Origin of the sequence: Larsenimonas salina (assembly GCF_023736155.1) — a bacterium.
Lineage (GTDB): Bacteria > Pseudomonadota > Gammaproteobacteria > Pseudomonadales > Halomonadaceae > Larsenimonas > Larsenimonas salina.
Genome location: NZ_JAMLJJ010000010.1, coordinates 1 through 57474, shown reverse-complemented (window position 1 = coordinate 57474; position 57474 = coordinate 1). Strand labels below are relative to the sequence as shown.

The window sequence follows — 57474 nt, the reverse complement described above, 5'->3', positions numbered from 1 at the left end:
CGAGGCGCTTGATGGCCACCGACTCGACGCGCGGGTCACGGGAGCGCTTCGGCGCGATCAGGTCCAGAAACTGCGTGATGCCCTCTTCAGCGGTTCTTCCTTCTCTAATGGCGCTGGCCGCATACGTATAATGCTCGCGGATACGAACGGATGCTTCGCAGTCCATTCGTTCAAGTAACGCAGGTTCCAACAAGGTCAGGCGATTGATGCGATCGCCCAGTCGCGCCTTTAAGAGCATTGCAGCCAGGCCTCCAAAGGAATACCCCGCCACATCGAACCGCTCGATGCCCTGCTCGTCCATCAGCGCTTCAAGATCATCGAGCACCTCGTCCATGGTAAACGCCCGCTCGTCCCCGCCGGGGAAATGGGTCTTGCCCGCCCCTCGAAGATCCGGAATCACGATGTCCGTATAGTGCGTAAAATGCGGTAAAAACCCACCCCAGGTCACAGCACCCGACACGCCCGCCCCATGGAGCAGTATCAGTGGCAATGGCGCGCCTTCGGAACCTAACTGTTCAGTGTCGGCCGTTTTCTTCAATCGCGCCCAGTGGACCGACTGATCCCTCAACTGCAATGTGCCATGTTGCTGCTGCCAGCCAGCCGCCATACGTCTACCCTATTCATCCCGATCAAAAGCCGGACATGATAGCATTCCCCTATTCCATCGGGCTTGCCCGTTCACTTGTCTCGCACTCGGTCGCCTTTCATGACGCACCTGACCTTGACGTCGCTTCCCTATGAGCCGTCGCCACTTGGCTATTTTTCAAAACTCAAAGACGAACCCGGCGCGGTCTTGCTCGATTCCGGCAAGCCGCATTCCGCTACGGGGCGCTTCGACATTCTTTCGAGCCAACCGTTGTGCACGCTTAAGGTCCAACCGAATGGGCTTGAGTGGAGCGCGGATGCCCCAGCGCATCTGACTCATATTCAGGACGTCCATACCGCTCAGAAGGCCCTTTTGTCACTGGCCGAACACAGTGTGCCCAACGATATGGCGGACCTGCCCTTTTCCGGTGGAATTATCGGTTACTGGAGCTATGAGTTCGCTCGGACGCTTCAGGCCTTGCCTTTAAAAGAGGACCCTTCCGTGACCTGGCCCTGGGCCATGCTGGGTGCCTACGACTGGGCCCTGGTGCTCGATCATCACGAAAAGTGCGCCACGCTCATCGCGCCCGAGACCAAGCGCCATGAGCGTCATCAGATGCTTTCGCGTCCAGCGCACAAACGACAACGTCCTTCGTTTCACTGCACGACCCCGTTTGCACCTGAATGGACACGCGCTGATTACGGTGTGGCGTTTCAGCAGGTACAGGCGTACTTGCGTGCCGGTGACTGCTATCAGATCAATCTGACTCAACGGTTCAGCGCACATACCGAAGGTGATGGCTTCGAGGCCTACCAACGCCTGAGAGCGGCAACACCAACGCCGTTTTCCGGTTATCTGGACTGGGGCGATGGCGCGTTAATGTCCTTGTCACCAGAGCGTTTTATCCGCTGCAGCGAACGCACACTGATGGCGCAGCCGATCAAGGGCACACGCCCCCGGGGCGCAACGCATGAAGAGGACCGGCAGCTGGCGCTGGAGCTTGAAGCAAGCCTCAAGGACAAGGCCGAAAACGTGATGATCGTGGATCTTCTTCGAAACGATTTAGGCCGTGTGAGTGCGCCGGGCACCGTCACCGTTCCCAAACTGATGGCGCTTGAGTCCTACGCCAATGTGCATCATCTGGTCAGCACCATCACAGGCCAGCTCGACTCAAGCAAGGACGCGCTTGATGCATTGATGGCGGCCTTTCCAGGTGGGTCAATCACGGGCGCTCCAAAACATCGCGCCATAGAGATCATCGATGAACTGGAACCTGTCTTTCGGGCGCCCTACTGCGGCTCGCTTGGCTACATCGACACGCGCGGCAACATGGATACGTCCATCATGATCCGCACCGCACTGATGCAGAAAGGCCGCGTTCACCTCTGGGGCGGCGGCGGCATCGTGGCCGACTCGGTCGAAGAAGAAGAATACGCCGAATCGATCGCCAAGATTCGCCACTTGATGAACGCGCTGGAGTCCGAGACATGAGCGCCTGGCGCTCTAAGCTTCTAAGCGAACGATATTAGCCGGCCTCAACACGGCTCTGGTAGGCTTGACCCCATTACTCATCACGTACGGAGAGAACACGCATGACCATTGATGACGTCAATCAGCAGTTCGGCAACGATGCAGAGAAACTGGTCGAATGGGCGCTGGAACAAGGGGGGCTTCCGATCGTGACCACCAACTTCCGCCCGTTCGAGGCGGTCATTCTCCACATGGTGGCAACACTCAAGCCTGATGTTCCGGTTGTCTGGATGGATTCCGGCTATAACACGCCCGCCACCTACCAGTTTGCTGATGAAGTGACCCAGAAACTTGGCCTTAATCGCTTCATCTTCGTGCCCAAGCGCACGCGCGCGCATCGAGAAGCAGTCGAAGGCGATGCTCCAGGCCTTGATGACCCGCGTCATGACGCGTTCACCGCCGAGGTCAAGCTCGAGCCGTTTGAACGCGCCATTCGCGAAATGGCACCGACCGTCTGGTTTACGGCGCTGCGCGCCTCCGACACTCAGCATCGCGCCCAGATGCAACCCGTCAGCGTCAATAGCGACGGCCTGATCAAGGTCGCGCCGCTTCTGCACTGGAGCTCCAAGGACCTCTACGAGTATCTGGTCAAGCATGACCTGCCGAACAACTTCGACTACTTCGACCCAACCAAGGGTGAAGAGACGCGCGAATGCGGCTTGCACCTGGCGCACTGACGAAATGTTCTGGCCCAAAAGACCCTTACTTCATAAAAAAGCGCAGCCGCGGGGCTGCGCTTTTTCGTTTGAGTGCTCTATTGAGTGCTCTAGCGTGTCGACTTTCTAGCGAACCGGCAAAACCACATCCTCGAACAGGCCCGCCTCGTTTTTTGGACCGGCTTCCAATGCTGCATCCACTCGGTCTCGGTCAAGGTGGCCTGCAAAGCGGTGCAGAAAGTCATACATATACCCGCGCATGAACGTTCCCCGCCGAATGCCAATCCGAGTGATTGAGCTTTCGAACAGATGGCTTGCATCGATCGCCACCAGATCATGATCGGCAACAGGATCGACCGCCATATGCGCGACAATCCCAACCCCCATACCAAGACGCACATAGGTCTTGATGACGTCGGCATCGGCGGCGGTCAGCACCACGTTGGGGGCAAGGCCGTTGCGTCGAAAAGCGTCGTCAAGCTGGGAGCGGCCCGTGAATCCGAAGGTGTAGGTGACCACCGGATGTTCGGCTAGCGCCTCGAGTGTCAGAGGCGACTGCGCCAGTGGATGATCCTTGGGCACCAGCACGCAGCGATTCCAGCGATAGCACGGCAATAGGATCAAATCCGTGAAATGTTCAAGCGCCTCGGTACAGATGGCGAAGTCAGCCTGGCCTTCAGAGACCATCTGCGCGATCTGCTTGGGGGTACCCTGCTGCATGTGCAGGGCCACATCCGGGAACTTCGCCCGAAATTCCTGAATAATCGAAGGCAGTGCGTAGCGCGCCTGAGTATGGGTGGTCCCGAGCGACAGGCTGCCACACTGCTCATCGCTGTGCTCCTGAGCCACCTGTTTAATGTTTCCGACCGTACACAGTACCTGGCCAGCCAGATCGATGATCGCGCGTCCGGCCGGGGTAACCCGTGTCAAATGTTTGCCACTTCGCGCAAAAATCTCGACGCCGAGTTCATCCTCGAGCAACCGAATCTGCTTCGAGATGCCCGGCTGCGACGTATACAAACTTTGCGCCGTGGCTGATACGTTCAAGTTATGGCGGGAAACTTCCCAGATATAACGCAATTGTTGAAGCTTCACGGCAACCCCCACCCAGCAATAATGACCTTTTTAATGCTATCAAGGCATAAAATAATGAACAATCATTCCTTTCGGGCATAAAGAGGACATCTTAAGATACCCGCCGTTATGATCACTCTTTCACGATGGGCCGCTGACAATGGAATTGACCGACCTCCTTTTATATATACTTGCCGGCGCAGGCGTCGGGTTTGCCGTCGGCCTCTCCGGTATCGGTGGCGGCTCGCTGATGACCCCGCTGCTGCTGCTGTTCGGTTTTCCACCCAGCGTGGCTGTCGGAACCGACCTGCTTTACGCCGCCCTGACCAAGTTCAGTGGCGCCTTCAGCCATCATAAGCAGCAGCACATAGATTGGCGCGTGGTCAAACTCCTGGCCGCCACCAGCATCCCCTCCGCGCTCGTGACGGTGTGGGTGCTTGATCAATTCTTTGACGGCAGCCACGCCTATGGCGATCTGATTACGGGCATGCTTGGTGTCATGCTGATCATGACCGCCGTCATTTTGATTTTCAAAGGTCCCCTGCAGCGGTTTGCAGCCAAGAAAGATGGCTGGATTCAACGCTACACCCCCCAGCTTACGTTGTTCTCGGGCTTGATTCTCGGAGTGTGTGTCACACTCTCCTCCGTGGGCGCCGGTGTGTTTGGAACCGCCATTCTGATGGTCCTCTACCCAAGCTTTCGTGCCGGCAAGATCGTCGGAACCGACATTGCCCACGCCGTGCCTTTGACGCTGGTTGCAGGTACCGGGCACCTGTTCCTGGGGAACGTGGATTTCATGCTGCTCGGTGCGCTTCTGATCGGCTCACTGCCCGCCATCCATCTGGGGGCCCGCATGACGCGCTACCTGCCGGATGCGCTGCTGCGTACACTCTTGACCGGGTTATTGTTGGTACTCGGCATTCGCTACGCCTTTTTTTAAGCCATGAGTGTCCCCATATAACGTGGCACGCCACACGCAATCGCCCCGTTTAAAGGATGTTATTTGCCTCTGTATCAGGCAACCGCTACCATCCTTGCCATGAACTGCGACGCAGTTGAGAGAACTGGAGAACCTTATGAGTAACAACATTGATGTCACCGCAGCCAACTTCGAACAAGAAGTGCTGAAATCCGACAAACCCGTGATGCTGAAATTCTGGGCACCGTGGTGCGGCCCCTGCAAGATGATGGCGCCGGTCGTCGACGAAGTGGCTGAAGAAAAGGCCGACACACTGAAAGTGGTCAGCATCAATGTCGATGACGCCGCCGACATCGCCGCAGAACAGGGCGTACGTGGCGTGCCCACGGTCGTGATGTTCAAGGAAGGCAACAAGGTTGCGTCACTGGTCGGCGCCCAGTCCAAGCCGCAGCTTGTGCAGTTTATCGAGCAGAACGCGTAGGCGGACTGACTCGCTTAGAAAAAACCCACCTTTCGAGGTGGGTTTTTTATGCGTCAGGATGCGCTGCGACTTTTTTTCTCGCGCGATTTCTCCCGTCGCCGTTGAGTCGGCCCCAGCATGATCGACAGCCAACGCGTATCCGGGTGACTGTCGAGTGCGATCTTGAGCGACATGGTCAACGGCACCGAGAGAAACATTCCGACCGGCCCAAGAATCCAGCCCCAGACGACCAACGACAAAAACGCCACCAACGTCGACATGCCAAGGGTTTGCCCCATGATGCGCGGCTCAACGAAGTTGCCAAGAATGAAGTTGATGCCGGTATAACAGCCGCCCAGCATGGCCGCCTTGATGAAGCCGCCTTCGGGCATGACCAGCGTCAAAAGTACCGCCGGCACGGCCGCGATGATCGAGCCTAGATTGGGGATGTAGTTCAAAAGAAATGCCAGAACGCCCCACAACAGCGCGAACTGAACGTTCAGCAGTACGCACGACAGTGACACCAGGCCACCAGTGATGATACTGATCCCCGTCTTGACCACCAGATAGCGCTGAAGCGTCAGTGAAAACTGGGTGAAACGTCGCATGCTCGCTTCCGGCTGCTCCAGTGCCAGCTTGATCTTTTTCGGGAAATCGAGCGTTTCGTACAGCACAAAGATCATCAACAGGAAAATGATCAAGATCTGTGACAGCGCACTGCCGATTCCTCCAAGCAACATCGGCATGAGCCGCGTGGCCTTGTCCGGGTCGAAGAATCGCTCGGCCGAGGAAAGCTCCGCCGGCACGCCATTCGAGTTCATCCAGTCGATGATGACCTTGTAGTATTCCTGCAACTTGGCTTCCATATCCGGCAGCTGCTCCACGAACGCATTCAAATGCGCCGCAATCAAGGTGCCAAATGCCCCCAACAAGATCGCAAGCCCTGCAAGCACCAAACAGATTGAAGGTGTAATGCCAAGGCCCTTCTGATGCAGCCAGCTCACCGGACGCGCGCACAATACGGCCACGAAGGTCGCCAGTAGAATCGGAATGATAATGTCGGCCCCAAGCTTTAGGCCGGTCACAATGATGACCAGCGCCGCCAGAGTTACAACAAGGTGGTAGGGATAATGGCGCTCTGAATTCTCTCTGTCTTCCATGACATACCTCGCGCATGAACCTCCTTTCTCCGTGTGTCCTACAGGAGCCGGAACAGTTCATGCCATGAGCGTGAAAGGGCCTGAATCAGGCGTGGGGCTAATACCCAAATCAGGATGGTGGGTCGGCGTCGAAACGCTGAAGTTCCAGAAGATCGACCAGCGGCTGAAACTCGCTCTTGTTGCGCTCATTGAGTGTCATCAACGTTCGATGGGCATCGAGAATGCGCTCGCGAAGGCCTGCCTCATCGGTATCCACGACCGGTAAGTCATGAAACTCCTGCTGCTCGGGCGGCGCCTCGCTCAACGACACATAATGCCGGAACCCCATGACATCGAACATGCGCAATACGTCAGGATGGCTTGCGATCACGACGGGTTGGCGATCGATGCGCGCCTTGACCGCCAGAGCGATCTTTGCAAGAAAGCCAAGCGAGGTGGAATCCAGGTTTATTACCTCACGAAGGTCAATGATCACATCCTTGAGATCGCGCAGTTCGGAAAGCGCCCGAGCCTGCTGATCGAGCGTGGCACACAGGGTCAGTCGTACATCGCCTGTGAGCTTTAAAATGAATACATGATCCACATACGCCGCTTGAATGCGTGCCTCAATCATCGTGAAACCCACTCAGCATCATGATGGTAAGATCATCGGGAAGCGCATCACCCAGGGTCAACGACCCTTTCAGATCCGCAATGGATGCAGACTCTGCCACTCTCAAACGCAGCATTTCAATTTTCTCATCCAATGTATCAGCCTGAAGGCAATCAAATACACCATCGGAACATAACCACAGAGAAAATCCGGCATCGAGCACCCGCTCGAACACCGGAAAACGAACGCCTGGAAAAAGCCCGATCGGCGGGCCGTCCCCGCTGAGCACATCAACGTCACTGCCCTCCTTGATGAACGGCATCGGCATTTGAGCGCCCAGTGAATAAAAAAGCGTTTGGCTGCGTCGGTCGATCATGCCCAGAAACAAGGCAGCGTGTTTGCCCACGCCGGTTTCCATCAAATTTTCATTGAGACTGGTCAGCATCGCCGGCAAAAGCTCTTCCGGGTGCTGACCGTCCCACTGAGCCAATACGCGCTGAATCAATGATTTGATCAACACCGTCACGAATGCCGACGACGCGCCATGGCCTGAGACATCAATGAAGGTAAAGAGGCTGTAATGCGCCCCGAGCGCCCGATAGTCCAGAAAGTCACCGGACAGGTACAGAGAAGGGGCAAGCCAGAACGATGCTTCGAGCCCATTGAGACGCTGAGGTGAGACCGGCAGCAGCTTGCGCTGAATCTGTCCACCTGCATACAGATCCTCACGCAAGAGCGTCAGGTGTGTCTGCAGCTGCTCGTTGAGCGCCTCGAGCCGGTCACGGTCGCGAACGGCGGCTTGGCGACGTTCACTGTCTTCCAGCGCGCGTTCGATCAGCCGCTTGAACAGCGACGTGTTCATCACCGGATCAATGAGGTAATCCTCGACGCCTGCATCGATTGCCGAGATGATGTCCACGTGATCGTACGTGCGATCGCTGACGGCAAGCGTCGGATACCGCCGCGCCAGATCATCCCACTGCCGACCTTCAAGTGCCGTGATATGAACGACCACCAGTGAGACACGCCGGGTCAGTGCGTCCAGCCCATCCATGGCGACCGCCTTGTAGCCAAAGCGTTCGAGCAGTCCGACCAGCCGGTCACGGAACGCACCTGGCCGATCGATTAGGCCGATGACTGGTCGAGCGCTCAGCATGAACGCGGTCGCAGACAGACGTTATTGAGCAAAGTCATCATCATTGAAGTCCACGTCACCCGAGGCAAACGGGTCTTTGGTGGCCTTGCCGTCATTGATCAGGAACTGACGGCGCTGAAGATAGGCATCTCGCACGAAGCTGTAGCGATCGCCCTGCATCAGGCTCTCCTGATCAAGAAGGCCCGCCCGTGTATCAACGATATCGAGTGCGCGGAACGACCAGCGAGTCGGGTCATCGTCAATGTAGGTAACCGGGTCGGTATACCAGTTGACCGGAAAGCCCGCGCTGTCACGCACCGTGCTCGGCCCAAGAAACGGCCAGACCAGATACGGCCCCTGCCCTACACCCCACGTGGCAAGCGTTTGACCGAAATCCTCGGGCTGACGCTCAAGCCCCATGCGACCGGCCGGGTCAAGCAGACCGCCGAGCCCCAGTGTGGTGTTGAGCAGAAACCGGGAGCCAGCAACACCTGCCGCACTCAGCTTCCACTGCATGAGGCTATTGAGGAAGTTGCCGACTTCGCCGAGGTTATTGAAGAAGTTGCCGACGCCATCCTGAACCGGCTCTGGGGTGACATAGTCATACCCTTCGGCCACGGGCTTCAATGCATAACGGTCAAGCGTATCATTGAATGAAAAAACGGCCCTGTTATAGCCTTCCCATGGATCCTGCGGGTTGGACTGCTGCCCATTGGTACTGGCGCAGCCGGTGGTAACAAGGCCGGCCAATGCCATGGCGGTAACGGTTGCTTTCGAACCCATAACTGTTCCTTCGAGACCCGTTTTGCGGGCGTTGTGTTCCCAAGGGGGTCTACCTTACACCCCTCGCCTTTCAAACGCAGCCACGCGCTGTGCCTTTACGACCAAACCGCGCGGCGACTAAACGATGCCCTGCTCCTTGAGCGTTTTCCAGCGACGCTCCAGACGCTTGTCCGACACAGGCTCGAGCGTACCAAGCTGCTGGGCAAACAGGGACACGCGAAGCTCTTCGATCCACCAGCCAAACTCAAAAAGTGCCGGGTCGACCACGCCTTGATGCCGCGCCTTGTCGAGATGCGCGTAAAGACGCTGCTCGAAGGCCTGCACGTCATCCATGGCCAACTGATCCTTGCGCACTTCTCGTGGCGCCTTCTCGAGTCGGATCGATGCCGCCTCCATATACCGAGGATAGTGGCTTAACCACGTGCCCGCCTCTCGAATAAAGTCTCGGTGTACCAAACGCGCCATTTGTGACTTGAGGTCTGAATAGGTGCGCGCCAGCTGAAGATTGACGCTGCCCTTGAGCTTTTTGGCGACCGCCAGATGCCCCTTGAGCGCCGCCCTGGCCTCACCCATGATCAGCTCCGCGGTCGGCACGAGTTCAGCGCGTTCAGCTTCGATACGTGCAGCGAGCGCCGCCTCATCACGCGGTAGCGGGTCGTGGGCGAAGGTGCGTAAAAATGCCGCTTCGACGAAATCATCGATGAAATCACGCCGTGAGCCCACATTGGCAAACAACAGCACACACTCCTCGAGGCCGTCGATGGCGCGCGATAGATAGCGCACCTGATCCGGCAACGCCATCATCGCGGCACGCTTGACCCCTTCCCGATGCTGCGTCAGCGCCTTCTCCGGATGATCGAAGAGTTTCACGCCGAGCGCACTGCCCTCATCCACCACCGCCGGATACGCCTCAACCCGAATACCCGCCTGCTCCTGAACGTGGGATTCAGGCAGCGCCTCGCGGGGCCAGGCCGTGAGCGCACTCTGCTGGAGCGCGTCGTTTGCAAGCGCCTGAGTACTGGCTTTCGCCGCCTCGCTGAAGCGCTGCTCGAGTGCGTCCACGTCGCGCCCCTGCCCGAGGTAGCTGCCATCGTGCGCCACCACCTTGATGTTCATGATCAAATGCGGCGGAAGCTGATCGCTCTGCCAGGCCGATTCCGGCAGACGAAGCCCGGTTTTCTGGCGCATGAATTCGGCAAGCGCCGCACTCAGGGCCACATCATCGGGCGACAGGGCTTCAAGAGCGGCATCGACCCAATCGGGAATCGGAACCACCTGACGTCGATACTGCTTGGGCAGTGATTTCATCAAGGCAATCGCCTTATCGCGCAAGAGCCCCGGCACCAGCCAATCAAGCCGCGCTCTAGGCAGCTGGGAAAGCATGCTGGCCGGCACGGTCATGCTGACCCCGTCGTCCTCTGCGCCAGGGGAAAAGTGATACGACAGCGGATAGCACACGCCGTTGAGCGTCAGCTGATCAGGGTAGCGCTGCTCGGTGACTTCGACGGCGTCGCGCGCGAGCAGATCGCTCTTGTCGAGCCGAAGCACATCGGGGTCCGTCTGCTCGGCGTGACGCCGCCATTTCTCGAAGCTCTTGCCATCGACCACGTCACTTGGCAGACGCTGGTCGTAAAACGCCGCCAATGTCTCTTCGTCGATTAAAATATCCCGGCGTCGAGCCCGGTCCTCGAGATCACCAACCTCATCAATCAGCGCGCGGTTATGTTCGAAAAAGGCGCCCTGGGTTCGGTACTCGCCCTCAACCAGCGCGTGCTGGATGAAAATCTGGCGCGCCTCTTCCGGGGCGATGGGGGCGTAATTGATCTTGCGCCGGCTAACGATCGGCAGCCCGAACAGCGTGACCTGCTCAAACGCCACGACCTGAGCCCGCTTCATTTCCCAGTGCGGGTCGCTGTAGCTTCGCTTGACCAGATGCTCGGCCAGAGGCTCGATCCATTCCGGCTTGAGGCCGGCCACCTCGCGCGCGAACAACTGCGACGTCTCCATCAGCTCACCGGCCATCACCCATTTGGGAGCGCGCTTGGAAAGACCCGATGCGGGATGAATCAGGAATTTTCGATTGCGTGTACCCAGATACTCGCGCTGCTCCTGCTTGAGGCCGATGTTCGATAAAAGCCCCGCCAGCAGCGCCCGATGCACCAGCGATTCATCCGCGGGGGTGTCCGCCTCGCTGAGCGTCAACCCAAGTGACTGCGCCAGCTTTCGAAGCTGACGGAAGGTATCGTGCCATTCACGAAGGCGCAGGTAATTCAGATAATTCTCGCGACACCAGCGTCGCAGGCCACTGCTCGAGTAAAGCCCCCGGGCCTCATCGAAGCCGTGCCAGAGGCTCAGCCACGACATGAAGTCCGAATCCGGCGACTGCCACTGCCGGTGTTTCTGATCGGCGGCCTCGCGCTTCTCGGCCGGGCGTTCGCGCGGATCCTGAATGCTCAGGGCACTGACAATGATCAAGGTCTCCCGCACGCTGCCAAGCGGGCCGGCGGCAAGAATCATCGCCGCAAGGCGCGGGTCGATCGGGAGCTTGGCAAGCTGGCGTCCCTTCTGGGTCAGATGCTGGGCATGATCGACCGCGCCCAGCTCGAACAACAACCGAAAGCCGTCACTGATGAACCGCGACCCGGGCGGGTCGACGAACGGAAACTTGTCGATGTCACCAAGCTTCAGCGACAGCATCGAGAGAATCACCGAGGCCAGGTTGGTGCGTTGAATCTCGGGCTCGGTAAATTCCGGGCGCGCCAAGAAGTCGTCTTCACTGTAAAGGCGAATGCACACCCCTTCCGCGATTCGCCCGCAGCGGCCCTTGCGCTGATTCGCACTCGCCTGGCTGACGGCCTCGATCGGAAGACGCTGCACCTTGGCGCGGTAACTGTAGCGGCTGATGCGGGCAAGACCCGGGTCGATCACATAGCGAATGCCAGGTACTGTCAGCGAGGTTTCGGCCACGTTGGTCGACAGCACAACCCGCCGTCCGCTGTGCGGCGAGAACACCCTGTTCTGCTCGCTGTTGGAAAGCCGAGCGTACAGCGGCAGCACCTCGGTATCCTTCAAGCGCGCCTTCCTGAGCGTGTCAGCGGTTTCACGGATTTCCCGCTCGCCCGGCAAGAAGATCAGGATGTCGCGCGGGCCAAAGTGCCAGCCGCGCTCGCGCTCGATCCGATCAATGTCCTCGACCGCCGAGGCAATGCCTTCTTGAAGCGTTTGATCCTCTTCCTCGTCGGTCTCCCTCACCAGCGGCCGGTAGAGCGTTTCGACCGGATAGGTTCGACCGGAGACTTCGACGATTGGCGCACCACCGAAATGCTCGGAAAATCGCTGAACGTCGATAGTCGCCGAGGTAATGATGATCTTGAGATCGGGGCGCTTGTCGGTCAGACGCTTCAAGTACCCGAGCAGAAAATCGATATTGAGGCTGCGCTCGTGCGCTTCATCGATGATGATCGCTTCATAGCGCGACAACCACGGATCATGCTGGGTCTCGTTGAGCAGGATGCCGTCCGTCATCAGCTTGACCAGCGTCGACTCCGAGGTCGTGTCGGTGAAACGCACCTGATACCCCACGGTGTCCCCGAGGCCAACCTCAAGCTCTTCGGCAAGCCGGGTTGCCACCGAGCGCGCCGCCAGCCGGCGAGGCTGGGTATGACCGATCAACCCCCGGCGGCCAAGCCCCATCTCAAGGCACAGCTTGGGCAACTGAGTCGTCTTTCCCGACCCGGTTTCACCAGCGACAACCACTACCTGGCTTTTCTCGAGCGCGGCCAGAATATCGGCGCGCTTTTCAACCACCGGCAGTTGCTCGGGATAATTGAGCTTAATCTGCGTGCTCGAGCGCGCCTCGAATCGCGCCCTGGAACGTGCGATGTCACGCTCGATCTCACCAAGGGCCCGGCTGGAGGGCTTACCCTCCTTGATTCGGCGACGCACCTTGCCAAGACGCTTGTCCAGCGCCACGGCGTCCTGGCGCATGCATTGTTCGAGTTGATCACGCAAGTTCTGCCACTGCGACAGAACCTCAGCTGCTGAAGTCGTCAAGAGAGTCAAACCACATGTTGGAGAAAACGCACGGGCACACGGCCGAAGGGGCAGCCAGGGGTCGGGTCGGCTGCAGGTGTCATTGTAACGCCTGAGGCGGTGGCGTCCACCTCAGGCGCCTGTCTCACGCGGCCTCGTCGCGAAGCTCACGACGAAGCACCTTGCCGACGTTGCTCTTGGGCAATTCGGTTCGAAATTCGATCTGGCGAGGCACCTTGTAGCTGGTCAGGTGCTCCTTGCACCACGCTCGAAGCGTATCCTGGTCAAGCGATTGATCGCTTGCCACCACAAACGCCTTCAAGAGTTCGCCGCTTTCCTCATGCGGCACCCCCACCACTGCGGCCTCGGAAACACTCGGGTGCGTCATCAGCACTTCCTCGACCTCGGTCGGGTACACGTTGAAGCCGGAGACAATCACCATGTCCTTCTTGCGATCAACAATGCGCACGGTGCCGTTTTCATTGAGTTCCGCCATATCGCCGGTGCGTACCCAAGAGCCGTCCAGAAAGGCCTTTTCGCTGGCTGCATCGTTATGCCAGTACCCCCGCATAACCTGAGGCCCCTTGACGCAGAGCTCCCCGGGCGCACCAAGCGGCTGAGCGACGTCATGCTCATCGACCACCTGAAGCGAGGTGCCGGCCACCGGCACGCCGATCGTGCCGAGCTGGACATTGTCGGGCGGATTGACGCACACCACCGGCGACGTCTCGGTCATGCCATACCCTTCCAGCACATCACAGCCGGTCAGCCCCTTCCAGCGCTTGGCGGTCTCTTTCGAGAGCGCCATGCCGCCGGAAATCGTCAGCTTCAGGTGCGAGAAATCGAGCGCTTTAAACCCGGACTGCTTGAGCAGCCCCGCGAAGAGCGTATTGAGCCCGATGAATATGGTGAAGTCGGTCTTTTTAAGCGTCTTGATGAAGCCGTCCATGTCTCGCGGGTTGGGAATCAACACACTGTGGTTGCCCGTCCAGCAGCAGAACATGCAGTTCACCGTAAAGGTGTAGATGTGATAGACCGGCAGTGGTGCAATCACGACCTCCTGGCCCCGCTGAATCGCGCTTTTGAGGATCTGGCCGGTCTGGAGCATGTTGGCGATCAGGTTGGCGTGGGTCAGCATCGCGCCCTTGGGCTGACCGGTGGTGCCGCCGGTGTATTGAAGCACCGCCATATCGTTCTTGGCCGGCGCGTGACGCGTCGCCCGACCGTTAAAGGCCATGACCGTTCGAAAGCTCACGGCGTTAGGCAGGTGATAACGTGGCACCAGCTTCTTCAAGTAGCGCGCACCCAGATTCAATACCCAGCGTTTGGGCGCGTCGTGAAGATCCGCCACGTCTGTTGTCATGACGCAGGTGACGTCGGTCTTGGACAGCGCCTTTTCGAGCCGGTCAGCCATGTGCGAAAACACCAGAACACCCTTGGCGCCTGAATCCTTCAGCTGATGCGCCATCTCTTCCGGCGTGTAAAGCGGGTTAGTGTTGACCACGACAAGCCCCGCGCGAAGCGCCCCGAACACCGCCACCGGGTACTGCAGTAGATTGGGCAAAATGATCGCAAATCGGTCCCCCGGCACCAATCCACTCTCTTGGGTCAGCCAGGCCGCAAAGCGGTCGGCCCGCTCATCCAGCTCATGAAAGCGCATCGTCTGATCCATGCAGGAAAAGGCGACGCGATCACGATAGGTGGTACAGGCTTCATCGATTACATCCAGCACGGAGTCATACCGCTCGAAGTGTTCCAGAGGTTCGCCCTGCAACACGGTGGTCTGTTGGGTCATGGCGAGAATCCTTGTGCTGAAATGGTTGAATCGGGCTGTCCTTGACGCGGGAGACGTCATACATCAAAACACCTTCAATGCTAGCACTATCGGCCAAGAAACAACGAGCTACGGTAGGCTCGGGTACGACCTTTGTCGAGATACTCACACTCAACGCTCTTGTTGAGCCATGCGCACACACGCCATGGCAATCGACACGCGCCGGCATTAGGCTTGCGTGTGCGATTCATTCATCAGGAGAACGTCATGAGTGCCGTCTTTGAAGACAATGCCCAGACCATCGGACAGACCCCGCTGGTCAAGATCAACCGCTTGACCTCTCACCCGCGCCTATACGCCAAGATCGAGGCGCGAAACCCGGCCATGTCGGTCAAATGCCGCATCGGGGCCAACATGATCTGGGACGCCGAAGCCTCTGGCGCGCTCAAGCCCGGCATGGAAATCATCGAGCCGACATCAGGCAACACCGGCATTGCGCTTGCGTTCGTGGGGGCGGCCAAGGGCTACCCGGTCACGCTGACCATGCCGGCATCCATGAGCCTCGAGCGTCGCAAGGTTCTGAAGGCATTGGGCGCAACGCTTGTGTTGACCGAGCCACCCAAGGGCATGCAGGGCGCGGTCGACAAGGCGCAGGAACTAAGAGACGGCGACCCCGAGCGCTACTACATGCCGCAGCAGTTCAATAACCCGGCCAACCCGGCCATTCACGTCAAGACCACGGGGCCGGAGCTCTTTGATGCGCTCGACGGCAAGCTCGACGTACTGGTGGCCGGCGTTGGTACCGGCGGCACCCTGACCGGCATTTCGCTCTATTTCGAACGTGAGCGAGGCCAGGCGCTGCACAGCGTGGCGGTCGAGCCGTCGGAATCACCGATCATCACCCAACACATGAACGAACAGCCGATTACCCCAGCCTCACACAAGATTCAGGGCATCGGAGCCAACTTCATTCCCCAGAATCTGGATGTGTCGTTGGTCGACCAGGTCGAGACGGTCGAAAGCGAAGAAGCGATGGCCATGGCGCGGCGCATCATGCAAGAGGAAGGGATTCTTTGCGGCGTCTCCTGCGGCGCGGCCATGGTGGCCGCGCTGAGGCTTGCAGAAGATCCGGCCTACAAGGACAAGACCATCGCGGTCATCCTGCCGGACAGCGGTGAGCGCTACCTATCCGGACCGATGTTCGACGGCATGTTCGATGACGACGCCTCATAGGCGCGGGTCATTGTCATCCTCGCCCAGGTGAGGTTCACGGCGGCGCGGCTCGGGCCTGCGCCGCCCACCAAGCACAAGCAAAAGTACCACCAGCACACCAACGCCAAGGGCTGCCCACCGGGCCCACTCGGGCTGACGTTCGGCCCACGCAACCACCTCGGGCCATGCGGCCTGCGCCTTGCTCCAAAGATTCTCGAGCGCGGACGGCCCTTCGGCGTCCTGCTCCGACGCTTGCGCGTCCTCCATGGACTGCCCCTTGAGTGCTGCGCGCTCACCGGCCCCAGAAAGTGCTACGCGGGCCTGTTCGTTCAGGGTCACCGAGGGCAGATCGATGGTGCGCGAAAGCATCGGCAGATCAATCGTTGCCTTGAGCTCGACCGGCACCGATTGGCTCGGCAGCTCATCGGGCAGGCGCACCTGCCAGGTCCTTGCGGCAGCAGTCGTGACGTCAAGGGATTGCCCCAGAAGCGTTGCCGAGATGCGGGTATTGTCGTGAGTGAGCTTCGGCGCACGGGCCTCGACCATGATCACCCCGTGCGAAGCGTCAAGGGACGGCTCCAGCGGCGGCGCCACGTTAACCTGAGCCACACGCAGCCGCGTCATGCCCTCACCTTGCGCCTGCACTCGAAGTTGCGCGTTGCCAAGCGTTTCAGCGCTCAGCCGCCCTGAGTAGACCGCACCGTCATCAGAGGGTGTCAACGGCGTATCACTCAACGTGCGCCCGTCAGAGCCAACAAGCGTTGCGCGCATCGACAGCGGCGTCACACCAAGCGATTCAGGTGTGGCCGGCGCATCGTTGTCGGTCAGGCGCGCCGTAATGTCACGCGGGAAGAACTGATAAAGCGTCGGCTCACCGCTTTCAAGCGCCAGCTTGACCGGCGAATCGATCAAAATGCGACTGCCCGGCCCGACGGAGCCGTCGAGTCGCCACTCCCCAGGCGTTGGCCGGTCGAGCGTGATCAGATCGAAACGCGCCTCATGACGCCAGTCGCTGCGACCGGGGGCGCGCGCCGTCATGCGTTGCCCATCCGGGCCGATCAACGACAGCGGCGACGATGTGGAATCGTCACGAAACACCAGCGCAGTCATGCCGTTGACCTGATCATCGAGGAAAAAGCGTTGGTCGCTGCCAAGCGGCACGCGCTGAAACGGTGTGACCTGCGTCATCGCATCCAGAAACGAGCGCATGAGCGTGGCCGGGGTTTCCGCCACCGAAGAAAGGCCGCCGGTCTGACGCGACAGTGTCGACAAGAGCTCGGTATCGGCCCCGCCGGACAGCGCGATGGTGTCGATTGCCACGCCCCGTTGCCGATAATCCTCGATGACGCTTTCGAGCAGGCGCGAACGTGACTCGGCGTCTTTCCGGGTCTTGGCCTGGCCGCTGGCACCAGGCAGGTCGACCATGCCATCGGTCAGCAGGATGACGTGCGCGGGTTCATCGGTGTCGGGCACCGCGGCCAGGGCCTTCGTAAGCGCCGACTCAATGTCGGTGAACTGCTGATAGGCGCTCAATCGAGGAAGCGCGGCCTCAACCGATTGCCGCCAGGCGCCATCGACCTTGTCCAGCGGCACCGGGTTATCGACCTGGCTTCCAAAGGTCCAGAGTCCGGCCTGCGTGTCCTTGGGAAGAAGCGTCCCCCAGAGCCCGATGCCGGTGGCACGCAGGTTGGCCGGGTCATTGCTTTTCATGCTGCCGGACACGTCAGCTATCAGCTGAACGGTCGGTGCGGCGCTTGCGGCCGCACACCAGAGCCAGACGACCGCACAGGCCACCGCCCTACCGATCACTCGAGCGCGCATAGTCGTTCTCCTTGATGAATCTAGGCCGGTGTCGTTCAGCGGCCGCACTAGCGAAGCGTGGGTTCTTCGCGCTCGGTCGCACGTTTTTTGGCGGGCCGAGCGGCGCGGTCATCGTCGTGGTCGTCGTCCTCACGGCGACACCGGGCCGCCAAGAGCCAGGCCAGCACCACACCGATCACCATGCCGATAATCAGCATCATGGCGCTGCCGGCCACATCGCCACCATCGCCCTGCAGGACACCCACTGCAAACACCACCAGGGCTGGCGCCCAACCGGAATAGCCGAGCTTGTCTTCAGGCCCCGGTACGGAAAACGTCATCGGCATCAGCAAGACACCGGCCACCAGGCCGACCGTGACCCATCGCGGCAGACGCGACAGGAACCCGATCGCGAAATAGCCCGTCACGAGAATAACAAGAGAGAGACCGACGTACGTCAGCCACAACAGGGGAAGAGAGTCTGAAATGAGCACAACCAACCTCGATGCAAACGAAAAACGCGTTGAGCGCCAAATTCTGGCACTCGCGTATGAGCAGTGTGACGCGCAAGGCCCGACAACTCTGTGCTATGGTCGCCTTAATTGCCCTACACGATGCATGTTACACGACCTTTTATGAAAGCACAGTCCGCGACTCGTTCCGACCTTACGCACTTTTTTCGCGCCGATGATCCCAGCTGGCACTGGCTGGAAGATCGCGACGACGCGCAGGTACGCACCTTTCTCGATAGCGCCAATCAGCGCACCGATGCCTGGTTCACCCCGCTTGAGCACACCGTGGAGCGCCTGTATCAGGGCCATCTTGCACGCCGAGAGCTCGCGGTAAGCGGTATTCCCTCACCGCTTGATCACCATGTGTACTGGAGTGAGACCGCGGCCGACGCCGACTACCCGACCTGGTGGCGCCACCCCATCGGCGACGCCAACGCCAAAACCTGCCTGCTCGACCTGCCGGCAATGGCACGGGACAACCCGTTCATTGAACTGGGCGATCTTGCCGTATCACCGTCCGAGCGCTTTCTGGCCTGGACACTGGATACCCAGGGCAACGAATTCTACGACCTCCATGTGCGGGATACGCAAAGCGGCCAGGAGCGGGTGCTCGCGACCGACATCGGGCCGGATGTGATGTGGGCCGAAGACGATCGCACGCTTTTTTACAGCACGTTCGATGACACCCAGCGCCCGGCCGTCGTTCACGCCATCGACCGCGACACCGGTGAGACCGTGCAGGTGTTCGAGGAAGTTGACCCCGAATTCTGGGTCGGCTTCGGCAAGACGCGATCAAAAGCCTGGCTTGTGATCGAAACCGCGTCGAAAAGCACCTCGGAATGCCATGTGATCCCCGCACACGCGCCACACACTGCGCCTCGCTGCGTCATGGCCCGCCGCGATGGCATCGAGTACGGCATCGATCATCGCCCGGGTCAGTTCTACATTCTGACCAACGAAGACGGCCCGCACTTTCAATTAAAGCGCGCACCCGAGCACGCACCTGATCAATGGGCGCCCTGGATCGATCACCGCCTGGAAGTCACCCTTGAGGGCGTGGATTGTTTCGAGTGGGGCATGGTGCTGACCGAGCGTGATCACGACGAAGCCTTGCAGCGACTTCGCGTACTCGAACTTGCAGACGACCACACCCCAACCCGCGATACGCTGTTGGCCGCGCCCGAGCCGCTCTGTCATCAAAGCCTTGGCGACGCGCCCCATTTCGACACGCGCACCCTAAGGCTTCGCGAAGAGTCGTTCGTCATTCCGCCGCGCTGGGTGTCGCTCGAGCTCGACAGTAACGCTCGGACACTGCTCAAGCAGCAGCGCATTCACGGCTCGCTTACCAGCGACGACCTGCACTGCGAGCGCATCTGGGCCGACGGCCATGACGGCGAACGTATTCCGGTATCCGTTGTGATGTGTAAATCCCAGCGCGGCCAGGCGCCGATGCCGACCCTGCTCTACGGCTACGGCGCCTATGGTGAAGTGCTCGACCCCTGGTTTTCGGTCGCCCGGCTCGAACTGCTCGAGCGTGGCGTCGTCTTTGCGGTCGCACACGTGCGCGGGGGCGGTGATCGCGGTGAGCCGTGGTATCTGGCCGGAAAGCTCGAGCACAAGCAAAACAGCTTCCACGATTTTCTGGCCGCGCGACACGCGCTGGTCGAGCACGGCATCAGCGACCCGGCCCGCATCGCCGCCTATGGCGCCAGCGCCGGAGGGCTATTGGTCGGGGCAAGCCTCAATCTCGAGCCGGACGCCTTTTGCGCCGCCGTGCTGGATGTGCCCTTCGTTGATGTTCTTCGAACGATGGAAAATCCCGCGCTCCCGCTGACCACCGCTGAATACACCGAGTGGGGCAACCCGGAAGAGCCCGGCGTTCGCGAGCGCATCGAGGCGTACTCGCCGCTGGATAATCTATCGGATCTTCCCTACCCACCGGTTTTCCTGCAGGGCAGCTGGTTCGATGCCCGCGTGCCCTATTGGGAGCCGGCCAAGCTTTACGCCCGGCTCGATGCGATGGAAAACCGACGTGGCCCGGTACTTCTGAAAACCGACATGAGCGCCGGTCATGGCGGCGCATCGGGACGCTTCAGCGCCTGGAGAGATGGAGCACAGCAGGATGCGTTTCTGCTTTGGGCCATGGGCCTGACTGCCCGCCACGGAGAGACAGAGGCATCGGCCGGCTAAGCGGTTAAAGGCTGGCTGGCGTCTTGGGCAGGATTTCGATGATGTGCTCTTCGTAGTCCTGCTCGTTGACCGCCGTCTCCGACACCACACGGCCGCGAACGCTGATGCCCTTTTTATGCATGCGCTCGCGGTTGCCGCTGATCAACGGATGCCAGCCAGCCAATCGACGCCCTTCAGAGAGCCGCCGATAGGCGCAGCTTTTCGGCAACCACTTGAACTGCTCGATGCGATCGCGCGTCAGCTGCGTGCAGCCCGGCACTCGCTCGAACCGATTCGAATAGTCGCTGCACTGGCAGGTCGCATCATCAAGCAGGTGGCAGGCCACATCGAGCACGGCCACGTCCTCGTCGTCCTCGAGCTTGAGCAGGCAGCACTGGCCACACCCGTCACACAGGGCTTCCCACTCCTCATCGGAGAGTTCCTCGAGCGCAAAACGCTCCCAGAAACGCGGCCTCATTCTCAATAGCGCCCTTCGGTCGGTGTCCGGTACAGATCAAGCATCCCGGGTTCCTTGGCCGGCGGCATCTGAAGATAAAACCCCTGACTCATGATCGCGTCGAGTACCTTGGCGCCTGTGGTGCGCGCAAGCGTCTTGGTCCGCGTCATCAGAAGCGGCATCACGAACACCGGCGTCCCGAAATGCTCGGCCAGCGCCTCGGGAAGCTCCTTTAGATCATCGCCTCGGCGAACGTAGAGATACATCTCATCCCGGCGGGGGCTTTTATACACATCGCACAAGAAGGGCTCGTTCATGAGGTGCTCCGTTCAAACGCGGCGGCAATATCGAGAATGGAGGTGGCCAGAAGGGCCCGGCGCCATTCGGTCGCGAACACGATCGGCGCACCCGACATGACCGCCGCGGTCCAGGTCTCCAGATCGCGTCGGTTGGCAACAAGCTCCGAAGGCAGGCCATGAGCCTCGGCCTTCTGATTCACGAGCTGCTTGAGCGACTTGAACACCTGCTTGAATTCGGCGCCAAGCGGTGATGGCGGCGGTGTTGGCAGCTCAGACTCACTCAAGGCGGCTACGTCCTTGAGCATTGCAAGCAGCGCGTCGCCTTCCTTCTTGACCACCGGCGGGTGCATGCCCTCAATGGAGGCCAGTTCGAAGCGGTTTTTCGGCAAGTGCGTTGCCAGCTCAAACAACAGCGCATCCGTGGCCAGACGCTTTCTTGGCACGTCCCGGGCGCGAACCTCGGTTTCACGCCACTGACACAGCAGGCGGTACGCCTCGAACTGCCGCGAGTTCAGCCGCCAGATCTGACGGTGACGCAGATGACGATCTTCGTCGCCCTCCTCCCGCGTGGCCTTATCGATCTGGCGCTGGCACTCCTGCTCGAACCACTCAAGCAAACCGCGGTCGTCGAGCGCCTTTCGCTGCACCATCCAGATCGGCGACAGATAGGCCACATCGGCGCTTGCATAGGCGCACTGCACCTGAGACAACGGCCGCAGTGTCCAATCCGACCGGGTGGCCTCCTTTGGCACATGGATATCCAGGTACCGCTCGACCAGTCGCTGATAGCTCAGCGCCGGCTCACCGGCGACAAACGCCTCGGCAAGCTGAGTGTCCGCGATCGGCTGCGGCACCAAGCCCAGCCAGTTGCGCAGCACCTCCAGATCTTCTGCACAGGCGTGCAGGAGCTTGAGGGGGCCGGTCGGGCCTAGCAGTTCCTTCAGAGCCTCGGTCGGTGCATCCAGTGCGATCATGTCGATCAGATACACCTGGGAGGCATTACCCAGCTGCAGGAGCGCAGGCTTTGGGTGAAACGTGGTTTCACGCAGAAATTCGGTATCGAGTGCCAGTACGTCCAGATCGCTCAGGACACGACAGGCCTCATCGAGCGCCTCGGGCGCATCGATCCAGATGCCGTTCGGTACGGCGGGGAGGTTATTACTCATTGAAAGGCTGTCGTCCCATGAATGCGCGGCTCAAGGTGCCACCGTCAACGTATTCGAGTTCACCGCCCATCGGTACGCCATAGGCAAGCCGAGACAGACGAATGCCACGCGGCTTGAGCTGCTGCGCCAGATAGTGGGCCGTGGCCTCACCCTCGACGGTCGGGTTGGTGGCAAGAATCACTTCATCGATGGCAGCGTCCTTGATCAAGGTGTCGAGATCATCAAGACCCAGATCATCAGGACCGATGCCATCGAGTGGGGAAAGATGGCCATGGAGCACGAAATAGCGGCCCCGGTATCCACCCGCCTCTTCGATCGCCAGCATATCGGCGGGCGATTCGACGATACACAGAAGCTGATCGTCTCGGCGGGGGCTTTCACACAGCTCGCAAAGCGTCTGCTCGGTCAGTGTGCGACAACGTGCGCAGTAACCGACTTCCTCGACGGCGCGCGCAAGGATGCGGGCAAGCTGAGCGCCGCCTTCCCGGTCACGCTCGAGCACCTGCATCGCCATGCGCTGTGCGGTCTTCGGCCCGACGCCCGGCAGAACGCGCAGCGCGTCGAGCAGTTGATCGACAAGGGGCGAGAACGCCATTAGAACGGCATCTTGAAGCCGGGGGGAAGGTTCATGCCCTCGGTCACTTCGGACATGCGCTCCTTGGAGGTCGCCTCAACCTTGCGAACCGCGTCGTTGACGGCGGCGGCCAGCAGGTCTTCGAGAAACTCCTTCTCTTCGCTCATGACGGAGGGATCGAGATCGATCTTGGTCACGTCGTGACGCCCATTCATGGTGACCTTGACCATGCCGGCACCGGATTCGCCATGCACTTCAAGCTTGGCCACTTCTTCCTGGGCCTGCTGCATTTTTTCCTGCATTTCCTGGGCCTGCTTCATCAGACCGCCCATGCCGTTCTTAAACATGTCTCTATCCTCGTCACTTGTGAGCACGCGCGTGCTCAAACATCGGGTTCGAACGAAACCACACTGGTCTCGATCAGATGGGCATCGAATGCCTGCGTCAATGATTGAATATGGGGATCATGCGTCAACGCATCAACTGCACGAGCCTGACGTTCTGCCATCAATCGGTCACGCTGACGCTTGGGGGTCTCGATGTGCTCCGGCACCGACTCAACCTCGAACTGCGTCTGCCGCGGCCAACCGATGGCCTCGAGCGCCTGTTCGAGCCGGCCCTGATGAACGTCTGAAAGCATCGCGCTTTGCGACGGCTCGAGCGCCAGTACCAGTCGTGTACCGTCATCGCGCTTGAGCGCGCAGTGCGCCATCAGGCTCGCTGTAAGGCCTCGAAGCTCGAGCCGGGGGAACAGCGCCAGCCACTGCGCGTGGGTCATGGCCCCGCAGGCGACCTCGGCGCCATCAGGCGTTGTGCGACTCTCATCGCAAGCCATCGAGGCGTCGTCTGATGTAGGCGCGAGGGGCGTAGCCGCATCAGGCGCCTCTGCCGTGTGTTCGTGTGCCGGCACGCTCTGGCGTTCGGGCTCGGCCGGAGGAGGCGCGTCTGGATGCTCGCGGCGAGGCGCCTCCTGCGTCTGCGTCGAGGCCGGCGCCTCAAAATCTGCGTAGGCCGCCAGCGCCTCGTCACTCCAGGGCGGCGGTGCGTCCTGCGCGGAATAGGCCTGCTCATTCGAAAACGCCTCTGGCGGCGCTGGCGTCGTCTCCGTAGCCATTGGCCGCTCGGGGTAAGGCTCGCTCGATTGCCGGACTGGCGGCTCGGGCTCGGGCTCGGCTGGCGGCGCCGGCTGGGGTGAGGCGACGTCATCGGCGGATTCATTGGCCGCCGGGGCAGGCTCGAGAGTCGCAGGCCCCGCCTGAGGCGCATCGACCTCCGGGGCCGACGATGGCGTGATCGGCAGCGGCGTTTCCGGCGGCTTCGGCACGCCCTGCGGACGAAATGCCAGCATGCGCAAGAGCGTCATCTCAAGCGCGGCGCGCGGGTCCGGCGCCTGGGCCATGTCGGCGCGCCCTTGAAGGGCCATTTGATAATAGAGCTGTACGTCTTCGGCGGTGAAACGGCGAGCAAGCGCCTTGACGGCGTCTCGGTCACCGTGCGCGTTATCGAGCGCGTCCGGCACCATCTGAGCGATGGCCAACCGGTGAAACAGGCCCACCAGCTCGTCGAGCACGCCGCTGAAATCCGGGCCCTGTTCGGCAAGCTCGGCAACCGTTGCCAAAAGCGCGCGGGCGTCCATCGATGCAAGCGATTCAGACAGCGCCATGACGTGATGATGATCAAGCGTTCCGAGCATGGAGGCCACATCATCGCCGCGCACAGCGCCCTGACCGAACGCCACGGCCTGGTCGGTCAGCGACAGCGCGTCGCGCATCGAGCCATTGGCCGCCCGCCCTAGAAGCCACAGCGCACGCTCATCGAAGTCGACCTCTTCCTGGGTCAGAACGTGGGTCAGGTGCGAGACGACCTTCTCTGGCGGCATGTGCTTGAGCGCGAACTGCAGGCAGCGCGACAGCACCGTAACCGGCAGTTTCTGCGGGTCGGTAGTGGCCAGCAGGAACTTGACGTGGGGCGGCGGCTCCTCGAGCGTCTTGAGCAGGGCATTGAAACTGTGGGTGGAGAGCATGTGCACCTCATCCACCAGGTACACCTTGTAACGCCCTTGCGTCGGCGCGTACTGAACGTTGTCCAGAAGCTCGCGAGTGTCTTCGACCTTGGTGCGCGAGGCCGCATCGACCTCGATCAGATCGACGAAACGGCCCTCGTCGATGTCACGGCAGGTCGGGCACTGGCCGCACGGTGAGGAGGACACGCCCTGCTCGCAGTTGAGGCATTTGGCGAGGATTCGGGCAAGCGTGGTCTTGCCGACACCGCGGGTGCCGGTGAACAGATACGCGTGATGAAGTCGCCCCTGATCAAGCGCATTGATCAGCGCGCGCGAGACGTGGTCCTGGCCGACCAGTTCATGAAAGGTGCGCGGCCGCCACTTGCGGGCCAGTACCTGATAGCTCATGTCACACTCGTTGTAGTCGCGAAACGCCAGTCAAGGACGCATGGAAATAAGACGCCGGTTCAGCGCCGTCGATGACGACGTATTCTATCGGGTGAGACCCCGAGAACAAAGCGGGATCGGCCAATACGGCAAAAGGCAGGGGCAGAAATGGAGGCGGCCCCGATCAGCCACATCCCGGCACACGACTCCATCACTACCGTTGCTCCCTTCCGGGCCTGGCGGGGTTCGCGATTTCACGTTGCGGGAGGACCAAAAGGGGCCACCATAACTCGACGCGTTGTCTTTCTCAGATTCTCTGCTGCGTCGACTGCGGGCGGCACTATATCAGCGCACGACCCCGAGCTCAAGCCCAAACCAAGGTGGGATGCAGTCGAGGACAGGATGCGCCATCATAACGACCTTCATGCCGGGCGTGAAAAAAGATACATGGTTCAAAAAAGCAATAAAGGATGGCCCCATGGCGTTGCTGTTGATCGAAGACGATGCACTGCTTGCACAGACGCTGACGACCCTTCTGACCGGCGAAGGCCGTGAGGTCGAGCATCTCGCCGATGGCAACGCCGCCCTGGCGTGTATCGAAGACGCGGCCGCTGCCCGGTGGGAATTGCTCGTGCTCGACCTCAATCTGCCTGGCGCCAGCGGTCTCGAGATTCTCGAACGGTTCAGAGCGCTGGACGCCCACACGCCCGTGCTGATCCTGACCGCTCGCGCCGAAGTCACCGACCGAGTGCGCGGGCTCGACCTGGGCGCCGACGACTACATGACCAAGCCGTTCGCCATCGATGAGTTCGACGCACGGGTACGGGCGCTGCTGCGCCGTCGAGGCGCCCTTGCCCCACATATCACGCTTGGCCCGCTTCGACTCGACACCGCCAGCCATACCTTCACCCTCGATGAGGCGCCGCTGAATCTTCCTCCGCGCGAACAGCGGCTTCTTGCCTGCCTGATGCGTCACCATGGCAGCGTCATCGACCGGGCCACGCTTATACGCGAGGCCTTTGGCGACGACGAAACGCTCAAGGACGGCGCCCTCGATGTGTACCTGCACAGGCTTCGAAAGCGCCTGCCCGGTGATGCGCTTCTTTTGAAGACCGTACGCGGGTTCGGCTATTTGCTGGATACGCCATGATCCCTGCGCCAAGTCTGTTTCAGCGCGTCACGCTTGGGCTGCTGATCCCGCTATTGATCGGGGGCATTGCCCTACTGGCCACGGCTTATGAAAGCGCCGAGCGCACCGCCAATGAAAACCTCGATCGCCTGCTCGATGCCGCGACCCGCGCCATGGCCGAACAGCTTCGCTGGCAAACGGACCGACTCTGGTTCGATGTGCCGGCGTCCGCGCTCGACACCCTGGCACCAAGCGATGAAGAGCGCGTTTTCTATTCGTTGATCGGCCCGGAAGGCACCCTCGTTAGCGGCAACGCCCACCTGCCTGCCCCGCCAAATCACTCGGATGACGCCTTCAAGGCCGACACGATCGCCTGGAACGGCATGACCATTCGGCTCGGCCAGCGCACCGTCATTCCCAGTGGCTGGACCACCCCGCCGCGGTTCGAGCTGCGGGTTGCACACACTCTGGAGGCGAGGCGCGCCTTGACCCAGGAGCTTTTCCAGGGCTCGGCCCTTCGTATTCTGGGGCTTTTGGTTCTGGCATCGGTCTCCATAGTGGTCATCGTTCGGCGTGCCCTTCACCCGCTCAGACAACTCCGTTACGCACTCAGGCGCCGGTCGAGCAAGGATCTGGCGGCATTGACACCCCCGCCGACGCGAGAACTCAAGGAGCTGACCGGCGCTCTCAATGAGCTGCTCGCGCGCCTTCGCGCGATGCACGCCGAACAACAGCGCTTCATCGGCGACGCCTCTCATCAACTGCGAACGCCACTGTCAGGGTTGAGCGCGCACGCAGAGCTTGCCCTTCGAGAAACCGACCCGGCCAAATGGCGCGAGGCGCTCGAACGCCTTCACGACAGTAGCCGCCAGGCCGCGCGACTTGCCAGCCAGCTTCTCTCCTACACCCGACTCAACCATCCCGAGGCCCTTGAGGATGCGACCACGCTCGCGCTGAATGCCTGCGCCCAGACCGCGGTCTCGGGCGCGTTCGCACGCCCTGAAGTTCGGCGTATCGACCTTGGGCTCGCCCTGTGCTCACCGTCACCACGCATTGTCGGCAGCGAGTGGGCTCTGGCTGAGGCCCTGGCCAACCTGCTCGATAACGCCCTTCACGTAGGCGCCACCCACATTACCGTCGGCACGCTCGACGAGCCGCCAAGGCTTTGGGTCGAGGATAACGGCCCAGGCATTGACCACAGCCTGAGCGATGACCTAACGCGACCCTTTCAGCGCGGCACCAGCGCCTATCCGGGAAGCGGCCTGGGGCTTGCGATCGTCAGCGGCATCGCACGCGCTCACAAGGCCACCCTCGACTTCGACCGCCCCGAACAGCACCAGGGCCTTCGCGTCACGCTCACGTTCGCGCTCAATGAGGTCGCTCATGAGACTGACTAGCCGTTTTTGGCGCGCCGGCGCACTGTTTCTACTGGCGTGCAGCTTGATCGGCCCACGCGCCTACGCCTCGGACATCGTGCTGAACGCGCCGAGCACGCCGCAGCAGCGGCTCGTGATCGATGGCGCCATCGACCCAAGGCTCATCGAGCCGGTACTCAAGGCCTTTCAAAGCACACACCCCCACGTGGCGGTTCACTACCGCAACCGCACGACCGAGGCGCTGTTTACGACCTACCTAGCCGACCCTGAGCGTCCACAAAGCGCCGATCTGGTACTTTCCTCGGCCATGGCCGCCCAATACCTGCTTGCCAACAACGGCCACGCTCAGTCACTTGGTGACGCGATCGACCCTAATTGGCCAAAGGATGCCCGCTGGCGCAACGAACTGGTCGCACTCAGCTTCGAGCCGATCGTAATGGTCCTGCGCGCTGATCTTCTTCCCAAGGGCACACATCCGGTGAGCCACCAGAGCCTACTCGACTATCTGAACGCACACGCCAAAACGCTTGACGGCAAGGTCGTCACCTATGACCCGGCCATCAGCGACACCGGCTTTACCTTCGCAGTGCAGGATGCGCGCCAATCGCCGCGCTACTGGTCGCTGGTCAAGGCGCTCGGCCAGGTGCATGCTCACCGCACCGCCTCGACGCAAGCCATGCTCGATGGCTTGAGCGAGGGCCGCTTCGTGCTCGGCTACAACCTGATCGGCTCCTATGCCTATCTGGCCGCACGGCAGGACCCAAGACTTCAGGTCGTAATCCCCCGCGACTATGCCCTGGTGGTCAAGCGGCTCGCATTCATTCCCCGTAACGCCCCGTCTCCAGACGTGGCCCGGACGTTTCTACGCTACGTCACGTCCCGGCCGGCCCAGGCGCGCATCGCAGCCGATGGGTTGATCGGGGCCCTGCATCCCGCGCTCGATCAGGCCGGCACCGCTGAGCGGCTGCTTCGCACCCACCCACACCTTCGTCCTATCCGCCTGAGCCCAGGACTTATGACACTGATTGACCCGATGAAGCGCGAAAGCGTGGTCAGCCGGTGGCGCAGCGCGTTCAATGCCGCCCCCTCGACTCCTGTTGCGCCAAACGGCCCGCCCCCGCCGTGACAACAGCGCTCGAACACGGCATGCTTGGCCGTTTTTCGATCAAGGGAAATGTGTCGATGAGGGTGTATCGATGGGTCTGATTCGAGCCGATCAGTTGCTGGTCGTTCAGGGGCTTGCGCGTTCACGAACCCGAGCGCAGCGCCTGATTCGCAATCATCGGGTGTTCATCGAGCACCAGGGCGCCTGGGTAGCCGTGACCAAAGTCAGCGAAAAGCTGGCAGACACCACCGTCTTTTACATCGAGACAGACCCGGAGGAGCGCTTCGTCTCGCGCGCCGGGCTCAAGCTCGACGCATTGCTGGCGCAAAGCGGCGTTTCACTTAAGGGGTTGGTGGTGCTCGACGTGGGACAGTCGACCGGTGGTTTTACCGACTGCGCCCTGCATCATGGCGCCGCCAGCGTCATTGGCGTCGAGGTCGGCCACGATCAACTGGTCGAGCCGCTCAAATCGGACCCGCGCGTGACCTGCCTTGAAGGCATCAACGCGCGCACGCTGACCCAGGAGACGCTATCAGCGTACGCTCCGAACGGGCCGGATGCGGTGGTGATGGATGTCTCTTTTATTTCCCAGACGCTGATTCTGCCGGCCCTCGCAGCGCTGATGCGCCCGGGCACGCCGCTGCTGTCGCTGGTCAAGCCGCAGTTCGAACTCTCCCCCGAGGCCATCAATACCAAGGGGCTGGTGCGCACTCACGCGGCCTACGACGACGTGCGCGCCCGCGTTCTAACATGCTGTCAAACCCATGGCCTGTCTCCCGAGCTTTGGATCGACAGCCCAATCACCGGCGGCGACGGCAATCGGGAATTTCTGCTGTACGCCCGGCGCCTCTGAGCGCATCGAGCGGGCGGGCCTCCATCACGTTGATGCCGGCGCGCCGTCGTCGGCGCCTTTGGAATCGACGCAGCGTGCCTGGCCATCCCGGCTATGAAGCCAGACATCCATCTTCTGGAATGCGATCCGAATGCCGGCCTCGCGGAAGGTGCGGTCCACGGTGCGGTTGAGTTCGTCGGTCACCGGCAGCCGATCGCCCAGATCACTCACGTGCACCCGCACCTCGAAATCGAAGGCGTTGGCACCGTAGGCCATGCAGAACACCAGCGGCTCCGGATCTTTCAATACACGAGGGTTATCAGTACAGGCAGTCATCAATAGCCGATGCACCTGATCGAGATCGGCCCCGTGCGACACACCGAATTTCAGTACCACCCGGGTGATGTTGTCCGACAACGACCAGTTGATCAGCCGGTCAGTCACGAACGTCTTGTTCGGAATGATGATTTCCTTGCGGTCGAAATCCGTGACCGTAGTCGCGCGGATGCGAATCCGGCTGACCACGCCGTGAAGCTCACCAAGTGTGATCGTATCGCCGATGCGGATCGGACGTTCGAACAGGATGATCAACCCCGAAATGAAGTTGGCAAAGATCTCCTGCAGCCCGAAACCGAGCCCGACCCCGAGCGCGGCCACCAGCCACTGGAGCTTACTCCAGGAAACTCCGAGCGAGCCGAGGGCATAAACGAAGCCCCCCGCCACGATCACATACGATAACAGCGAGGTCGCCGCGTACGCGGTACCGGGCTTCAGTGACAGTCGTGACAGCACCATGACCTCCAAAAGCCCTGGGAGGTTACGCGCCATGACCGACGTCAGCCCGACCGTCGCCAACGCGATCAGAACATCCGCGACCGAAATATCGGTAGGTGTACCGGTGGCGGCATCGGTTGGGTGAATCGTCCAGACCGTGACCGTATTCAGATACGACAGCACCGTCAGAAGATCAGCCCAGATGGCGTAGAGAATGGCGCTGAACGACAGCACCAGAATCAGCTTAGAGAGTCTCAGTGACTGCTGATTGACCTGCTCCATATCAAGCGGCGGCTCCTCGATCATTTCGAGCCCGCCACCCTCGGCACCTTCTTGCACCTGTGCCCGCCGGCGAGCGACCGCCCGACGGTAGGCAAGCCGCCGAGCCGCGACGGCAAGCCCGCGTACCACGCTTGCCTCCACCACGATCCACAGCGCAAAGATATAGAGCGTATTGATAAAGCGTCCGCAGAGTCTCAGGGCAGTGTATTCATAGCCAAGACACACCAGCACCGTCAGCGCCAGCGGCACGCAGGCAAGCGAGAGCCCCAAAAGCAATCGAAAGAGCCGCACACCCATGTAGGGCGTATGCGCCAGCACCACCCGGGCCATGTAAACGCTCATGCCGATAAACCCGCCAATCAACACGATGAGCGCCAACGGGTGCTCGGCAAGCAGGCTCTCGGCCCGCTCGGCAAGCGTTGTGATCAGAATCACCGGCACCAGCGCGATACCAAGCCACAAAAGATAGCGCCGGAGCAGCGCCACATACCCGGGCGCCCAGTGAAAGTGACGCTCGGCGACGCCATCGCGAACCAGGAGCCTTCGCATCAGCCCAAACACACCCCAGGCAAGCGCCAGACGCAGAAACGCCTCGCCGAGCGACTGGGCAAGCCCTTGCCCGCCATAGAAAAGCCCGCCGCCGAGCGAGCCCATAAGCAGCGGCCCGGTCGAGGACAGAACCCAGTTCATCGAGATGGCTTTCGGAGTGTGGAGCTGGCTATCGCGCTTGAGGCGGCCGACCTCATTGTGAAGCACCAGAAGCCGCGCCTTGATCCGACGCCTGAAGAACGCAAGAGTCAATGCAAGTCCAAGCGGCAAAATCATGAACCAGGCGTTGGCCGAGGGGCGCTGCCAAAGGCTTTTCACGGCGTCCATCCACTCCGGGTCGACGGCGTCCTGCCACACGGCACTTGGAAGCCCCGCCAGCCAGTTAAGCCCCAAGGGCTGGCCATTAGCCGCCCAGAACAGTTGCTCCTGAATGGTCTGGCGAACCGATTTTGAAATCGCGATCAGCTGCTGCTGGCTGAGCTGCAGGTCGATCGCACGCCCCAGAAGGTTGCCGTATTCCCGGTCGAGCTGGTCGACCACATCCCGGCGCGCCTGATAGAGCTCTCGAAGGCTTTGCTTGAGTTCGGCAGGCGTATCGGTGACGTCGGCTTTTTTAAGCTGTTCGGCCAGATAGGTGTCGAGGTTCGAGAGTTGATCGCGCGTCTGCGCCAGATCGAACTGCTTCAAACGGACCTGCCCGATTTCCTCATTGAGGCCGCGCTCGATATCGACATCATCGAGCGTATTGCGCTGCTGACGCAGCAGTTTCGACAGAAGCAAACTGCCGCGCACGGCTTCGATCTGTTCGTTGAGCGTGCGTTGGACCTGTCGCACCCGGTCAAGCTCGGTGCTGGCCTCGATGCTTTCACGTATCAGGGTGTTGACCCGGTCCGTGGTGGTCAGAAGCTGCTGGCTGAGTTCACGGTTGCGGGCACGGGCGGCGTCGATGATCGGCGAGTCCATTCGGGCATCACCCTCGGTGCGGGTGGCATCGACGATGGCCTGCTCGGACTGGTCCCGCCGCTTCTGATTGATCAGAGACTGCAACACCAGAAGTCGGTTGTTGAGCTGCTCGATCTGCCGGGTAAGCAGCTCGCGCTGGGCCTGGGCCGTGTCTCGAAGCTGGGTGTTGTGTTCGAGCTGATACCGGTTGTAGCGAATTCGGGTCTCAAGCAGCGCCTGACGGACCTGTAGCGCCTGACGCTTTAGATCGTCAGCGCCTTGTTCGCCATCACGCGAGCGGCCCTGCCGCGAGGTCTCGATCGATTGAAGCTCGGCCTGCGCCTGACTGATGGTCGACTGCGCCCGTTCCGGCAGCGTCTGGGCATTGATGAGCGCGCGATTGATATCGGCAAGCGTGCTCTGGTGCGACTTGAGTTCATCGACGGCCTTTTCGGCGCTCTGCGCCAACTCATCAAGCGACCTGCTGGCGAGTCCGTCGCGATCAACATCATTCGCTCCCAGGCTATCGAGCGCTCGTCGATAGCGCTGTTCACGTTCGGCCGCGGTCGTGACGCGCCGTTCGATCTGGTTGAACTGGTCCTTAATATCGGACAAGGCAAGCAGGTCATCCCGCGTGGCCTGAAGCTGCTCGATGCGCTCACGTTCGTCGGCCGTGGGCGAGGCCTTGTCCGTGAGCTTTTCAAGCTGCTGCTCGACGGTTGAGCGCTCGGGCAGCGCCTGCGCTGCCTCGGTGGACTGAACATGCATACCGCTCACCATCAGCACCAGCATGGCGGTCATCATCATGATCGCACGACACAAGGACATAGCACCCTACTCACCTGAAAAGACAGGCCGTTATAGTACTGGCCGCCGAGATTCCATAAAAGTGGTGTCCCGATGCACGTCACACACTGTTCACGGCTTGAGCGCAACGTCAAGCGCCGGCTTAACAGCTAGGGTGAAGGCTTAGAAGGACATAGAGCTTGAACACGCGACTGGATATACTGCGCGCGTTCATATCATTCAAGGGGCGCAGGGCCCCTGCTTGTTATTCAGGGTAGGTGTCATGGCCTCTTATATTCGATCCGCCGCTGTTTCGTCGCTGGGGCTTCTTGCAGCCTCGGGCGCCACATGGGCCCAGCCGGCAGCCGACACGCCGGAAGGCCAGGTCAAGCAAGAAGTCGAGGTTCGTCGAGCGCTTGAAAGCGACGCGGAAAAAAACCCGTTGGCCATCATGGTTCATCGTCGCAACTACCTATTGCCGTGGACCTACAACACCCACCCCAATGCCGACAGCTTCCGCTACATCAATAGCGATGCCGGCATCGACCGAAACGAGGTCGAGTTTCAGCTCAGCTTCAAGATCAAGCTGCTGGATAACATGCTCTACCATAACGGCGATCTTTATTTCGGTTATACCCAGCGCTCGTGGTGGCAGGCCTACAACAATGACGCCTCTTCACCCTTTCGCGAAACCAATTATGAGCCGGAAATCTTTGCCAATTTCGAAAACAGTCTGACCCTGTTTGGCTGGACCAACACCCTGAACCGTGTGGGCGCGGTGCACCAATCCAACGGCCGCAGCGACCCCTTATCCAGAAGCTGGAACCGATTGTACGCTGAAAGCATTTTCCAGCGTGGCAGCTGGTGGTTCAGCGTCAAACCGTTCTGGCGCGTGCCTGAAAGCGCCGATGAAGACGATAACCCCGATATCGAGAATTACGTCGGTTACGCCGACGTCATGCTTGGCTATGCAAAAAATGGCCAGGAAGTGACCTGGTCGCTCAAGGGCAATCCGTCCAAGGGCCATTACGGCAACCAGATCGACTACTCATTTCCGCTTTATGACAAGCTCAGAGGCTTTCTAACCTATTACAACGGCTACGGTGAAAGCCTGATCGACTACGATCACTACACTCGCCGAGTCGGACTTGGTGTCAGCTTCAACGCCTTTTCAGCCGGTCTGCCCCAGGCAACCGACCATGCTCCGCTGCCGGTTCACGCCTCATCGCCTGCGACACCAGACGAGACGACCCGTCTTCGCAGTGAATTTCAGCGAAGCGCCAACGACAACCCGCTGGCAATCTCGGTCTACAAGCGCAACTACCTGCTGCCATTGACCTACAATTTCCGACCCAATCAGAAGTATTTCCGCAACATCGGCGACGGTGAAGAGGTTGACAACACCGAGGCGAAGTTCCAGTTGAGCTTCAAGGTCAAGGTGCTCGACAACATCTTCGAGGACAATGGCGATCTCTATTTCGGCTACACCCAACAGTCCTGGTGGCAGGCCTACAACGACGATGCTTCATCGCCATTTCGAGAGACCAATTACGAACCCGAGGTCTTTGCAAGTTTCGACAACAACTGGACGCTATTTGGCTGGACCAACACGCTGAACCGCGTGGGCTTTGCCCATCAGTCCAACGGCCGCAGCGCACCGCTTTCAAGAAGCTGGAATCGGGTTTATTTCTCCACAACGCTCCAACGCGGCAACTGGTGGGTGAGCGTCGAACCGCACTGGCGCATTCCAGAGGATGACGGGCACGACGACAACCCGGACCTGGAACACTATATCGGTCACGCGGAAACCATGATCGGCTATACCAATAGCGGCTATGAAGTCACGTGGACTGCCAAGGGCAACCCCAATACGGGCAAGTACGGCAACCAGGTCGACTATTCATTCCCGCTTTATGGGAAGCTTCGGGGGTTCGTACAAGCCTATGAAGGCTATGGTGAAAGTCTGATCGATTACGATCATTACAGCCGGCGCATCGGATTAGGCGTCAGTTTCAACGCATATCAGGCCGGGATGCCTGGATACATTGAACACTGAGAAGTCGGTGCTATGCTTGATGGGCAACCTTACGTCAACGGAGGACATTACATGGCCATGCAACCGATCGATCCAAACGATCCGAAATCCAATGAAGTCAGCAAGGAACAGCTTTATGACGATCTACGTCAGCTGTCACAGACCGTCGAAGAGCTGATGCAGGCCACAGCGGACGATTCCCGCGAAAATGTCTCCAAACTGCGTGAACGCGCCGAGCTTCGTCTGAACGAAGCCCGCGAGCGACTGAGCCAGAAAGGTGAAGTGGTACGCGAGCAGGCGATGGAAAAATTCGACTGCGCCGATCATTACGTTCACGAAAACCCCTGGTCCAGCGTCGGTATCGCCGCGGGCGTAGGTGTTGTCGTCGGTCTGTTGCTCGGGCGGCGCTGATGGCAGAACAAAACGGTCCCCTGGAACGTTTGTACGGCTCGGCGCGCAATGCGCTGAGCTCCCTCATCGGGGCAGGCGAAACTCGCCTGCGTCTTCTAGTGATCGAACTCGAGGAAGAGCGCGCTCGTTTAGTCGTCATGCTGCTGCTTTCCGGAATTGCGATGCTTTTGATCGCTTTCGGTATCGGTATGCTGATGCTGTTGATCATCGTGGCCTTCTGGGAAAGTCATCGACTCATGGCCATCGGCGTTTCATCGGGGGTCTTGATCGTACTTGGGCTTTTGTTTGCCTGGCGCGTCAAAGCTATCGCCAAACGACCGAGCTTTCTAAAATCGACGCTGCAGAACTTGGGTGAAGATCGCTATCACCTGGAGCAACGCCGTGAAACTTCTTGAACTCGAACGCCAACGCGAAGCTCTCCAGCATCAGATCATGCAGGATAGGCTGGACATCGTTCACGCAAGCCAGCAGTGGCGTGAAGCGAGCCAGCCCTTTGATCGGGCCTGGCTCAAGGTCGCCCGCTACAAAGGCGTCGCGCTAACGATGATCAGCTTGGGCACGGCATGGAAAGCACGCCGTAATCGCAAACAAAGCCCGAAAAACAAGAAAGGGCTTGCAGGCGTCATGCGAAAAGTCATGCTCGGCTATACCCTCTATAATCGTGGCAAGGGGCTGATCAAGCGTTGAAACATCATTTTTTCAAGGCATTACCGCACGCGACACCAGATGCCCATGCCCATTGAAAGTTGTGGCCGCCCAGTTGGCCGGTCACATCGAGCACCTCGCCGATAAAATAGAGACCAGGCTGCAGCTTGGCTTCAAGGGTTTTTGACGAAACCTCATCCGTATTCACCCCACCCAGAGTGACCTCGGCCGTTCGCCACCCTTCCGTACCTGATGGCGTAAGACGCATTGCATTAAGTGACTCACCGATCCGCTCACAGTGCGCGTTGGAAAGCTCTGCAAAGGTACATTCCAAATCGAACCACTCAGCCAATGCCCCACCCAACCGCTGAGATAGCTTTTCTTTAAGCCATGTCGACACACGCCGCTTGGGCATACTCATGCGACGCTCCTTCAGGGTCTCAACAGCATCGGTATCCGGCAACCAGTTAATCGTAATCGGTGTACCGGCCTGCCAATGGGTCGATGCTTTCAAGATCACCGGGCCGGATAAGCCGCGATGAGTCATCAGCAGCGGTTCACGATAATGAACACCCCCACATTCCACCTCGACATCTGCCGTGATGCCAGCAAGCTCCGAAAATCGGCTTTTCCAAAGATCGCTGAAAGTAAACGGTACCAGTGCCGCAGTCGTTGGCAACACCTCGAGTCCGAACTGACGAGCAAGCTCATAGCCAAACCCACTTGCCCCCATCGACGGAATCGAAAGCCCTCCTGTTGCGACGACCAAAGAGCGTGCCACGACGCGCTCTTTCGGCGTCGCAAGGGTGTAGCACGCGTTTTCATCGCACCAGTTGACACTCTCGACCGAGGTCTTGAGGCGAAGTTCGACACCAGCCCAATCGCACTCTGTTAAAAGCACATCGAGAATGGCCTTGCTGGACGTGGCGCTAAATAGTTGACCTGCCGCCTTTTCGACGTACTCAACGCCATGACGCTCGATCAACTCGACAAAGTGCGCGGGCGTATAGCGCTTGAGCGCTGAAATGCAAAAATGGGGGTTTTGCGAAAAGAAATCAGTCGGCGCTGAATTGAGATTCGTGAAGTTGCAGCGACCACCTCCGGACATAAGAATCTTTTTGCCGGGCTTATTGGCATGGTCAAGCACCAGCACCGAACACCCCCGATAGCCCGCCGTCAAAGCGCACATTAACCCGGCCGCGCCAGCACCGATAATAACGACGTCCCACGTCGAGTCATTCATATCGTGTCGTTAATCCATAAACTAAAAAAAACGACGCTGCACTGGGCAACGTCGTTTGTCATCAAATCCTACCGTTAAGTTACTTGGAGGACGCGTCGGGCGGTGTTTCCACGTGGCCACCAAACTGCTTGCGCATTGCTGACAGCAGTTTTTCGCCATAGGTATTGTCCGAGCGAGAGCGGAAGCGCGTAAACAGCGCCGCCGAAAGCACGTTGGCCGGCACCGCTTCCTCGATGGCCGCCTCGATGGTCCACCGGCCTTCGCCAGAATCGTTGACCTTACCGGTATATTGCTCGAGGTCGTTGTCTTCGGCAAGCGCAATCGAAGTCAGGTCCAGAAGCCACGAGGAGATGACACTGCCACGACGCCAGAGCTCGGCAATATCGGCAAGCTCGAGGTCATAGCGCATGTTGTCGGGCAGTTCTTCCTTGTTGCGGCTTTTAAGAATGTCAAAGCCTTCAGCGAACGCCTGCATCATGCCGTATTCGATGCCGTTATGAACCATCTTCACGAAGTGGCCCGAGCCGTTGGGTCCACAGTACATGTACCCCTGCTCGACACGAGGGTCGCGAGTTTCGCGACGCGGGGTCTTGTCGATGTCACCCACACCCGGCGCCAGCGTTTCGAAAATCGGGTCAAGACGGTCGACGACGTTCTGCTCGCCACCGATCATGAGGCAATAGCCACGCTCACGACCCCAGACACCGCCGGAGACGCCAACGTCGATATAATGGATACCCGCTTCCTGGAGCGACTCCGCACGACGGACATCATCCTTGAAATTGGCATTACCGCCATCGATTAGAACGTCATCGCTTGAAAGCTTACCCTTCAGGGTTTCAACCGTCTGTTCGGTCACGTCACCGGCCGGCAGCATCAACCAGATGGCCCGGGGGGTCGGCAGTGCCTCGACCAGCTCGTCGAGCGAGGCTGTTGTCTGGGCGCCGTCATCACCAAGCGTTGCAACAGTGTCGGCGTTTGAATCGAACACCACACATTCGTGTCCGGCATCCATTAAGCGCCGTGCGATGTTGGCCCCCATGCGACCAAGCCCAATAATCCCTAATTTCACGAATACGCTCCTTGATTGCGCTTAGTAATAGGTCATCTGTCGGAGTCGACTCCGCGATGGCTTCATACTAGCAAAAAGTGCTTTTTTACGGCTATGCCCTTTCACCATTACCGCCGAAACCCTGAAAGGACACGCCTTTAATGTAACTTAATGCGCATATAAGTAACGCTACGAAACCGAACCTGCACAGCAGCCAACTCTAATTCGGGAGGAAACTGTGGGAAATATTTCCCGGGATGGATCCTATGGCCGCACCAAAAGAAAACCTTGTTGCCCTGGATGGCTTGCGCTTCGGCCTCGCCATCTATCTGGTTCTTTTTCACACTTTCAAAAATTACCCTGAAATCGAATCAATTCCATGGCTTCACAGCCTGCTGAGTCTGGGCTTTTTCTCGACCAGTGCCTTTTTTGTGCTATCGGGCTTTTTGCTGACCCACGTCTACCTCGGACGCAAGCAACAGGCCATCGCCAAGCGCGATTTTTTCATAAAGCGCCTTACCTCGCTTTACCCGATCCATATCTTTGCACTGGTGCTTGCAATCCCGCTGGCAATGACGGCCTCCGGTAGCCTTGGAAGCGTCATGGTCGACCATAATGTCAACGGGTGGTCGAGCATCGCGCCGGATACGACCGCCTATGCACTGAGCTTCCAGGGCCTTTTGGCCAACATCGGGCTGAACCTGACGCTACTGCAAGCGTGGAACCCGTGCTACACGCTCTTCAACCAACCGGCGTGGTCGCTGTCGGCGCTACTGTTTTTCTACATCTGCTTCCCGTATATGGCGCCGCGCCTCAATGCGACACGCCGCCCAACGCTTTTGCTGCTCGCGGTCTGCGTGCTCTACGCTATACCGGCGTTCTACATGTTTTTCAGCAACACGGTCACGCCCATGGCACATGGCCTGATGCACCGCAACCCGATCATTCGTCTGCCCGAGTTCCTCTCCGGCATCCTGCTCTACGCCCTGTACCGCGCACGGCCGGCCTGGCTCTCGACCCTTTTAAGCCCGAATGGCAAGCGCGCGACCACTGTGTTTATCGTGGCCTGCTTTGTGGCAACCGCCCTGCTGTATCGGTTTGTCGGCGGTCAGTGGTACTACCTCGTTCATAATGGCTTGTTGCTGCCATCTCAACTAGCACTGGTTCTTCTCTGCGCCGACGCCAACTGGCAGCTTGGTACCACCGCACGTCAATGGCTGTCGCGCTTGGGAGTGGCGTCGCTTTCAATCTTTGCGCTGCATATCCCGCTTCAAATGGTCGCGTCCAAGGTTGAAAAGGTGCTGTACGCCAGTTGGGAGGTCATGACCACGTCCGCGCCGATTTCTGAAATCGCCCAAATTGCCATAAGCGCTGACCGTTCGATCTGGATGTATCCCGTGTATATGAGCGTATTACTGGTCAGCTGTATCCTGTTTCAGGAAAAGGTGGTCACCCGTACCCGCGATATGCTGAGAGCGCGTCTGCTCCCACGCAAGCAGCGAAAAAGCGCCTACCCACACCATGCAGATTCCAAATAAATAGATTGGATCCCGTTTCGCTTGGCGAAACGGGCATTCGTAAAAGAAAAAGCCAGGCTAAGCCTGGCTTTTTCCATTTAAGCCTGGAGTTCATCCCGCATCGTGTTTTTTCAAGCTACCCACCGCCTGTCTTACAAACACCTGCACATCTCGTATGAGAATACGCCCATGCGGACCGCTTGCGTGGACCCGCGACAGAGGCACACCAAGCTCGCGGGCGTAGCGCCTGACCTTGGGCGCGGCGTGCACTACTGGCGTGGACGTATCTACATCATCTGTCAGCATTTTTCGACCCTCAGCAGGAAAGCGGGGATGGCTTGTCGGCAACCATCGAGAACGCCGTGCGTGCGCGCTCTAAAAGCTCGTGCGAGATGTCGCCGCGTCGATAAAGGGCATCCACGGCGATGAAGGCCGCATGAAAACGATCCACTTCGAAAAACTGCCTGAGCGTTTCTCGAGTATCCGAGCGCCCGAACCCATCGGTGCCTAGCACGTAATACTCACCGGGCACCCACGCTCGAATCTGGTCGGCGTAGAGCTTTAAATAATCGGTCACGGCAATCACCGGGCCATTGTGCGCTTCAAGCTGCTGCGTTACCCACGGCGCCTCGAGCGAGGCATTGGGCGAACGCAATCGGTGCCGGTCGTGCTCCAATCCCTCGCGGCGAAGTTCGTTGAAGCTGGTCACGCTCCAGACATTGGCCGAAATACCCAGCTCGGCCAGCAACTCAGCCGCCGCCTCGGCCTCGCGCAGCAAGGTGCCTGAGCCCATCAATTGAACGGTTGGCGTATCAACCGGGGCACATGCCTTCAACAGATATATGCCTCGAATGATGCCTTCCTCGCAGCCTTCCGGCATCGGGGGGTGGGCGTAGGTTTCGTTCATCACGGTCAGGTAATAAAACCGCTCATTGCCGTGTTCGAACATGTCCTTGAGACCGTGCTGAACGATGACCGCGATCTCATGGGCGTATGTTGGGTCGTAGCTGCGGCAGTTGGGAATGGCCGCGGCGCTTAGATGACTGTGCCCGTCCTGATGCTGCAACCCTTCGCCATTGATGGTGGTGCGTCCGGCCGTCCCGCCGACCAGAAATCCCCGAGCCAGCATATCACCGGCGGCCCAGGCCAGATCGCCCACCCGCTGGAACCCGAACATGGCGTAGAAGATGTAAAACGGAATCAAGGTGGCATCGTGATTGGCCTCGGCCGTGGCGGCAGCGATCCAGGAGGCCATCGCACCCGATTCGGTAATGCCCTCTTCCAGAATCTGGCCGCGCTGATCCTCACGGTAAGACATGAGCTGCCCCGCGTCGGCCGGTCGATATTTCTGACCTTCGGACGCATAGATGCCGACCTGCCGAAAGAGTCCTTCCATGCCGAAGGTGCGCGCCTCGTCAGGCACGATCGGAACAAGGCTCGGCCCCAGCGCCTTGTGCTTGATCAACCCACTCAATACGCGCACGAACGCCATGGTGGTCGAGACCGCGCGCTCGTTGGAGCCTTTCAGCTGGCTGGCAAAGGCCTTGTCGGTCAACGGCGGAATCTCGAGCGTGCGACGGGCGGCGCGGCGCGTTGGCAGCGCCCCACCCAGCAGGGTTCTTCGCGCCATGAGGTAGTGACGCTCCGGGGCATCCGCCGCCGGCCGGTAATACGGCATGCCCTGCTCGAGCTCTGTGTCCTCGATTGGAAGAGCCAGTCGATCACGAAGTGCCCGGCGCCCACCGACGGAGAGCGTCTTGATGTTATGCGCTTCCATGTCGGCCTCGCCGTTTTCAGGGCCCATGCCGTAGCCCTTGACGGTATGGGCCAGAATGACGGTGGGTCGGCCATTATCGCTCTCGGTCGCTTGCTTATAGGCGGCATGGATTTTTTTCGGATCATGCCCCCCTCGCTTGAGTTGCGCGATGGCCTCATCCGACAACGCCGCCGTTCGCTCACTGAGCGTCGGCGATTTTCCGAAAAGATGCGTGCGCGTGTAGGCCGCCCCCTGGGCCTTGAAGCTCTGGTATTCGCCATCGACGGTGGTATCGAGGCAGTGCTGCAAGGCCCCGTCGTGGTCGGCGGCGAACAGCGGGTCCCACTCACTGCCCCACACGATTTTGATAACGTTCCAGCCGCTGCCCCGAAAGGTGCGTTCCAGTTCATCCATCACCCGATCATTGCCACGTACAGGCCCGTCGAGGCGCTGAAGGTTGCAGTTGACCACGAAAATCAGATGCCCCAGCCGCTCTCGGCTGGCAAGCGGGAGCGCACCCAATGTCTCCACCTCATCGCATTCGCCATCGCCCAGAAACGCCCAGACCTTGCGGTCCTCGAGTGGCGTTATGCCGCGATGATCCAGATAGCGCATCAACCGCGCCTGATAGATGGCCTGTATCGGCCCGAGCCCCATGGAAACGGTCGAGAACTGCCAGTATTCCGGCATCAGATACGGGTGCGGGTAGGACGACAGCCCACCGCCGCCCACCTCTTGGCGGAAGCGATCAAGCATAGACTCATCGAGGCGGCCTTCTAGAAAGGAGCGGCTGTAGATGCCGGGGGCGATGTGGCCCTGAAAATACACCAGATCACCGCCATGATCAGGGCTTGGCGCACGAAAGAAATGATTGAACCCCACCTCGTACAGAGTGCAGCTCGACATGAAACTCGCCAGATGCCCACCCAGGCTTTTATCGTACTGATTGGCCCGCACCACCATGGCAATGCTGTTCCAGCGAATTGCCGCACGCAGCCTGGATTCAAGCGCTAAATCGCCCGGGTAGGCCGGCTCCTGCGCCACCGGAATCGAATTGCGGTGCGGCGAATGCAGCTCAGTTGGCTCACCCCCCTGACGCATCGATTCCTCCGAGAGCATCTTGAGCACACGACGCGCTTCATCGTGGCCCTCGAAATGAATCAAGGAGCGCAACGCTTCCTGCCATTCCTGGTGCCCACTTTCTACGTACCGCTCAGCCATCTCTTGTTCTCCTGGTCCGTTCCAACGTCCCAAGACGCTAAGGTTGACCGGCCACGCCGACAATCCTAGTTTTCGAGAAACACCTTCCCTAAAACGAGAAAAACTTGAACCTCAATCACTTGAAGCTCTTTCTGGCAGTGGCCGAGCAGGAATCGATTCTGGCCGCATCGAAGATACTAGGCATCCCCAACTCCACCCTTGCCCGCCAACTGAAAGCGTTCGAACGCCAGCTCGGTCAGCAACTGATTCTTCGAAGCACGCGGCACTTGAGGCTGACGGCAGAAGGCCGAGCGCTGGCCGAACGCGCGCGCCCATTGATCGAGGAACTTGAAGACCTCGGCAACGACGTCAAGAGTCATCAGGGCACACTCAGCGGCACCCTGACGGTCGCGATTCCGTCGGAATTCGGTGTGACATGGCTCAATGGCTGCATTGCGCAGTTCACCAAGGCGCATCCGAGCCTTGAGCTTGAATGCATTACCAGCATGGCGCCGCTGGACCCGGTTCGGCGTGACGTCCATGTGTCGATCGCCTACCACCGGGGCGACAAGGCCGACAGTACTCAAGTGATTCGACCGCTTCTGACCATGAAAAGCTCGGTGGTGGTCGCGCCATCCCTTCTGGGCGATCGCTCACCGCCAGCCACGATCAAGGCCCTGGCTGGAGAGCCCTGCATTTCGACGTTGACCGCGCTCAAGGCCAATCCCTGGGTGTTTCTCGATGACAGGGGGCAGGCTGTAACGCTTCGAACGACCAGCCGCTACCGGGTCGACAGCAGCCAGATGCTGATCTCGGGTGCCGTGGCCGGCATCGGTTACGCCATCATTCCCACCGCGTTTTGCGAGCCGTATCTGGCCACGGGAGAACTGATCGAGCTGACGCTTGATCACACCCCGGCCCCGCTTGAAATCGTTGCGATCTACCCCGATCGCAACGGCATCTCGACGCGTACCCGCGCCTTTGTCGATCTGATCGAGGCCGAGCTCAAACAAACGGTCGGCGCGGTCAAGGCGGCAGGGGCTTGACGCTGACGCAAAACACTCTATCATTCCATGAAATCTTGGAATGAGGGTGCTTGAGCATTGAAAACCAAATGCACACATGACACAGCGACCCTTGTCGATATCGAGTGCGGCCCAGATCAGCTGACCGCAGCGGCCGCCATGTGCCACGCCATGAGCGACCCTGCCCGGCTTCGCTTGCTGCTTTGGTTGAGCCAGCGCGAGATGTGTGTGTCTGAACTGGTTGAGCTCGAACAGGCCAAGGTCAGCAGCATCTCGGCACGCCTTAAAACGCTGTACGCCGGCCGCCTGGTGTCTCGGCGCCGTGAGGCCAAGCACATTTACTACGCCCTCGCCGACGACCATGTCCGTGTTCTATTGAACAACATCGTCGGCCATGCGGCCGAAGAAGTCACACCGCACTAACGCGGTCGATATATTCGTCAATCAAGGAGTCATACATGTCTACCTGCGATCAATCTCAGCACGGCAACCACCCTCACCAGCATGGCGACCAGTGTGGTCATACCGCCATTCGCCATGAAGACCACGTGGATTATCTGCACGACGGTCACCTTCATCATCCTCATGGCGACCACGTCGATGAGCACGTGATCGAAGAATCCGAAACCAACCCAAATACCTGCACACCTGCCCATGAGTGCTCAGGTCACGATGCCGACCACGTGCATGGCCCGGGCTGCGGTCATGAAGCCGTCCCCCATGGGGACCATGTCGATTATCTGGTTGACGGTCACTTGCATCACCCCCATGGCGACCACTGCGACAATCACGGCCCGATCACGCTGGCGTAACGGTCATCGGTATCGGTTCCGGCGTACTTGACGGTTACCGCGCAAACGCAAAAAGCGGCTGTTCAGCCGCTTTTCATTACTCCCCCACCGCGCGTTTCAGGGCTTCCAAGCAAAGGGGGCGCCTCACTGGACGTGCTCTGCCACTTGGCAAGCGTCAACGAAAGACCAAGCGCAAGAATCAGTGCGCCGCCCGCCAGACTAATCCAGGCCGCCCAAGGCCTTCGATGCCTGGTTGGCCGCATATGACGTGAAACCCAGTCGCGGGCAACCACGCTCAATAGCGCAAGGGCTGTTACGGTCAGCGCGGTTCCAAGCGACATCGCAAACACCGCAATCACACCCTTCCCGAACTGATCGAGCAGCGCCGCTGCGCCCAAAAGCAACACGGCGCCACTGCAGGGTCGAACCCCGATCGACAGCACGGTCAGTAGCGCCACGCGCCAGTCACGGGCGGTATCCGGGCTAATGTGGTGTTCGTGGCCGCAGCCGCACTGAGTACCGTGGCGATCTTCCGGCGTTGAAGGCGTAAATACCAACGAGCCGGACGCGGGCGACACAAGACTCGAAATGGGCCGATCACGTTCGGTGGCGGCCTTATCTGAGGTCGCGGCACGTCGCAGACGAATCACCGAACGGCAGCAGAGCCACACGCCAACCAGTGTCACCATCAGAAAGCTTGCAAGCTCGGCGTGTTCGACACTGCCCATCGCCTCTCTCGTTAACCACCCGAGCCCGAACACCAATACGGCAATCAAGAGCACCGCCGTAAGCCCCTGTAGCAGGGAGGCCATGGCCGACAGCCCGAGCGCTCGCCGCCACGCCCCGCCCTGGGAGGCCAGATACGTGCTCAGAACGATCTTGCCATGCCCTGGCCCCGCTGCATGAAACACCCCGTACCCGAAACTGACGCCCAGAAGCGCACTCCACGTGGTCACATCCGGGGCATGCTCGAGCGCCGAAATCGCATCGACCAGCGCATGATAGAGCCGGCCCTGCCACACGACGATATGCACGACCATCTGGTGGTGCCAGCCCGAGACGTAGCCCACCACGCCGAGTGCGATCAACACGAAAAGCGGCCCCCAAAACGCGGCCTTCACGCTCATCCGGGGCATGCAATCTCTCCCGTCTCTGCAAAGAAACGCCCCAGATCCGGCTCGCCCTGCTGCGTTCGATCAAGCATCGCGGCTTCGGCCACTTTCTTAGGGTCTGGCGTCGCCTCGATGATGTTTGTCGTGCAGCCCTTGGGGGCATCACGAAGCTGCAACGCAGAAGGCAGGGGTTCAGTGCCCTGCTCGTTGGCCTCGTGCAGCATCTCGATGTAATAGGTCGGGTCGAACACCTGATAGCGGAAGGTGTGGCCCGCCAGACTGAGCGGCGCAGCAAGCGGAAGCGTGAAGCTGAACACCAGACGCCGGTCGCGGTAGCGGGTCGTCATCTCGGTCACCGGGGCCTGCGCGACGGCGCGCCCGTCCAGGCGCATCTGGGTAAGGTTATGCTGTCGCGCGAGGTTATCGCGTATCTCGACGCCAAGTGCGTCAAGACGCGCCTCCAGAGACGCCGCCTCTGCCTCACGCTGGATATCCTCCATCAGCACCTGACTGTAGAGCGGGTCCATCCGCCAATGTTGATTCAGCGCCGTCAGCCGGCCCTGAGCGTCAAAGACACCCTCGACGCTGATATCGACCCAGCCATGGGGATGAGCCGCAGCAGCAAGCGGAAAGGCACTCCACACACATGCGGCAAGTACCGCGCGCCAACACGCGCGCCTGAGGCTAGAAACACGTTTCAAGTCATTCCCTCGATGATGTTCGGAGTCGATCAATAATGGCGCAGGCCCTGGCCTGGGCTTGGTTCAATCAGCAAGGCACACGCGTCTATTACTTCAAACTCAATGGAACGGCTTCGCACTACTTATTTTGTAAAGAAGTCATGATGTCAGGCGGGCCTGCAGCGCCACAGGGAAGGTTATATCAAAACGCAAAAGCACGAGCATCCGGCCGTCGCGTGCCCACTCGCCGAAAAACGTCAGCAAAAAAACGTACGATATACCACGCCCTTGAACCAAACAGACTCATTAACCATTTTTTGAAGGCATAAAAAAAGCCAGCTCAAATGAGCTGGCTTTTTAAATTCTGTGGCGGAGGGGGATTCCGCTTAGTTAGCATACAAGAAAGTCCAGACAAGCCCTCTTAACCATTGTTCTAACAATATTTTTTTCCTTATCCGTCCAGAGGCATCCAAATATGTATCGCTGATTGCAGAATCAAAGTATGGGCTGGAGTATGGGCCAGGGTATGGTACGCTGATCCCCACGACAACGAGGAGGCGGCCATGGGCAAGCTCACCACACGTGGGGTACAGAAACTGGTCAGGGAGGCCAAGCCCGGGTTGACCAATGATGGCGAGGGCCTGTATCTCAAGATCGGCAAGAAGGGAGGAGCAAGCTGGATCTATCGGTTCCGGCGCAATGGCAAGCTTCGCGACATGGGCCTCGGTAGCTACTCGGACGTCAGCCTTGCTGAGGCGCGTGAGCGTGCCGGCAAGAACCGTAGCCTGGTCAAGGAGGGCCTTGACCCTCTTGAGGCAAAGGTAGAGGAAGAGCAAGCAGACGAGACGACTCCCACCTTCACCAGCTGTGCCGCTCGCTACATCAAATCTCACCGCCGCAGCTGGCGAAACGCCAAGCACGCGCGGCAGTGGGTCAGCACACTCAAGGCTTATGCCCGACCGGTGATCGGTTCCATGCCGGTCGATGAAGTTACCACCCAGGACGTCCTGAAGATCTTGTCGCCGATCTGGACAGGCAAGACCGAGACGGCCAAGCGCGTGCAAGGACGTATTGAGAACGTTCTCGACTACGCCGCAGCGCACAGCTACCGGGACCCCGTAAATCCTGCCCGCTGGCGTGGTCACCTCGATAAGCTGTTGGCAAAGCCGGCAAGGGTCAAGAAGGTGACCCACCACCCTGCCATGCCCTACGACGATGTCGCTGCCTTCATGGCCGAGCTTCAGGGCTATACCAGCATGTCCTCCAGGGCACTGCAGTTCCTGATCTTCACAGCTACGCGCACTTCAGAGGTCCTGGGCGCTGATTGGATGGAGATCGACCTCGACAATGAAACCTGGACGATCCCAGCTGACCGAATGAAGGCACGCCGCGAACACCGTGTGCCGCTGTCACGGCAAGCGGTGGAGCTCTTGGCCCAGCTGCCGAAGGTGCAGGGCAATACACACGTCTTCCCCGGCGCTCGTCAGGGTCGTCCCCTCTCCAACATGGCCATGCTGCAGCTGATGCGCGGCATGGGCTATGGCGTCGGTGGCGAGCGTGGCGACTACGTACCCCACGGCTTCCGCTCGAGCTTTCGCGACTGGACGGGCGAAGTCACCAGCTATCCCCGCGACGTCGCGGAGATGGCTCTTGCTCACACCATCGAGAACAAGGTGGAGGCAGCTTACCGCCGTGGCGACCTTTTCGAGAAGCGAAGGGCGATGATGCAAGAATGGGCAGACTTCATCTGTTGTGGGCCCTCACAAACATAGGCAATCGAGGTCACCGAATAGTAAGTGATCCCCCGGCAAAGCCGGGGGATTAACTTATTTATAACACCTCTATCAGGGCGGTCTCAATGACCAAGTGCAACACGTGACCCATCAGGTACGGTGTTGCTATGACTCACTGCTATCGCCACCTCTCTGCTGAAGACCGAGCCGCCATCATGGTGATGCGAGCCACTCATTCGATCCGGGCCATCGCCACTCACCTGGGCCGTGCACCGAGCACCGTGTCGCGAGAAATCGCCCGCAACACGGTTGATCCGATCAAGGGCTACGATGCCGGCCTGGCGGGCTACCGGGCTCGTCTGACGCGACATCGGCCACGTCAGCGTCCCAAGCTGCACCCCGACGGGGAGCTCTTCGAGGTGGTGGTCTACCTGCTGCGCAAGTACTGGTCACCGGAACAGATAGCCCGCACACTGAAGCGCATGTCTCCCAACGATTCACATCGACGGGTCTCACATGAGGCCATCTACAATGCGCTCTATGTGATGTCCCGCGGCAGCCTCAAGAAAGAGCTCATCGCCTGTCTTCGCCAGGGCAATGGCAAGCGCCGGCCGCGCAGCCGTGGCAAGGATCGACGCCAGCAGATTCCCGAGCTGGTCAGCATCCACATGCGGCCGCCTGAGATCGAAGATCGCCTGATGCCTGGCCACTGGGAGGGCGACCTTATCATGGGCGCCAACAATCGCTCTGCCGTCGGTACGCTGGTGGAACGCATCACGCGCCTGGTGATCTTGGCGAAAGTGGATGGCACTACCGCCACAGCGGCGGCCGTTGGCTTCAGCGACAAGCTCAATGAGGTGCCGCGAGCTCTGCGCCTGTCCATGACGTACGACCAAAGCAGAGAGATGGTGAAGCATGCCGAGATCACGCAGAAGACCGGTACAGCGATCTACTTCGCTGACCCGCATAGCCCATGGCAACGAGGCTCCAATGAGAATACCAACGGGCTGTTGCGGCAGTACCTGCCAAAGGGCACGGATCTGTCGGTCTACAGCCAGGAAGAACTCGACGAGATCGCTGACTCACTGAACACCCGGCCGCGCAAGACACTGGACTGGCGAACGCCGCTGGAAGTTTACGCCGAGGTGCTCAAGAAATCCGTCGCTGGTCCGAGCACCCTTCAATAGCGTTGCACTTAGAACTTGAGACCGCCGGCCGCAACCATGCGCTACCAACTGCCATTCGATGCCAAAGCCTTGGCGATCTTCGTTGCCGTCGTCGACACCCGCAGCATGTCGGATGCGGCCAAGAAGTTGGCGATGACCCAGTCCGCCATTTCCCAGGCGGTGAAGATGCTCGAGACCGAGCTCGGGGTGACGCTGCTCGACCGGAGCATGAGACCCATGCACGTCACGGTCGCCGGCAACGCCGTCTACAACAGCGCCAGTTGCTGGTTGTCAGAGATGACAGCGCTGAGAAACCAGCTGTGTACCGGCAGCACCAAGCGCTTGCCTCTGCTGCGCTGCGGGTTGGTAGACTCCTTCGCATCGACGGGCGGGCCTTCGCTGATCAAGAACATCGCGGATCGTGCCGAGAACCTTAGCGTGATTTCAGGCGTATCGCCGATCATGTGGGAGGGAATCCGGAACCGGGACCTCGATCTCGCCATCACCATGCCGCCACCAGCACCAATCCCCGGAGTATCCCAGTTTCCGTTGCTTCAGGAAGCCTACGTCCTGGCCTTACCGAAGAGCTTCAATGCGGAATACAAGGAGCTAAAAACCCTAGTTCAGTCGCTGGCCTTTATTCGCTATTCCGGGCGCACGCCCAGCGGCACCGAGGCGGAGAATTACCTGAAGTGGCTGCGGCTGCAGCCGGGGCCTGGACTCGAGTTTGATACCGCCGATGCGGTCCTTTCGATGGTGGCCTCGGGTCTGGGCTGGACCATGACGACTCCCTTGTGTCTGTTGCAGGCCAAGAGCCACCTCGCCCGTGTGAAATGTGAGCCGCTTCCGGGCCCAGCAGTATATCGCCAACTGGTCATCATGTGCCGCACGGGCGAGCTGGGAAAACTGCCAGAGGAGATTGCCTCCATCGCCAAGAGCATCCTTAGGGATGAGGCTTTTCAGGAGCTTTCAGAGTATGCTCCCTGGTTGCGGGAGGAGAATTTCCGTTTTGAGTAGTGGTAGTAATAATAGACTTGAGCTATAGGAGACGGCTTCCACGCTGTTCTCTATCGCCGTTATCAAGGCAAAAAGTATCGATCACCGGGGCCGTTACCTGTGATGGCCCCTAGGGCCCTCTCTCGCATTTCGCTACCTTATCCTCAGTCATAGCATAACGGGCTCCTACATCAGGTTCCGCCCCGGGTAGGGGGTGATGATCAAGGTCTCGGTACGGGCATCCTCGAAACAACGTACATTCACGCAGTAGCGTTCCGGGGCCTGGCGGGGACGGCGCAGCGGTGCGATACCGCAGAAGCGGCAGAAATAGTGCCGAGCCTCACCACTTCCCCATCGATAAGTTGCGAGACTATCGAGCCGGGCGTGAATGGCGACTTGCCTCTCGTCCACGATCCAATGCAGAAAGCCCGCCATTCGGCAGATGGAGCAGTCACATTCCATTGCCTCGACGAGGTCTCCCTCAACGTCGAGACGAATAGCGCCGCAGTGGCGCGAACCTTTGAAATGCATTCTGGCGCCCTTGTCGAGAGGCCTTATCCCAGGTGCCGCCGTCGGTGGCGGGTTTACTCCATTCCGTGCAGCGCCTTCCAATTGCCCGGATAGAGGGCGTATCCGAACAGTGCATGGCCTCCGTAGACCAGTTCGGTGCCTTCGGGAATCCACAGCATCTGCCCGGGTGCAATGCGATGAGTCTCGCCGGCGGCGGTGACCTCGAGCTCGCCCTCGATGACGAAGACCACCTCGTCGTAAAGCACCGTCCAGGCCACTTCGGCACCCTCCCAGCGGGCGAAACCGGCGCCCATTGTCTCGCTCAGAGCGGTGTCCACGGTACGGCCGATCTCGGCATGCCCGGGCGGACCTCCGCGGTGGCGAAAGGACGTGTAACGGTGGTCGAACTTGATGGCGCGGATAGGGGTATCGCTCACAGTAGCTTCCTGGTCAGAAATAGAATGCGTGAGGAGGTGCTGATTCATGTCGCGAGCGATGGAAGGCGGGGTGCCATCCGAACGTAACAATACACCAGCGTGTCCTCCCTAGAGCCTAGAGTTCGCTGCGACTCGCCCAGGCCGCCTGCTTCATCCGTGTCTTCACGCCGAGGCTCAAAAAGGGCTCCGGAGGATTGAGCGCCGGCGTGCCGGAGACCGCCAGCATGTCGGCGAGCTGACTGGAGTCCTGGCCGGTGGCCAATTCCGCCAGCAGCTTGCCGGAGATGGTGCCCCGTGCCGCACCGACGCTCTGATGGACGCCGGACATCCAGGCGTTGTCGCCGACCTTGCCGAAGAAGGCCGTGTAGTTGCGCGACAACCCGCAGGCCCCGCCCCAGGTAGCCTCGAACGGCACATGAGCCAGTGTCGGGTAACGAGCCTCGAAGGACTCGCGATGTCCCTGGCGAATGCGGGTGCGTTCGGACAGGTCGTCGTGATAACGCGGCACGAAGCGGTACTGGTTGCGCACGATCAACCGCCTATCTGGGGTCAGGCGCACCGTGGTGCCGGCATGGTCGGCGGGGGTCAGGCCGAAGTGATGCGGGGCCGCGGCGAACAGCGCCATCTCGGAGTCGCTGAGCGCACGCGTCATGCTGGCGAAGGTCATGACCGGAAGCATGCGATGCCTGAGGAAACCGAACTCCTGGGAATAGATATTGGAGCCCAGCAGAAGGTTGGTGGCGCGCACTTCGCCTTCCGGTGTTGTCGCACACCAATGGCCGCCAGAATGAGTCAAGTTAACCACCGGCGTATGCTCATAGAGCTCAACGTTGTCTGGTAGCGTCGCGCCCAGGCCCCGCACCAGGGCGGCAGGCTGCATCAGGGCAGTGTTGGCGGTATAGATGGCCGAGGCGTAGTGCCGGGTACCGAGGATCGGCGTCAGCTCGTCGCGGTTCAGGCGCCGGTAGGGGTAGTCGAAGTCGCGCAGCAGGGACTCATAGTGGTCGAGATACTTGAGCCCCCGCTCGCCGACTGCCCCCTGGTACTTGCCGGCCCGGGACCAGCCGCACTCGATGTCGTGACAGCGCACCAGGGTCTCGAGATCATCTACCGCGCCGCGGTTGAGCGACAGCAGCTTGTGCTTGCGTTCGAGGTCGTCACCCTCGAGGTCGCGCTTGTGGGGCAGATCGATGACGAAACCGGTATTGCGCCCCGAGGCGCCCTGCCCCACCCGCAGGGCCTCCAGAAGCACCACCCGCTCACCGGGGCGCAGCTCGGCGACGCGCCGCGCTGCGGCCAAGCCGGTGAAGCCGGCGCCGATCACCAGCCAGTCGGCTCGCTCGCCGGTATTGAGCCGACGGGCAGGCGCCGGCGCCTCCAGCTGCTGGTACCAGCCGTTGCACTTGTCGTCACGGGGAATCGTGGCTTGTGACATTTTGGACCTCTGCCGCGCCGTAACGCGACGTCATCGCCGGGTGCCCCCGGCGGTTGGGAAAGTAGGCGACGCCAGGAAGGCGCCGCGTGTTCGGCCGATTCATGCCGCCTGTGACTGACCGCAGGCCTTCACCCACTCGCTGCGTCTCGCCATGGCCGCTTCCCCCACCAAGGCGAAGCCCTGCAGTCGACCACCGGCGTCATAAGCACCGGCCTCGATGCCATCGCTGGTCTCCGTGACCTGCCAGTGCACTTCGCCGAGCGGCACCACCACGCAGACCGGGGCAGCCGGCGTCTTGACCATCACCGGCATCACCGGATAGCTGACCGCCGTCGGCTCGCCCGTGAGCGTAGCCGCCAGGGCACGTAACCCGGCATTGATCGGCGCGAGATAGGGCAGCAGCTGACCATCGATCTCTATAGCATCGCCCAGGGCGAAGACATCCGGCAGCGAAGTGGCGAGCCGATCGTCGACGCGAATGCCACGTCCGCAGTCGATACCGGCCGCTTGGGCCAGTTCGATATTGGGCAGAAGCCCAACGGCGCTGATCACCAGATCCGCCTCGAGCTCCTCGCCATCGGTCAGGGTCAGCCGATAGCCGTCAGCCTCAGCGGTGACGCTTGCCGCGGATCGCTCCAGGTGCCAGCCCACACCGAGCCCGGTGAGCGACGCACGCAGCACTTCGCTTCCTGCCTCGGGCAGCAGCCGTGGCAGCGGGCGTTCCGCCAGCCCGACCACTTCGACGCCGTGACCGGCTTGGGCCAGATCGTTGGCAAATTCACAGCCAATCAGGCCGTCACCGATGATCACGATCCGAGCCTTGCGGCCCAGAGTCTCGAGACGCTCACGCATGACGGCATAATCACCGCGATCGTTGACCGAGAGCAGTGCCTCGGATGCCCCCTCCACCGGGATACGGATCGGGCTAGCGCCGGTGGCCAGCACCAACTGACCGTAGTCCAGCTCGCCGAGCCGGGTGACGAGCCGCTTGGCCTCGGCATCGATGCGGCTCACCGGGCAGTAGGCATGCACCCGAATGTTCAGGCGGCGCTCGATGGCCAGCGCCGACTCGTCGAGCAGTGCTTCGACATCCTTGTCCAGGGCAAAGGCATTGGACAATGCCGGCTTGGAGTAAAGACCGCCGTCATCAGCGGTGATCACATGGATCTCGTGTTCGGCATCGCGGGCCCGCACCGCTTCGGCCAGCCCATAGCCGGCATGGCCGCTGCCGACGATCACCAGCGGGCCGGCCGGCAGAGTCGCCTGAGCCGGTTCCGACACGGCGTCCGCCAACAGCGTTGATGCCGGTGCGGCCGCCGGGGCGTCATCGGTAATCTCGATCATCTCGAAATCCGCCTTGCCCACGCCGCAGTCAGGGCACAGCCAATCATCTGGCACGTCTTCCCAACGGGTCCCCGGCGCGATGCCATCGCTCGGCCAGCCCTGGGCCTCGTCGTAGATGAGGCCGCAGATGATGCACAGCCACTTCTTCATCGGAAACTCCTCACTCGCCCTTGACGCGCACGGCGATGTTGCGGGTCTGCACGTAGCTGTAGAGCGCCTCCTGCCCCTTCTCACGGCCAAAGCCGGACAGGCCGACGCCACCGAAGGGCGTTTCCACGCCACCGGCGAACCACTCATTGATGAACACCTGGCCGCCACGCAGGCGGCGTGCGGTGCGCAGTGCACGGTCGAGGCGAGTGTCGAAAACGCCGGCCACCAGGCCGAACTCGGTGCCATTGGCCAGCTCGACGGCTTCGTCTTCACTGTCGAACGGATGGATCACCAGCACCGGACCAAAGACCTCCTCCTGGAAGATCTCGCTGTCCACGGCGACGTCGGCGAACAGCGTCGGCTGCATGAAGTAACCACTGGAGCCGGACACTCGTTCGCCGCCGGTCACGCAGGTCGCCCCGGCCTCAATGGCCCGGTGGCACATGGCCTCGACCTGTTCCAGCTGCGACCGGGAGACCAGCGGCGTCAACTCCGGATTATCGACGCCGGGACCGATGGACAGCCCTTCCGCCATCTCTCGGGCACGAGCAACGACTTCGTCGTAGCGCGAACGGTGTACCAGCAACCGCGACATGGCCGAGCAGACCTGGCCGGCGTTGAAGAAGATACCCGCCTTGACGCTGTCGATGACCTGCTCGATGTCGGCATCGGCATGGACGATGGCCGCAGACTTGCCCCCCAGCTCCATCACGCTCGGCGTGGCACGCTCGGCGGCATCGCGCAGGATACGCTGACCGGTCGGTACCGAGCCGGTGAAGACGATCTGATTGGCATCGCGATGCTTGACCAGATGGGAGCCGATCACCGAGCCCTTGCCGCACAGCAGGTTGACGGCGCCCTTCGGCAGGCCAGCGCGTTCGCAGGCGGTCATCAGGAAAGTCATCGCCAGCGGCGAGATCTCCGGCGACTTGATCACCACGGCATTGCCGGCGGCCAGGGCCGGGGCCAGCGAGCGAGCACAGATCGATGGCGGGAAGTTCCAGGGCACGATCTGTACCGAGACGCCCATCGGTTCGTAGCTGGTGAAGTCGACGTAGTCGTCGCCCAACGGGATCGAGGTGCCTTCGATCTTGTCGGCCATGCCTGCGTAGTACTCGAAGTACCGCGCGGCCTCTTCGAACTCGCCGCGGGCCACCTCCAACGACTTGCCGTTCTCGCGGCACAGCACCAGGGCGGCAGCATCGGTCAGCGCCTTGATCTCCTCGGCGATGGCCAGCAGCCAGGTCACGCGCTGGGCCGGGCGCACCGCGCTCAGCGACCCATCATCCACGCAGCGTCGGGCCGCGGCCATGGCGGCATCGGCGTCCTCGATACCGGCCTCGGCGATCTCGGCGTAGGGTTCATCGGTGGCCGGATCGGACACCACCAGCCAGTGATCAGCGCCCTTCCAGGCGCCATCGATATAGTTGTAGTAGCGGTCGAGCGTGCTCATCAGGGATGACTCCGGAAACATCGTGGTCGGACTAAAGCCTTATCGTTGAGGACGCGAGCCTCAGGCGGCCTCGGCGTCGCCGCGCACACGACGGGCGACCCACTGGTGGAAGAAATGGGTCGGGTGGTCCAGCACCGGCGAGAAGACGCCGCCCTGGAAGCCCGGCGACTGGCGGCCACGCTGCATGCCCTCGACGGCGGCGATATCCTCGCCGAACACCACCCGCCAGGACTCCAGGGTCGAGGTCCGGCAGGCCGCATAGGCGTCCCGCGTCGCCTCATCGCCGACGTAGTAGACGCGCAGATGCTCGATGGTCTGTCCGGCGGATACCGGTTCGAGCATCATGGCGAAGGCATGGTCCACCTGAATGCCAAGCAGCACGTTGGGGAAGAACGAGACGTACTCGGCGTGCTCCATCTTGTCCTGCGGCCATGAAGGGAACCTGGGCAGCCGGGTGCCGGCCACGTCGGAGAGGCGGTAGGCCAGGCTACCCTGCCCGGAGAAATGCTCGCCGAACTGGATGTTGTAGTGGTCCTCGAGGCGTGAGTAGGTGTTCAGGCTCGGGTGGACCCAAGGCAGGTGATAGCTCTCGCAGTAGTTCTCCACCGCCAGTTTCCAGTTGGAATTGACGGTGATGTCGAGGTTGCCGCCCATATTGACGCGACGCAGCAGGTCAAAGCCGTCGGCGCCGATGAAGTCGCGCCAGCGGTTCTCCAGCGGGGCCACGTGCTCGGCGAACTCGGGGGCCTGGCCATCGAGGTTGATGAACACCATGTCCATCCATACCGCGCTACGAATCGGCTTGAGGCCGTGCTTTTCGCACTGGAAGCCGTCGACCTTGTGCTGGCCGACGCCGCCGATATGCGGCGTGCCACGCAGATTGCCGTTGAGGTCATAGGTCCAGGAGTGGTAAGGGCAGCGGATCACGCCCTGCACCTCGCCCTCCTCGGCGACCAGCTGCATGCCTCGATGACTGCAGACGTTATGGAAGACCTGGGTCTCGCCATCCTTGTTACGCATCATCAGCAGCGGCAGACCCATGAAGTCGACCGGTTTGACATAGCCGTTCTTGGCCAGATCGCTGGCGAAGCCGACGCAGGCCCAGGTGCTGGCCATCACACGATCGCGCTCTTCGTGGAAGAAGGCCTCGCTGGTATAGGCAGCGTTCGGCATGCCGGTGGCTTGGTCGATCGGGGCGAGCACCTCGTCGAGCTGCTGAGCGGGGATCAGGGCTTGAGTCAGGTCGGTCATGGTTGGCGTCCTCACGGTAAGCGGGCGTTGATGTTTTGTTTTGGCCCTAGCCGGGGATCCGGCTGGTGGAGGGCGAGTCTGGGGGCTACGCCAAGAATGCGACAATCGATGTTTCCACATCTTTTGATGACAAAAAGTCATCTATTAGACGAATGGATAAAATGATTATTTTCAGTTATTGTCGAATTCTTCTCGGAAAAACATCGCATTATCGACCCCCTATAAGATGACAAAACATCATCTATAGATGATAAAAAATGCGTTGTTCGCCACTCTCGCTCCCCTCAGTCTGCGCAGCGGGCCGCCGCGCCCCGTCTCCCCGACGCCGACATGAGCAATAACAACCGAGAGTGACGCCATGCGATCCGAGAGTGGCCTATTAAAGGGGCTCAACCCCACCGTAACCATCGCGTCGAAGATACTGGTCATCGGTTTCGTGACCTTTTGCGCCATCATGGCCGACCAGGCCGGCGTGATCT

Annotated in this window: 50 protein-coding genes, 1 other RNA gene and 1 pseudogene (1 of these 52 only partly in view); 21 read left to right on the top strand and 31 right to left on the bottom strand. The window is 60.3% G+C overall.

The genetic code is table 11. The annotated features are described in order from the left end of the window. A protein-coding gene (locus tag NAT23_RS14235) for an alpha/beta fold hydrolase (protein WP_251929315.1) crosses the window boundary here: on the bottom strand, positions 1–607 show its 5' portion. It extends 260 nt beyond the left edge of the window; only the first 607 of its 867 coding nucleotides appear in the window; it begins with the start codon at positions 605–607; its stop codon lies off the left edge, out of view. Positions 608–706: 99 nt separating this feature from the next. Here NAT23_RS14235 and pabB point away from each other — a divergent pair, with 99 nt between their 5' ends. Both pabB and NAT23_RS14225 read left to right on the top strand, forming a co-directional pair. Beyond that, a complete protein-coding gene (pabB, locus tag NAT23_RS14230; RefSeq protein WP_251929314.1) occupies positions 707–2077 on the top strand; it encodes an aminodeoxychorismate synthase component I in 1371 nt (456 codons plus the stop codon). 101 nt (positions 2078–2178) lie between these two features. After that, positions 2179–2793 (top strand): phosphoadenosine phosphosulfate reductase domain-containing protein, encoded by a 615-nt coding sequence (locus NAT23_RS14225; protein WP_251929313.1) that lies wholly within the window; start codon positions 2179–2181, stop codon positions 2791–2793. A gap of 105 nt (positions 2794–2898) precedes the next feature. Here NAT23_RS14225 and cysB read toward each other — a convergent pair whose 3' ends face one another. Next, the gene (cysB, locus tag NAT23_RS14220; RefSeq protein ID WP_251929312.1) at positions 2899–3867 is read right to left on the bottom strand and encodes an HTH-type transcriptional regulator CysB; all 969 of its coding nucleotides are present in this window, start codon (positions 3865–3867) and stop codon (positions 2899–2901) included. A 139-nt stretch (positions 3868–4006) separates the two neighbouring features. On the opposite strand from cysB, the gene NAT23_RS14215 reads away from it, so the two are divergent. Next, positions 4007–4786 (top strand): sulfite exporter TauE/SafE family protein, encoded by a 780-nt coding sequence (locus NAT23_RS14215; protein ID WP_251929311.1) that lies wholly within the window; start codon positions 4007–4009, stop codon positions 4784–4786. A 136-nt stretch (positions 4787–4922) separates the two neighbouring features. Continuing rightward, positions 4923–5246, top strand: a complete 324-nt coding sequence (gene trxA, locus NAT23_RS14210) for a thioredoxin (RefSeq protein WP_251593595.1) — start codon at positions 4923–4925, stop codon at positions 5244–5246. Positions 5247–5299: 53 nt separating this feature from the next. On the opposite strand, the gene NAT23_RS14205 is transcribed toward trxA, so the two are convergent. The 6 genes from NAT23_RS14205 to NAT23_RS14180 form a co-directional block, all read right to left on the bottom strand. After that, positions 5300–6385 (bottom strand): AI-2E family transporter, encoded by a 1086-nt coding sequence (locus NAT23_RS14205; RefSeq protein ID WP_251929310.1) that lies wholly within the window; start codon positions 6383–6385, stop codon positions 5300–5302. A 109-nt stretch (positions 6386–6494) separates the two neighbouring features. Further along, positions 6495–6998 (bottom strand): STAS domain-containing protein, encoded by a 504-nt coding sequence (locus NAT23_RS14200; protein ID WP_251929309.1) that lies wholly within the window; start codon positions 6996–6998, stop codon positions 6495–6497. Further along, positions 6991–8133: a PP2C family protein-serine/threonine phosphatase gene (locus NAT23_RS14195; RefSeq protein ID WP_251929308.1), complete on the bottom strand. Its 1143-nt coding sequence runs from the start codon at positions 8131–8133 to the stop codon at positions 6991–6993. The genes NAT23_RS14200 and NAT23_RS14195 overlap by 8 nt, the downstream gene beginning before the upstream one ends. A 21-nt stretch (positions 8134–8154) precedes the next feature. After that, positions 8155–8895 (bottom strand): MlaA family lipoprotein, encoded by a 741-nt coding sequence (locus tag NAT23_RS14190; RefSeq protein WP_251929307.1) that lies wholly within the window; start codon positions 8893–8895, stop codon positions 8155–8157. A gap of 117 nt (positions 8896–9012) precedes the next feature. After that, entirely contained in the window at positions 9013–12948 is a 3936-nt protein-coding gene (gene hrpA, locus NAT23_RS14185) for an ATP-dependent RNA helicase HrpA (protein ID WP_286010056.1), read from the bottom strand. Positions 12949–13072: 124 nt separating this feature from the next. Continuing rightward, a complete protein-coding gene (locus NAT23_RS14180; protein ID WP_251929306.1) occupies positions 13073–14722 on the bottom strand; it encodes an AMP-binding protein in 1650 nt (549 codons plus the stop codon). 246 nt (positions 14723–14968) lie between these two features. On the opposite strand from NAT23_RS14180, the gene cysK reads away from it, so the two are divergent. After that, positions 14969–15934, top strand: coding sequence for a cysteine synthase A (gene cysK / locus NAT23_RS14175; RefSeq protein ID WP_251593614.1), 966 nt, complete (start codon positions 14969–14971; stop codon positions 15932–15934). Here the strand turns inward: cysK and NAT23_RS14170 are convergent. Both NAT23_RS14170 and NAT23_RS14165 read right to left on the bottom strand, forming a co-directional pair. Further along, a complete protein-coding gene (locus NAT23_RS14170; RefSeq protein ID WP_251929305.1) occupies positions 15929–17734 on the bottom strand; it encodes a VWA domain-containing protein in 1806 nt (601 codons plus the stop codon). The two genes, cysK and NAT23_RS14170, sit on opposite strands and share 6 nt — an antisense overlap. Before the next feature lie 47 nt (positions 17735–17781). Next, a complete protein-coding gene (locus NAT23_RS14165; protein ID WP_251929304.1) occupies positions 17782–18207 on the bottom strand; it encodes a hypothetical protein in 426 nt (141 codons plus the stop codon). Between the two features lie 141 nt (positions 18208–18348). Between NAT23_RS14165 and NAT23_RS14160 the strand changes: the two genes are divergently transcribed. After that, entirely contained in the window at positions 18349–20415 is a 2067-nt protein-coding gene (locus tag NAT23_RS14160) for a S9 family peptidase (protein ID WP_251929303.1), read from the top strand. A 4-nt stretch (positions 20416–20419) separates the two neighbouring features. Here the strand turns inward: NAT23_RS14160 and NAT23_RS14155 are convergent, their stop codons facing one another. From NAT23_RS14155 to ffs, 7 genes are all read right to left on the bottom strand, one after another. Next, positions 20420–20872, bottom strand: a complete 453-nt coding sequence (locus NAT23_RS14155) for a YcgN family cysteine cluster protein (RefSeq protein WP_251593621.1) — start codon at positions 20870–20872, stop codon at positions 20420–20422. A gap of 2 nt (positions 20873–20874) precedes the next feature. Further along, positions 20875–21168, bottom strand: a complete 294-nt coding sequence (locus NAT23_RS14150) for a YcgL domain-containing protein (protein WP_251593623.1) — start codon at positions 21166–21168, stop codon at positions 20875–20877. Beyond that, positions 21165–22316 carry a ribonuclease D gene (gene rnd, locus NAT23_RS14145; RefSeq protein WP_251929302.1) on the bottom strand — a complete coding sequence of 384 codons (1152 nt, stop codon included), beginning with the start codon at positions 22314–22316 and terminating at the stop codon, positions 21165–21167. Before rnd ends, NAT23_RS14150 begins: the two co-directional genes overlap by 4 nt. Beyond that, positions 22309–22911, bottom strand: coding sequence for a recombination mediator RecR (recR, locus tag NAT23_RS14140; RefSeq protein ID WP_251929301.1), 603 nt, complete (start codon positions 22909–22911; stop codon positions 22309–22311). Before recR ends, rnd begins: the two co-directional genes overlap by 8 nt. Continuing rightward, positions 22911–23237: a YbaB/EbfC family nucleoid-associated protein gene (locus NAT23_RS14135; protein WP_251593636.1), complete on the bottom strand. Its 327-nt coding sequence runs from the start codon at positions 23235–23237 to the stop codon at positions 22911–22913. Before NAT23_RS14135 ends, recR begins: the two co-directional genes overlap by 1 nt. A gap of 35 nt (positions 23238–23272) precedes the next feature. Then, positions 23273–25300, bottom strand: a complete 2028-nt coding sequence (gene dnaX, locus NAT23_RS14130) for a DNA polymerase III subunit gamma/tau (RefSeq protein WP_251929300.1) — start codon at positions 25298–25300, stop codon at positions 23273–23275. Between the two features lie 158 nt (positions 25301–25458). Then, an RNA gene (ffs, locus tag NAT23_RS14125) (signal recognition particle sRNA small type) lies at positions 25459–25555 on the bottom strand. A 202-nt stretch (positions 25556–25757) separates the two neighbouring features. On the opposite strand from ffs, the gene NAT23_RS14120 reads away from it, so the two are divergent. From NAT23_RS14120 to NAT23_RS14105, 4 genes are all read left to right on the top strand, one after another. After that, entirely contained in the window at positions 25758–26429 is a 672-nt protein-coding gene (locus NAT23_RS14120; protein WP_251929299.1) for a response regulator transcription factor, read from the top strand. Beyond that, the gene (locus NAT23_RS14115) at positions 26426–27805 is read left to right on the top strand and encodes a sensor histidine kinase (RefSeq protein ID WP_251929298.1); all 1380 of its coding nucleotides are present in this window, start codon (positions 26426–26428) and stop codon (positions 27803–27805) included. The genes NAT23_RS14120 and NAT23_RS14115 overlap by 4 nt, the downstream gene beginning before the upstream one ends. Beyond that, the gene (locus tag NAT23_RS14110) at positions 27792–28910 is read left to right on the top strand and encodes an ABC transporter substrate-binding protein (RefSeq protein ID WP_251929297.1); all 1119 of its coding nucleotides are present in this window, start codon (positions 27792–27794) and stop codon (positions 28908–28910) included. The genes NAT23_RS14115 and NAT23_RS14110 overlap by 14 nt, the downstream gene beginning before the upstream one ends. A gap of 70 nt (positions 28911–28980) precedes the next feature. Then, positions 28981–29742 carry a TlyA family RNA methyltransferase gene (locus NAT23_RS14105; RefSeq protein ID WP_350028342.1) on the top strand — a complete coding sequence of 254 codons (762 nt, stop codon included), beginning with the start codon at positions 28981–28983 and terminating at the stop codon, positions 29740–29742. A gap of 24 nt (positions 29743–29766) precedes the next feature. On the opposite strand, the gene mscK is transcribed toward NAT23_RS14105, so the two are convergent. Next, entirely contained in the window at positions 29767–33096 is a 3330-nt protein-coding gene (mscK, locus tag NAT23_RS14100) for a mechanosensitive channel MscK (RefSeq protein WP_251929296.1), read from the bottom strand. Positions 33097–33337: 241 nt separating this feature from the next. Here mscK and NAT23_RS14095 point away from each other — a divergent pair, with 241 nt between their 5' ends. Genes NAT23_RS14095 through NAT23_RS14080 form a run of 4 tightly spaced genes read left to right on the top strand, consistent with a single transcriptional unit; the run spans position 33338 to position 36187 of the window. After that, on the top strand, positions 33338–35110 hold the full coding sequence (locus tag NAT23_RS14095) for a phospholipase A (protein ID WP_251929295.1): 1773 nt from the start codon (positions 33338–33340) through the stop codon (positions 35108–35110). A 51-nt stretch (positions 35111–35161) separates the two neighbouring features. Continuing rightward, positions 35162–35500 (top strand): ElaB/YgaM/YqjD family protein, encoded by a 339-nt coding sequence (locus NAT23_RS14090; protein ID WP_251593645.1) that lies wholly within the window; start codon positions 35162–35164, stop codon positions 35498–35500. After that, on the top strand, positions 35500–35895 hold the full coding sequence (locus tag NAT23_RS14085; protein ID WP_251593647.1) for a phage holin family protein: 396 nt from the start codon (positions 35500–35502) through the stop codon (positions 35893–35895). Before NAT23_RS14090 ends, NAT23_RS14085 begins: the two co-directional genes overlap by 1 nt. Beyond that, positions 35882–36187: a YqjK family protein gene (locus tag NAT23_RS14080; protein ID WP_251929294.1), complete on the top strand. Its 306-nt coding sequence runs from the start codon at positions 35882–35884 to the stop codon at positions 36185–36187. Before NAT23_RS14085 ends, NAT23_RS14080 begins: the two co-directional genes overlap by 14 nt. A 4-nt stretch (positions 36188–36191) precedes the next feature. Here NAT23_RS14080 and NAT23_RS14075 read toward each other — a convergent pair whose 3' ends face one another. Both NAT23_RS14075 and gnd read right to left on the bottom strand, forming a co-directional pair. Beyond that, entirely contained in the window at positions 36192–37388 is a 1197-nt protein-coding gene (locus NAT23_RS14075; RefSeq protein WP_251929293.1) for a BaiN/RdsA family NAD(P)/FAD-dependent oxidoreductase, read from the bottom strand. A gap of 79 nt (positions 37389–37467) precedes the next feature. Further along, positions 37468–38460 carry a phosphogluconate dehydrogenase (NAD(+)-dependent, decarboxylating) gene (gene gnd / locus NAT23_RS14070; protein WP_251929292.1) on the bottom strand — a complete coding sequence of 331 codons (993 nt, stop codon included), beginning with the start codon at positions 38458–38460 and terminating at the stop codon, positions 37468–37470. Positions 38461–38705: 245 nt separating this feature from the next. Here gnd and NAT23_RS14065 point away from each other — a divergent pair, with 245 nt between their 5' ends. Further along, entirely contained in the window at positions 38706–39977 is a 1272-nt protein-coding gene (locus NAT23_RS14065) for an acyltransferase family protein (RefSeq protein ID WP_251929291.1), read from the top strand. Positions 39978–40067: 90 nt separating this feature from the next. On the opposite strand, the gene NAT23_RS14060 is transcribed toward NAT23_RS14065, so the two are convergent. Both NAT23_RS14060 and aceE read right to left on the bottom strand, forming a co-directional pair. Beyond that, positions 40068–40262: an E3 binding domain-containing protein gene (locus tag NAT23_RS14060; protein WP_251929282.1), complete on the bottom strand. Its 195-nt coding sequence runs from the start codon at positions 40260–40262 to the stop codon at positions 40068–40070. 10 nt (positions 40263–40272) lie between these two features. Beyond that, complete coding sequence (gene aceE / locus NAT23_RS14055; RefSeq protein WP_251929280.1) at positions 40273–42933, bottom strand: pyruvate dehydrogenase (acetyl-transferring), homodimeric type; 2661 nt, start codon at positions 42931–42933, stop codon at positions 40273–40275. Positions 42934–43037: 104 nt separating this feature from the next. Between aceE and NAT23_RS14050 the strand changes: the two genes are divergently transcribed. The 3 genes from NAT23_RS14050 to NAT23_RS14040 all read left to right on the top strand — a co-directional run bounded on the left by NAT23_RS14050 (position 43038) and on the right by NAT23_RS14040 (position 44749). Next, entirely contained in the window at positions 43038–43958 is a 921-nt protein-coding gene (locus NAT23_RS14050) for a LysR family transcriptional regulator (protein ID WP_251929279.1), read from the top strand. A 138-nt stretch (positions 43959–44096) separates the two neighbouring features. Then, positions 44097–44360, top strand: coding sequence for an ArsR/SmtB family transcription factor (locus NAT23_RS14045; RefSeq protein ID WP_286010058.1), 264 nt, complete (start codon positions 44097–44099; stop codon positions 44358–44360). A gap of 35 nt (positions 44361–44395) precedes the next feature. After that, on the top strand, positions 44396–44749 hold the full coding sequence (locus tag NAT23_RS14040; protein WP_251929277.1) for a hypothetical protein: 354 nt from the start codon (positions 44396–44398) through the stop codon (positions 44747–44749). Between the two features lie 62 nt (positions 44750–44811). Here the strand turns inward: NAT23_RS14040 and NAT23_RS14035 are convergent, their stop codons facing one another. After that, on the bottom strand, positions 44812–45864 hold the full coding sequence (locus NAT23_RS14035) for a nickel/cobalt transporter (protein ID WP_251929276.1): 1053 nt from the start codon (positions 45862–45864) through the stop codon (positions 44812–44814). Beyond that, positions 45852–46541, bottom strand: coding sequence for a DUF1007 family protein (locus tag NAT23_RS14030; RefSeq protein WP_251929275.1), 690 nt, complete (start codon positions 46539–46541; stop codon positions 45852–45854). Before NAT23_RS14030 ends, NAT23_RS14035 begins: the two co-directional genes overlap by 13 nt. Before the next feature lie 542 nt (positions 46542–47083). Here NAT23_RS14030 and NAT23_RS14025 point away from each other — a divergent pair. The 3 genes from NAT23_RS14025 to NAT23_RS14015 all read left to right on the top strand — a co-directional run bounded on the left by NAT23_RS14025 (position 47084) and on the right by NAT23_RS14015 (position 50436). Next, positions 47084–48292, top strand: coding sequence for a tyrosine-type recombinase/integrase (locus NAT23_RS14025; protein WP_251929274.1), 1209 nt, complete (start codon positions 47084–47086; stop codon positions 48290–48292). 128 nt (positions 48293–48420) lie between these two features. After that, the gene (locus tag NAT23_RS14020; protein ID WP_433962205.1) at positions 48421–49440 is read left to right on the top strand and encodes an IS30 family transposase; all 1020 of its coding nucleotides are present in this window, start codon (positions 48421–48423) and stop codon (positions 49438–49440) included. Between the two features lie 36 nt (positions 49441–49476). Then, a complete protein-coding gene (locus NAT23_RS14015) occupies positions 49477–50436 on the top strand; it encodes a LysR family transcriptional regulator (protein ID WP_251929273.1) in 960 nt (319 codons plus the stop codon). 165 nt (positions 50437–50601) lie between these two features. Here NAT23_RS14015 and NAT23_RS14855 read toward each other — a convergent pair whose 3' ends face one another. The 7 genes and pseudogenes from NAT23_RS14855 to NAT23_RS13985 all read right to left on the bottom strand — a co-directional run bounded on the left by NAT23_RS14855 (position 50602) and on the right by NAT23_RS13985 (position 56995). Continuing rightward, positions 50602–50946 carry a GFA family protein gene (locus NAT23_RS14855; RefSeq protein WP_491015948.1) on the bottom strand — a complete coding sequence of 115 codons (345 nt, stop codon included), beginning with the start codon at positions 50944–50946 and terminating at the stop codon, positions 50602–50604. A gap of 53 nt (positions 50947–50999) precedes the next feature. Beyond that, positions 51000–51362, bottom strand: a complete 363-nt coding sequence (locus NAT23_RS14010; protein ID WP_251929272.1) for a cupin domain-containing protein — start codon at positions 51360–51362, stop codon at positions 51000–51002. 115 nt (positions 51363–51477) lie between these two features. Beyond that, positions 51478–52797 carry an NAD(P)/FAD-dependent oxidoreductase gene (locus NAT23_RS14005; RefSeq protein WP_251929271.1) on the bottom strand — a complete coding sequence of 440 codons (1320 nt, stop codon included), beginning with the start codon at positions 52795–52797 and terminating at the stop codon, positions 51478–51480. A 99-nt stretch (positions 52798–52896) separates the two neighbouring features. Then, positions 52897–54141 carry an FAD-dependent oxidoreductase gene (locus tag NAT23_RS14000; protein ID WP_251929318.1) on the bottom strand — a complete coding sequence of 415 codons (1245 nt, stop codon included), beginning with the start codon at positions 54139–54141 and terminating at the stop codon, positions 52897–52899. Next, positions 54130–54291, bottom strand: a pseudogene (locus NAT23_RS13995) (rubredoxin); the annotation flags it as partial. The gene NAT23_RS14000 and the pseudogene NAT23_RS13995, both read right to left, overlap by 12 nt. Positions 54292–54301: 10 nt before the next feature. Beyond that, the gene (locus NAT23_RS13990) at positions 54302–55744 is read right to left on the bottom strand and encodes an aldehyde dehydrogenase family protein (RefSeq protein ID WP_251929270.1); all 1443 of its coding nucleotides are present in this window, start codon (positions 55742–55744) and stop codon (positions 54302–54304) included. A gap of 60 nt (positions 55745–55804) precedes the next feature. Continuing rightward, a complete protein-coding gene (locus tag NAT23_RS13985) occupies positions 55805–56995 on the bottom strand; it encodes an aromatic ring-hydroxylating oxygenase subunit alpha (RefSeq protein ID WP_251929269.1) in 1191 nt (396 codons plus the stop codon). Positions 56996–57474: the final 479 nt, after the last annotated feature.

Excerpts from the sequence above, each read along its gene's own strand:
- pabB (WP_251929314.1), top strand. The coding sequence starts at position 707 with ATGACGCACCTGACCTTGACGTCGCTTCCCTATGAGCCGTCGCCACTT.
- NAT23_RS14225 (WP_251929313.1), top strand. The coding sequence starts at position 2,179 with ATGACCATTGATGACGTCAATCAGCAGTTCGGCAACGATGCAGAGAAA.
- NAT23_RS14215 (WP_251929311.1), top strand. The coding sequence starts at position 4,007 with ATGGAATTGACCGACCTCCTTTTATATATACTTGCCGGCGCAGGCGTC.
- trxA (WP_251593595.1), top strand. The coding sequence starts at position 4,923 with ATGAGTAACAACATTGATGTCACCGCAGCCAACTTCGAACAAGAAGTG.
- NAT23_RS14205 (WP_251929310.1), bottom strand. The coding sequence starts at position 6,385 with ATGGAAGACAGAGAGAATTCAGAGCGCCATTATCCCTACCACCTTGTT.
- NAT23_RS14200 (WP_251929309.1), bottom strand. The coding sequence starts at position 6,998 with ATGATTGAGGCACGCATTCAAGCGGCGTATGTGGATCATGTATTCATT.
- NAT23_RS14195 (WP_251929308.1), bottom strand. The coding sequence starts at position 8,133 with ATGCTGAGCGCTCGACCAGTCATCGGCCTAATCGATCGGCCAGGTGCG.
- NAT23_RS14190 (WP_251929307.1), bottom strand. The coding sequence starts at position 8,895 with ATGGGTTCGAAAGCAACCGTTACCGCCATGGCATTGGCCGGCCTTGTT.
- NAT23_RS14180 (WP_251929306.1), bottom strand. The coding sequence starts at position 14,722 with ATGACCCAACAGACCACCGTGTTGCAGGGCGAACCTCTGGAACACTTC.
- cysK (WP_251593614.1), top strand. The coding sequence starts at position 14,969 with ATGAGTGCCGTCTTTGAAGACAATGCCCAGACCATCGGACAGACCCCG.
- NAT23_RS14170 (WP_251929305.1), bottom strand. The coding sequence starts at position 17,734 with ATGCGCGCTCGAGTGATCGGTAGGGCGGTGGCCTGTGCGGTCGTCTGG.
- NAT23_RS14160 (WP_251929303.1), top strand. The coding sequence starts at position 18,349 with ATGAAAGCACAGTCCGCGACTCGTTCCGACCTTACGCACTTTTTTCGC.
- NAT23_RS14155 (WP_251593621.1), bottom strand. The coding sequence starts at position 20,872 with ATGAGGCCGCGTTTCTGGGAGCGTTTTGCGCTCGAGGAACTCTCCGAT.
- NAT23_RS14150 (WP_251593623.1), bottom strand. The coding sequence starts at position 21,168 with ATGAACGAGCCCTTCTTGTGCGATGTGTATAAAAGCCCCCGCCGGGAT.
- rnd (WP_251929302.1), bottom strand. The coding sequence starts at position 22,316 with ATGAGTAATAACCTCCCCGCCGTACCGAACGGCATCTGGATCGATGCG.
- recR (WP_251929301.1), bottom strand. The coding sequence starts at position 22,911 with ATGGCGTTCTCGCCCCTTGTCGATCAACTGCTCGACGCGCTGCGCGTT.
- NAT23_RS14135 (WP_251593636.1), bottom strand. The coding sequence starts at position 23,237 with ATGTTTAAGAACGGCATGGGCGGTCTGATGAAGCAGGCCCAGGAAATG.
- dnaX (WP_251929300.1), bottom strand. The coding sequence starts at position 25,300 with ATGAGCTATCAGGTACTGGCCCGCAAGTGGCGGCCGCGCACCTTTCAT.
- NAT23_RS14120 (WP_251929299.1), top strand. The coding sequence starts at position 25,758 with ATGGCGTTGCTGTTGATCGAAGACGATGCACTGCTTGCACAGACGCTG.
- NAT23_RS14115 (WP_251929298.1), top strand. The coding sequence starts at position 26,426 with ATGATCCCTGCGCCAAGTCTGTTTCAGCGCGTCACGCTTGGGCTGCTG.
- NAT23_RS14110 (WP_251929297.1), top strand. The coding sequence starts at position 27,792 with ATGAGACTGACTAGCCGTTTTTGGCGCGCCGGCGCACTGTTTCTACTG.
- NAT23_RS14105 (WP_350028342.1), top strand. The coding sequence starts at position 28,981 with ATGGGTCTGATTCGAGCCGATCAGTTGCTGGTCGTTCAGGGGCTTGCG.
- mscK (WP_251929296.1), bottom strand. The coding sequence starts at position 33,096 with ATGTCCTTGTGTCGTGCGATCATGATGATGACCGCCATGCTGGTGCTG.
- NAT23_RS14095 (WP_251929295.1), top strand. The coding sequence starts at position 33,338 with ATGGCCTCTTATATTCGATCCGCCGCTGTTTCGTCGCTGGGGCTTCTT.
- NAT23_RS14090 (WP_251593645.1), top strand. The coding sequence starts at position 35,162 with ATGGCCATGCAACCGATCGATCCAAACGATCCGAAATCCAATGAAGTC.
- NAT23_RS14085 (WP_251593647.1), top strand. The coding sequence starts at position 35,500 with ATGGCAGAACAAAACGGTCCCCTGGAACGTTTGTACGGCTCGGCGCGC.
- NAT23_RS14075 (WP_251929293.1), bottom strand. The coding sequence starts at position 37,388 with ATGAATGACTCGACGTGGGACGTCGTTATTATCGGTGCTGGCGCGGCC.
- NAT23_RS14065 (WP_251929291.1), top strand. The coding sequence starts at position 38,706 with ATGGCCGCACCAAAAGAAAACCTTGTTGCCCTGGATGGCTTGCGCTTC.
- NAT23_RS14060 (WP_251929282.1), bottom strand. The coding sequence starts at position 40,262 with ATGCTGACAGATGATGTAGATACGTCCACGCCAGTAGTGCACGCCGCG.
- aceE (WP_251929280.1), bottom strand. The coding sequence starts at position 42,933 with ATGGCTGAGCGGTACGTAGAAAGTGGGCACCAGGAATGGCAGGAAGCG.
- NAT23_RS14045 (WP_286010058.1), top strand. The coding sequence starts at position 44,097 with ATGTGCCACGCCATGAGCGACCCTGCCCGGCTTCGCTTGCTGCTTTGG.
- NAT23_RS14040 (WP_251929277.1), top strand. The coding sequence starts at position 44,396 with ATGTCTACCTGCGATCAATCTCAGCACGGCAACCACCCTCACCAGCAT.
- NAT23_RS14035 (WP_251929276.1), bottom strand. The coding sequence starts at position 45,864 with ATGCCCCGGATGAGCGTGAAGGCCGCGTTTTGGGGGCCGCTTTTCGTG.
- NAT23_RS14025 (WP_251929274.1), top strand. The coding sequence starts at position 47,084 with ATGGGCAAGCTCACCACACGTGGGGTACAGAAACTGGTCAGGGAGGCC.
- NAT23_RS14020 (WP_433962205.1), top strand. The coding sequence starts at position 48,421 with ATGACTCACTGCTATCGCCACCTCTCTGCTGAAGACCGAGCCGCCATC.
- NAT23_RS14015 (WP_251929273.1), top strand. The coding sequence starts at position 49,477 with ATGCGCTACCAACTGCCATTCGATGCCAAAGCCTTGGCGATCTTCGTT.
- NAT23_RS14855 (WP_491015948.1), bottom strand. The coding sequence starts at position 50,946 with ATGCATTTCAAAGGTTCGCGCCACTGCGGCGCTATTCGTCTCGACGTT.
- NAT23_RS14005 (WP_251929271.1), bottom strand. The coding sequence starts at position 52,797 with ATGTCACAAGCCACGATTCCCCGTGACGACAAGTGCAACGGCTGGTAC.
- NAT23_RS14000 (WP_251929318.1), bottom strand. The coding sequence starts at position 54,141 with ATGATCGAGATTACCGATGACGCCCCGGCGGCCGCACCGGCATCAACG.
- NAT23_RS13990 (WP_251929270.1), bottom strand. The coding sequence starts at position 55,744 with ATGAGCACGCTCGACCGCTACTACAACTATATCGATGGCGCCTGGAAG.
- NAT23_RS13985 (WP_251929269.1), bottom strand. The coding sequence starts at position 56,995 with ATGACCGACCTGACTCAAGCCCTGATCCCCGCTCAGCAGCTCGACGAG.